General features: G+C 45.8%; 40 protein-coding genes, 2 tRNA genes and 1 other annotated feature (1 of these 43 cut by a window edge). Of the genes, 11 read left to right on the top strand and 31 right to left on the bottom strand.

The annotated features are described in order from the left end of the window. Positions 1-252 precede the first annotated feature (252 nt). Positions 253-573 carry a divalent-cation tolerance protein CutA gene (cutA, locus tag QUA45_RS02620; protein WP_333095455.1) on the top strand — a complete coding sequence of 107 codons (321 nt, stop codon included), beginning with the start codon at positions 253-255 and terminating at the stop codon, positions 571-573. 67 nt (positions 574-640) lie between these two features. Here cutA and QUA45_RS02615 read toward each other — a convergent pair whose 3' ends face one another. Beyond that, positions 641-1,180, bottom strand: coding sequence for a DUF2231 domain-containing protein (locus QUA45_RS02615; protein WP_333219240.1), 540 nt, complete (start codon positions 1,178-1,180; stop codon positions 641-643). Positions 1,181-1,231: 51 nt separating this feature from the next. After that, positions 1,232-1,510, bottom strand: a complete 279-nt coding sequence (locus QUA45_RS02610) for a hypothetical protein (RefSeq protein ID WP_333070811.1) — start codon at positions 1,508-1,510, stop codon at positions 1,232-1,234. A 212-nt stretch (positions 1,511-1,722) separates the two neighbouring features. On the opposite strand from QUA45_RS02610, the gene QUA45_RS02605 reads away from it, so the two are divergent. Continuing rightward, complete coding sequence (locus tag QUA45_RS02605; protein ID WP_333219238.1) at positions 1,723-2,922, top strand: FAD-binding oxidoreductase; 1,200 nt, start codon at positions 1,723-1,725, stop codon at positions 2,920-2,922. Positions 2,923-2,936: 14 nt separating this feature from the next. Here QUA45_RS02605 and QUA45_RS02600 read toward each other — a convergent pair whose 3' ends face one another. Genes QUA45_RS02600 through QUA45_RS02570 form a run of 7 tightly spaced genes read right to left on the bottom strand, consistent with a single transcriptional unit; the run spans position 2,937 to position 16,116 of the window. Then, positions 2,937-4,055, bottom strand: coding sequence for an ATP-binding protein (locus QUA45_RS02600; protein ID WP_333095457.1), 1,119 nt, complete (start codon positions 4,053-4,055; stop codon positions 2,937-2,939). A gap of 4 nt (positions 4,056-4,059) precedes the next feature. Continuing rightward, entirely contained in the window at positions 4,060-7,767 is a 3,708-nt protein-coding gene (locus tag QUA45_RS02595) for a PAS domain S-box protein (protein ID WP_333219236.1), read from the bottom strand. 44 nt (positions 7,768-7,811) lie between these two features. Next, positions 7,812-10,637: an adenylate/guanylate cyclase domain-containing protein gene (locus QUA45_RS02590; protein ID WP_333219234.1), complete on the bottom strand. Its 2,826-nt coding sequence runs from the start codon at positions 10,635-10,637 to the stop codon at positions 7,812-7,814. A 57-nt stretch (positions 10,638-10,694) separates the two neighbouring features. Further along, positions 10,695-12,251 (bottom strand): PAS domain-containing sensor histidine kinase, encoded by a 1,557-nt coding sequence (locus QUA45_RS02585; protein WP_333219232.1) that lies wholly within the window; start codon positions 12,249-12,251, stop codon positions 10,695-10,697. After that, positions 12,248-12,784, bottom strand: coding sequence for a Rab family GTPase (locus QUA45_RS02580; RefSeq protein WP_333219230.1), 537 nt, complete (start codon positions 12,782-12,784; stop codon positions 12,248-12,250). The genes QUA45_RS02585 and QUA45_RS02580 overlap by 4 nt, the downstream gene beginning before the upstream one ends. 2 nt (positions 12,785-12,786) lie before the next feature. Next, a complete protein-coding gene (locus tag QUA45_RS02575; RefSeq protein ID WP_333219228.1) occupies positions 12,787-15,501 on the bottom strand; it encodes an OmpA family protein in 2,715 nt (904 codons plus the stop codon). Between the two features lie 6 nt (positions 15,502-15,507). Beyond that, positions 15,508-16,116, bottom strand: a complete 609-nt coding sequence (locus tag QUA45_RS02570) for a hypothetical protein (protein ID WP_333095463.1) — start codon at positions 16,114-16,116, stop codon at positions 15,508-15,510. A 1,121-nt stretch (positions 16,117-17,237) separates the two neighbouring features. Between QUA45_RS02570 and alaS the strand changes: the two genes are divergently transcribed. Continuing rightward, positions 17,238-19,889, top strand: coding sequence for an alanine--tRNA ligase (gene alaS, locus QUA45_RS02565; protein ID WP_333219226.1), 2,652 nt, complete (start codon positions 17,238-17,240; stop codon positions 19,887-19,889). A 213-nt stretch (positions 19,890-20,102) separates the two neighbouring features. On the opposite strand, the gene moeB is transcribed toward alaS, so the two are convergent. The 8 genes from moeB to QUA45_RS02525 all read right to left on the bottom strand — a co-directional run bounded on the left by moeB (position 20,103) and on the right by QUA45_RS02525 (position 27,174). Beyond that, positions 20,103-21,275 (bottom strand): molybdopterin-synthase adenylyltransferase MoeB, encoded by a 1,173-nt coding sequence (moeB, locus tag QUA45_RS02560; RefSeq protein WP_190743852.1) that lies wholly within the window; start codon positions 21,273-21,275, stop codon positions 20,103-20,105. A 79-nt stretch (positions 21,276-21,354) separates the two neighbouring features. After that, on the bottom strand, positions 21,355-21,834 hold the full coding sequence (locus QUA45_RS02555; protein ID WP_333219225.1) for a M67 family metallopeptidase: 480 nt from the start codon (positions 21,832-21,834) through the stop codon (positions 21,355-21,357). 328 nt (positions 21,835-22,162) lie between these two features. Continuing rightward, the gene (locus tag QUA45_RS02550; protein ID WP_015174956.1) at positions 22,163-22,390 is read right to left on the bottom strand and encodes an indolepyruvate ferredoxin oxidoreductase subunit alpha; all 228 of its coding nucleotides are present in this window, start codon (positions 22,388-22,390) and stop codon (positions 22,163-22,165) included. A 144-nt stretch (positions 22,391-22,534) separates the two neighbouring features. Next, positions 22,535-23,770 carry an ATP phosphoribosyltransferase regulatory subunit gene (locus QUA45_RS02545; RefSeq protein WP_333219223.1) on the bottom strand — a complete coding sequence of 412 codons (1,236 nt, stop codon included), beginning with the start codon at positions 23,768-23,770 and terminating at the stop codon, positions 22,535-22,537. Positions 23,771-24,212: 442 nt separating this feature from the next. Beyond that, positions 24,213-25,130 carry a tetratricopeptide repeat protein gene (locus tag QUA45_RS02540; protein ID WP_333095470.1) on the bottom strand — a complete coding sequence of 306 codons (918 nt, stop codon included), beginning with the start codon at positions 25,128-25,130 and terminating at the stop codon, positions 24,213-24,215. Positions 25,131-25,231: 101 nt separating this feature from the next. Further along, positions 25,232-26,047, bottom strand: a complete 816-nt coding sequence (locus tag QUA45_RS02535; RefSeq protein WP_333219221.1) for an inositol monophosphatase family protein — start codon at positions 26,045-26,047, stop codon at positions 25,232-25,234. Between the two features lie 208 nt (positions 26,048-26,255). Beyond that, positions 26,256-26,771 (bottom strand): thermonuclease family protein, encoded by a 516-nt coding sequence (locus QUA45_RS02530; RefSeq protein WP_333095472.1) that lies wholly within the window; start codon positions 26,769-26,771, stop codon positions 26,256-26,258. A gap of 34 nt (positions 26,772-26,805) precedes the next feature. Beyond that, positions 26,806-27,174, bottom strand: a complete 369-nt coding sequence (locus tag QUA45_RS02525; protein WP_333040827.1) for a 2Fe-2S iron-sulfur cluster-binding protein — start codon at positions 27,172-27,174, stop codon at positions 26,806-26,808. Between the two features lie 214 nt (positions 27,175-27,388). Here QUA45_RS02525 and QUA45_RS02520 point away from each other — a divergent pair. Beyond that, a tRNA-Ser gene (locus QUA45_RS02520) sits at positions 27,389-27,473 on the top strand. Between the two features lie 463 nt (positions 27,474-27,936). Here the strand turns inward: QUA45_RS02520 and QUA45_RS02515 are convergent. From QUA45_RS02515 to QUA45_RS02505, 3 genes are all read right to left on the bottom strand, one after another. After that, a complete protein-coding gene (locus QUA45_RS02515; protein WP_333095473.1) occupies positions 27,937-28,335 on the bottom strand; it encodes a transcriptional regulator in 399 nt (132 codons plus the stop codon). Beyond that, positions 28,319-28,618 (bottom strand): type II toxin-antitoxin system HigB family toxin, encoded by a 300-nt coding sequence (locus QUA45_RS02510; RefSeq protein WP_333219219.1) that lies wholly within the window; start codon positions 28,616-28,618, stop codon positions 28,319-28,321. The genes QUA45_RS02515 and QUA45_RS02510 overlap by 17 nt, the downstream gene beginning before the upstream one ends. 206 nt (positions 28,619-28,824) lie before the next feature. After that, positions 28,825-28,947 carry a hypothetical protein gene (locus tag QUA45_RS02505; protein WP_333095475.1) on the bottom strand — a complete coding sequence of 41 codons (123 nt, stop codon included), beginning with the start codon at positions 28,945-28,947 and terminating at the stop codon, positions 28,825-28,827. 274 nt (positions 28,948-29,221) lie between these two features. Here QUA45_RS02505 and QUA45_RS02500 point away from each other — a divergent pair, with 274 nt between their 5' ends. Continuing rightward, entirely contained in the window at positions 29,222-30,391 is a 1,170-nt protein-coding gene (locus tag QUA45_RS02500; protein WP_333219218.1) for a ribbon-helix-helix protein, CopG family, read from the top strand. A 179-nt stretch (positions 30,392-30,570) separates the two neighbouring features. After that, entirely contained in the window at positions 30,571-32,187 is a 1,617-nt protein-coding gene (locus QUA45_RS02495) for an NAD(P)-binding protein (protein ID WP_333219216.1), read from the top strand. A gap of 161 nt (positions 32,188-32,348) precedes the next feature. Here QUA45_RS02495 and rplL read toward each other — a convergent pair whose 3' ends face one another. The 6 genes from rplL to secE all read right to left on the bottom strand — a co-directional run bounded on the left by rplL (position 32,349) and on the right by secE (position 36,018). Beyond that, positions 32,349-32,741, bottom strand: a complete 393-nt coding sequence (rplL, locus tag QUA45_RS02490; protein ID WP_333037133.1) for a 50S ribosomal protein L7/L12 — start codon at positions 32,739-32,741, stop codon at positions 32,349-32,351. 138 nt (positions 32,742-32,879) lie between these two features. Further along, on the bottom strand, positions 32,880-33,476 hold the full coding sequence (gene rplJ / locus QUA45_RS02485) for a 50S ribosomal protein L10 (RefSeq protein WP_333095480.1): 597 nt from the start codon (positions 33,474-33,476) through the stop codon (positions 32,880-32,882). A gap of 29 nt (positions 33,477-33,505) precedes the next feature. Continuing rightward, positions 33,506-33,678 (bottom strand) — a sequence feature (ribosomal protein L10 leader region). Between the two features lie 110 nt (positions 33,679-33,788). Continuing rightward, the gene (gene rplA / locus QUA45_RS02480; RefSeq protein ID WP_333095482.1) at positions 33,789-34,502 is read right to left on the bottom strand and encodes a 50S ribosomal protein L1; all 714 of its coding nucleotides are present in this window, start codon (positions 34,500-34,502) and stop codon (positions 33,789-33,791) included. 218 nt (positions 34,503-34,720) lie between these two features. Next, the gene (rplK, locus tag QUA45_RS02475) at positions 34,721-35,146 is read right to left on the bottom strand and encodes a 50S ribosomal protein L11 (protein WP_194061482.1); all 426 of its coding nucleotides are present in this window, start codon (positions 35,144-35,146) and stop codon (positions 34,721-34,723) included. Positions 35,147-35,149: 3 nt separating this feature from the next. Next, positions 35,150-35,788: a transcription termination/antitermination protein NusG gene (gene nusG, locus QUA45_RS02470; protein ID WP_333070762.1), complete on the bottom strand. Its 639-nt coding sequence runs from the start codon at positions 35,786-35,788 to the stop codon at positions 35,150-35,152. Further along, on the bottom strand, positions 35,785-36,018 hold the full coding sequence (gene secE, locus QUA45_RS02465; RefSeq protein WP_333095484.1) for a preprotein translocase subunit SecE: 234 nt from the start codon (positions 36,016-36,018) through the stop codon (positions 35,785-35,787). Before secE ends, nusG begins: the two co-directional genes overlap by 4 nt. A gap of 71 nt (positions 36,019-36,089) precedes the next feature. Between secE and QUA45_RS02460 the strand changes: the two genes are divergently transcribed. Continuing rightward, on the top strand, positions 36,090-36,284 hold the full coding sequence (locus QUA45_RS02460) for a hypothetical protein (protein ID WP_333070757.1): 195 nt from the start codon (positions 36,090-36,092) through the stop codon (positions 36,282-36,284). A gap of 58 nt (positions 36,285-36,342) precedes the next feature. Here QUA45_RS02460 and QUA45_RS02455 read toward each other — a convergent pair. Both QUA45_RS02455 and rplS read right to left on the bottom strand, forming a co-directional pair. After that, positions 36,343-36,415 (bottom strand) — tRNA-Trp (locus QUA45_RS02455). Between the two features lie 133 nt (positions 36,416-36,548). After that, positions 36,549-36,932: a 50S ribosomal protein L19 gene (rplS, locus tag QUA45_RS02450; protein ID WP_333037136.1), complete on the bottom strand. Its 384-nt coding sequence runs from the start codon at positions 36,930-36,932 to the stop codon at positions 36,549-36,551. A 40-nt stretch (positions 36,933-36,972) separates the two neighbouring features. On the opposite strand from rplS, the gene QUA45_RS02445 reads away from it, so the two are divergent. From QUA45_RS02445 to QUA45_RS02435, 3 genes are all read left to right on the top strand, one after another. Then, positions 36,973-38,352, top strand: a complete 1,380-nt coding sequence (locus QUA45_RS02445; protein ID WP_445305284.1) for an inorganic phosphate transporter — start codon at positions 36,973-36,975, stop codon at positions 38,350-38,352. A gap of 525 nt (positions 38,353-38,877) precedes the next feature. Then, positions 38,878-39,939, top strand: coding sequence for an IS630 family transposase (locus QUA45_RS02440; RefSeq protein ID WP_333219212.1), 1,062 nt, complete (start codon positions 38,878-38,880; stop codon positions 39,937-39,939). A gap of 95 nt (positions 39,940-40,034) precedes the next feature. After that, positions 40,035-40,670, top strand: coding sequence for a hypothetical protein (locus QUA45_RS02435; RefSeq protein ID WP_333095487.1), 636 nt, complete (start codon positions 40,035-40,037; stop codon positions 40,668-40,670). 465 nt (positions 40,671-41,135) lie between these two features. Here QUA45_RS02435 and QUA45_RS02430 read toward each other — a convergent pair whose 3' ends face one another. Both QUA45_RS02430 and QUA45_RS02425 read right to left on the bottom strand, forming a co-directional pair. After that, on the bottom strand, positions 41,136-45,221 hold the full coding sequence (locus QUA45_RS02430; RefSeq protein ID WP_333219209.1) for an amino acid adenylation domain-containing protein: 4,086 nt from the start codon (positions 45,219-45,221) through the stop codon (positions 41,136-41,138). Positions 45,222-45,223: 2 nt separating this feature from the next. Continuing rightward, a complete protein-coding gene (locus QUA45_RS02425; protein ID WP_333219207.1) occupies positions 45,224-50,326 on the bottom strand; it encodes an amino acid adenylation domain-containing protein in 5,103 nt (1,700 codons plus the stop codon). 163 nt (positions 50,327-50,489) lie between these two features. On the opposite strand from QUA45_RS02425, the gene QUA45_RS02420 reads away from it, so the two are divergent. After that, on the top strand, positions 50,490-51,590 hold the full coding sequence (locus tag QUA45_RS02420) for an alpha/beta hydrolase (protein ID WP_333219205.1): 1,101 nt from the start codon (positions 50,490-50,492) through the stop codon (positions 51,588-51,590). A 148-nt stretch (positions 51,591-51,738) separates the two neighbouring features. On the opposite strand, the gene QUA45_RS02415 is transcribed toward QUA45_RS02420, so the two are convergent. Further along, positions 51,739-53,472, bottom strand: partial view of an amino acid adenylation domain-containing protein gene (locus QUA45_RS02415; protein ID WP_333219204.1) — the end only. It continues 1,797 nt past the right edge of the window; only the last 1,734 of its 3,531 coding nucleotides appear in the window; the start codon falls outside the window, past its right edge — the gene reads right to left on this strand; its stop codon occupies positions 51,739-51,741.

Genomic DNA, 53,472 nt, shown 5'->3' with positions numbered 1-53,472 from the left:
AGCGTTTCAAGTTTAAGTCTAGCTAGCTCAAGACTTAGCGTTACATAGTTTATTTTTTTCCTGTCCACCTACTTAATTTCCTCCAACTTGACTGTAAAATTTAGATGCGACACGATCGATTAAATCCGGTAACTAGAATTATTAAAAGTGGTAGATATCCTCGCCGGAAAGGGCATTGCCCTGTAGCTACAAAGAATTACGCTCAAGGTTTTCTGTTGAAATCAATTCTTTAATCTCAAATCTAAAATCGCTATGACTGTTAATTTTGGGGTGGTGCTGGTAACTGTGGCATCGGAGGCGGAGGCGGAGAATCTCGCTAAAAATTTAGTTGAACACAAGCTGGCTGCTTGTGTGAGTTTGTCGCCAATTCGCTCTATTTATACTTGGCAAGGCGAGATTCATGCCGGGTCAGAGTGGCAGTTGGTGATTAAAACTGATATGGCTAAATTTGAGGCTTTAAAAACAAAAGTTCAGGAACTCCATTCCTATGAAGTTCCCGAAATTATTGCTATTCCTATTATCGCTGGCAGTGATGCTTATCTCAATTGGCTGGGACAATCTTTAAGTTTGTAGTCAAGACTTTAGTCCTAAAGTGTCAAATGAAGAGGGACGAAAGCCCCTACTACAAATGGTCAGGAACCTAGGAATTATGACTGGTAGGGCCAATGACGCCGATTTTGTGGCGAAAACTTAGTTCGCCGCCGAACCAGCCTGTAATGCCCAGCAAGGTTGCAACGACGATCGATATTGCTAAACCTGTATATACGATCGGCTCAGCCGGATTACCTTGTCGCAACACCAGGTTAATCAGGGTAAGTACCATAACCGCCACATTGCCGCCCATGTGCAACCAGCCAGCACTGCGCTCGCGCACTCTTTTAACTTTGAAAAAATCTAAAAAGCCCGTGATTGCTGCCAAAATCCCCGCTGCAAAACCGATACCCATCAGCCAAACCGAAGCTCTCGCCCAAAACGGATCGCTTGTGAGCCAATAACCGATGTCCGTGCCCGCGGCTCCTACTAAAAAGGCGACCGGAAAGATGACGATGATGGGGTGGATGGGATGACCTGCAACTGAAAGCGTACTCGTAATGCCGGCGTCACGATACTCTCTGTCGTCACTTTCTAGAATCGGCGGAATATTCGGATAGGGGGTACTATTTCTTTGATTTGTTTCCATGATTTCTAGCGATTAATTTTGTACAAAAAAGCCGTTTTTATTGGATTGAACTTAATCCCAAATCCGCTCGCCATTTTCGTCAACGCGGGCCTGCCGAATTACGTCAGAAATTTCGTCGGCGTCTTTGACGTGGTGCAAAGCTTTCTTTTCCCCATCGGGTTCTTCTACGATCACATAAGTTGGAACTGTAACAACATCGCCCGTGATGTCTGGCACGTGGTCTACCGCCAGTTGCTGGGCTTTTTCTTCGATGCTTTGCGGTTCGTCGGAAATGCGATCGCCCGGATTGACAGTGCGTTCCATATCTTTGCCTGGTTTGTCGATACTCATAAAAACCTCTCTGGTATTTCTAATTTTTTGCTGACTCTAATTCCTACTATTGAACGAAAAATATCTCTACGCAAACATCTCCCGACGGGTGGAAGTTTCAGTTATGCCGATCGCAGGCAGCCTCTTCCTGTAGGTAGAGGTTTTTCGGCTGGTTCGGAAAAAAACCTAAGCTAAAATCTAAGCATGATATTTTCCTTCCCTTTGAGTTGCCCATGAAAAGTTACGATTGGATTGTTGTCGGCGGTGGCATTACTGGTGCATCACTTAGTTACGAACTGGCAAAAAAAGGTTTTGCTGTGCTGCTTTTGGAACGAGATGCTGCCATGCAAAATGCTACTCGTTTTAGTTATGGTGGCTTGGCTTATTGGTCGGGGACGACTGATTTAACTCGCAAATTGTGTCAAGAAGGTATCGAACGCCACCGCAATTTATCGGCGGAATTAGATGCTGATACTGAGTTTCGCGAGTTGGATTTGTTGCTGACAATTGATGCGGGCAATGATGCCGAAAAAGTGGCGGCTAATTACGCGTATTTTGCGATTGTTCCGCAGCTTTTGAGTGTTGCAGAAGCTGGCGAGTTGGAACCTTTGCTGAATAAAAGTGCGATCGCCGGAGCTCTGACTGTGCGCCACGGTCACATTTCGCCGACTGCCACAAATAAAGCTTATTGTCAAGGGTTTCTCCGGTTGGGAGGAACTATAGAATTTGCTGAAGTAATTGGGTTTATAGAAGAGGGAAACCGGATTTCGGGAGTCAAGACGGCGCAGGGAATTTATCGCTGTGAAAATACTGTGGTTTGTGCTGGAGGTTGGAGTCGGAGTTTGCTGAAGGTGGCTGGTGTTTCTGTGGGAGTTTATTTTACTCGCACCGAGATTTTGGAAACTGCACCTGTGGATTTGAAACTCAGGACTTTGGTGATGCCTGCGGTATTAAAACGTTTTGAATTGGAAGCTGAATCGAGTAGAATTGAGGTGGATTTTCTTTGGGATGAACCTGGTAAAGAGTTGCTGTCGCCGATTTTAGATTCGGGTGCAATTGGGTTTAAGGATGGCAGTTTGCGGATCGGGCAATTGTCGCGCACTTTGAGCGATTTGAATGCTAAAGTCGATCGCGAAACCAGCGAAACGGCAATTCGTGCCGGAATCCGCAAGGTTTTGCCCGATTTGGCAGGTTTACCGGCAACTTGGCACGAGTGTAGTGTGGCATTTAGCGCTGATAATTTGCCTGTAGTAGGGCCGATTGCCGATCGCCCTGGATTGCACGTTTTTTCGGGTCTCAGCAATCCTTTGGTGATTGTACCTGCTTTGGCTGAGCGATTTGCGAATGCGGCGGGGGGAGAAGAAGATAGGGCGATCGGGCTTTTGTCTCCCAATAGATTTATCGCAGAAGGAAGAAGGAAGAAGGATAGATGACTAATGACTAATGACTACTGACTACTGACTAAAAAAGGCAGCGCGACAATAAATGTAGTACCTTTGTCGATCGCACTTTCCACGCTTATTGTACCGCCGTGCAGGTCAACTATGTGTTTGACAATGCAGAGTCCCAGACCCGATCCTTTAATCTTGCCTACATTAGCACCCCGTTCAAACTGCTGAAATAGTTTTCCTTGATATTCCGGTGTCATTCCAATTCCCTCATCTCGAACGCACAAAATTATTTGTTCGTTTTTGCAGCTTAAGTCTAAACATATATTGCCACCGTTTGGAGAATATTTAATGGCGTTTGAAAGCAGATTAGTCAGAAGGTGGTGCAGTAGTTTAGCATCGAGATTGGCGTGCAGCGGATTTGTGTGACTGCGGAAATGTACTAGGTGTTTGTCGGTGATGATAGGTTGCAGTTCTTCTAAAATAGACTTGCATAAGTCCGTAGCATTGATCTGATTTAAATTTAAGGAGATTTTACCTGATTCTGCTTTGCTAAGCATTAAAATATCTTCCAGCAAACTACTCATATTACTGACGGCTTTTTTAATGCGATCGACATTTTTATTGGTAGTTCCGGGGGTTTTATTCAATTCGCTATCTTCTAGCATTTCAGCCGATAACTGTATAGTAGTTAAAGGAGTGTTTAAATCGTGGTAAGCCATTGAAATAAAGCGCGCTCTATTTTCGCTTTTTTCTGCGGCTAATGCCATTATTTTTTTTAGACTAACTGCTTCTTGATGTTTGCTCAGCGCTATCTTGATTGTGGCGTGTAGTTCTCTTTGCTTAAAAGGTTTGAGGAGGTAGCCGTAAGAGCCAGTATTTTCGGCTCGCTGCAAAGTTGCGTCGTCGGCATAGGCAGTTGTATAGATAATTGGGATATCTAATTCTTGATTAATTATTACTGCTGTTTCTATGCCGTCAATGTCGCCTTTGATGACTATATCCATTAATATTAAATCAGGTTCCAATTCGCCGGCGCGATGAATGGCATCGGCTCCTGAAGAGACAATGCCTGCGATTTGATATCCTAAATTTTCTAATTTTTGGGCTAAACTTTTAGCAATTAAGAGTTCGTCTTCGACAATCAAAATATTAATTGCTTTTTCGGCCACATCCATAATTTTAAAACCTTTGGCAGTAGTTTAATTCATGAAATTTCAGGTGAAATGCTGTGCCAGTTTGTGTTAACAGTTCGATGCTTCCTTCTAACTGCTCAGTTAAAGTACAGACAACTTGAAAGCCCATTGAGTTAGTTTTCCGAAAATCTAAGTTTCGAGGAAAGCCGATGCCGTTATCCTTAACTAAGAGGTTGATTTCTCCATCGTCAGTTTGATAACATTCTACACTAACTGTACCACTCGTGGCATCAGGAAAAGCGTGTTTGAGCGTATTTGAAACCAATTCATTGGCAATTAAACCGCAGGGAGTAGCGGTTTCAAGATTTAGGGAAATTGGCTTAGCTAATACCTGCAACTTAATTTGGTTGTTGCTAATATTATAAGAGTGAAACAAGTTACTTACCAAATCTTCAAGATATTCGCCAAAATTAATTTGCGCTAAGTTAGTCGATCGGTACAGTTTTTCGTGAATCAGAGCCATAGAATAAAGGCGATTCTGACTTTCTTCAAACATTTTGCTTACTTGCGGGTCGGCAACTGTGTTCGATTGCAATTCTAACAGACTGGCAACTACGCAGAGGTTGTTTTTGACGCGGTGGTGAATTTCTTTAAGCAAAATTTCTTTTTCTCGGAGGGAGTTTTTCAAATTTGCTTCCGCTTGTTTGCGGTCGCTCAGTTCAGCTTGCAGTTGCTGGTAAAGTAGAGATTGCTGAATAGCGATCGCTAATTGATTCACCAACTGGTGAAATAAATTGATTTCCCATTCTAGCCACTCACGAGGACGATCGCATTGGTGGGCAATCAGCAATCCCCAAAGTTCGCTGTGCTGAATAATCGGCACTACTAACTTTGCTCTAACTTCAATCTGTTTCATAAACTCCGCCACACAATCTGTAAGGAAGGGAGAATCTAGTTCAGAGATCGCAGAAATTCGCCCTTGCAAATAAAGCTGATAACTTTCAGGCGGAAAAACCTCTTCGCCAAAATATCTATCCACGAGTTGGCTGCATCCTTCTGCCACCGCTTCAGCAATGACTCTGCCGCCGGTTTTGGGTAAAAGTTGATAAACCAAAACTCGATCGGCTAATAATACTTGCTGGAGTTCGGCAACCGTAGTGTTGAGAATTTCCTCTAATTGCAAAGACTGGCGGACGCGACGGGCGATCGCCTCGACGAGCCGTTCTCGCTCGAACTGCTGCTGCAGCGCTATTTCTGCGTATTTAGAATTGGTGATATCGGCGGCGTAACCAATAATTTCTATCGGAATGCTCCTGCTGTCAACCAATAGTTTCAGTTCCGTCCGCAGCCAGCGGTAAAGTCCGTCTCGGTGCAGAAAGCGGTACTCGCAAATGCAATTTTTGCCCTCGGACAAATTAGAAAAGTTTGCTAAAAATTGGAGCCGCTCTTCAGGGTGAATCCGGCTCGACCAAAATTTAGAATCTGCTAACAGTTCTTGGGGATCGTAGCCCATGATTGCCTTAACGTTGTCGCTAATGTAAGTAGTACAAAAATCTCCCGTGGGTGCGGCAGTAAAAATTACTGCAGGATTAGAAGCCAGTAAAAATTGCAGGCGTTCTTTTAATTGCTGAAATTCCATTTCTGCCCGCTTACGATAACTGATATCTTCGATCGCCCCCATGCTGTAGAGAGGAATGCCCTCGCGATCGCGGATCAGCGTCACCGTCAAGTTTGCCCACATCAGCTCGCCATTCTTCTTAATCAAGCGTTTTTCCGTTTGTAAACGAGAAATATTGCCGCAGATCAACTGCTTGACTTCCTCTACATCTGCTTGTAAATCTTCTGGATGCGTGAGTTCAGTAAAAGTCATGCTAGCCAACTCCGAATCGCTGTAGCCCAACATCTGGCGGTGAGCTTCATTCACTTTGATCGTGCGGTAGTCGCGCACGCTTGCCAAACCAATCGCGATCGGAGCATCGTCAAATAAGTTGCGAAACTTTTCCTCGCTCTTTTGCAGTGCAGCTTCTGCCTGTTTGCGAGCGGTAATGTCTCGGGCGACCCACATCACCCGATCGAGATCCAGCGGCGAAATAGTGGCATCAAACCAGAATAACTTGCAGCCAATTTCCATGCTGTATTCAACTCTGTGAGTTTGCCTAGATGCTAAGGTTTGGCGAATGTGACCCAGGGCAAAATTAGCTTCCGCTTCTGGGAAGATTTCGGCGAGGGTTTTGCCCAGCACTTCAGGAGCAGGTTTGTACAGCAGTTGGGGAGCAGTGGGGGCGATTTTGAGGTAGCGGCCGCTTGCGTCGAAAACCAGGACAATATCCGTCATCGCGTTAAACAGCGCCAGCAGTTCGGCTTCGGAGTTTTGAAGTTTTTCTTCGGTCAATTTGCGATCCGTAATGTCGGTGTCAGTGCCAGTCAGGCGGAAAGCCTTGCCAGAAGCCGATCGGATCGCGCTGCCGCGGGCAAGTATCCAGCAGGTGCTGCCGTCTTTACGCACCATCCGGTGTTCTACTTCATAAATTTCTGTTAAACCCTCTAGATAAGCATTTACTGCTTGGGCGACTGTAACTCGATCGTCGGGATGAACGTGAGATGCCCAATTTTCCATGCGGTTAGGAATCTCTGCGTCTTGATACCCCAACAAAGCTTTCAAAGACGGAGCAATATAGATTTCGTCGGTTTCCAAATTCCAGTCCCAAACCCCCACTTTGCCGGCCGATACTGCCATTTCGTACCATTGTGTCCGCTGCTGCACTCGCAGTTCTAACTCTGCATTGAGCTGCTGCAAAGCGATTTCTGCTTGTTTGCGATCCGTGACATCCCTGCCTGCAGCTTGATACTCGACGATTTGTCCGCTCTCGTCGAATATCGCCCGATCGATCCACTGGTGCCAGCGAATTTCCCCGCTCGGCAAAATTACTTGGTGCTCGCAGGTAAAAATAGGGTTGTCGGGAGACACAGAAGTATATTGCTGTTGAAAAATTTCTCGGTCTGCTTCTGGCAGCAGGGACATGAAGCATTTGCCGAGTAAGTCGAACGCCTGCAGGCCGAAATAACGGCAGTAAGCTTGATTGACAAAAGTTATTTTACCGTCTGGGAGGTAGCGGCAAATCAGTTCGGTTTGGTCTTCCACAATCGCCAGGTAGCGCGCCTCGCTTTGCCGCATGGCATTTTCGGCATTTTGGCGATCGCTGACTTTTTCGAGTTCACAATTGCCCTCTAACAGTTCGCATTGTTCCTGGAGTTTTGCCACTTCTTGATGCAGTGCCTCGATCCAGCTATACATTGCTGGGCGAATCCTTTTTTCGCTAACTATACCTACTGGCTGACCCCGTTCATCTACAATTGGCAAGCAATCGATCGAGTATTGACAAAATAGCTTGAATGCGGTAGTAAGATCTGTAAATTCTGATTCTTGTAAGACAATTAAATTCCGCGTCATTGCCTCGGCAACTTTCATGCCTTGCCATCCGTATTCGGAGGCGGCTAAGTTCAGCACATCTTCCGGGCTTAGCAGTCCGACTAGCTGATTTTCATCGACAACTAAGACGCAATTAATCGATGCTTGTACAGTTTCGTTTGAGTCGTGAAATGCAGGTGAATTAGGCATTGGACAAGGGTAGCTCGTCCGACGCATCAGGGCGATCGCCTCTGCGAGCGAAGTTGAGGACCCAACCGTTGCCGGGTGGCGATCGACAGCTTCGTCGGGCGATCGTAAATTGGCCGACAAATTAGCAAGTTGCATTAGTCTTGGTGAAAAAGAATTGTTAATTAACTTTAGCAACACTTTTAGTCATCAGCCAGATGACTTATGGCTGATGAGCTGGCTGGTTTTCGACCAAGAAGAATATAAGTTTTCATTCCTCCTTTGCCTTTAACTTCAATCAGTCCTCGTTCCTGAAACAAATATTTATTTTCCAACAGTTTATAAGTATTTTCGCTCACTTGAATCCGCCAAGGCAAACCCTGAGATTCCATGCGGGAAGCAATATTTACCGTGTCGCCCCATAAATCATAAATAAACTTCTTTATACCAATTACTCCCGCAACAACCGGGCCGCTGTGAATGCCGATGCGGATGCTAAAATATTTATTATTTTTAGCATTAAATCTGGCTATTTCTGCTTGCATATCTAGGGCGATTTGGGCGATCGCATCTGCGTGGTCTACCCTGGGTTCAGGCAGTCCTCCTACTGCCATGTATGCGTCGCCGATGGTCTTAATTTTCTCTAAACCGTGCCGTTCGCACAAAAGGTCGAATCCTGAGAAAATCTTATTTAGGATATCCACAAGTTCGATCGGATTCATGACGGCAGACAAAGCAGTAAACCCCACAATGTCAGCGAACAAAACAGTCACTTCCGGAAAGTATTCGGCAATAGTAGTTTCGTTTTGCTTGAGGCGTTCTGCTATTGCCTTGGGCAAGATATTTAACAGCAGTTTTTCTGATTTTTCTTGTTCTTCCCACAACGCATCTTCTGCTTGCTTGCGTTCCGTAATGTCGTGGTAACTCCAGACTCTCCCGATAATTGTATCTCCCAGTCGCTGCGGTTGCGAATAGCGTTCAAAAAATCTGCCATCTTGAAATTCCAACAAGTCGTAACTTTCGGCTTCTGGCTGCTCGTAAAGTGATTGTATTCTCTCTTGAAATGCTTGGGGGTCTTTGAGTTGGTTGAGGACAAAGGCGATCGTTATGGCGTCGTCTCGCAGTGCCATCACTTCATTAGGTATGCCCCACATTTCCACAAATTGTCGATTGAAAGTGACAATTTTTCCGTTCCTGTCAATCGCTAAAATACCGTCTGCAGTAGAATCAAAAGTTGCTAGCAGCAGGGACACAGATTTTGCTAGAGCCTCCTCGGCCATTTTTCGAGCAGTAATATCTCGCAAAATAGCGCGAATAGCTACTAGCGAACCTGCCGCAAATTTACAGCTTATACTGCCTTCAAGCAAAATATTTTCATGGTGTTTAGTAATAAATGTTAGTTCAATAGACTCTGGATACAAGGTATTTTCATTTACCGTTTTTTTTGTAATAGCTTGATACAATATATCCAGAGACTCTGGGGAACTGTTCGGATGAATGATATCAAAAACAGTCATTTGAGCAATTTCTGCTTCGGTGTAGCCCAAAGTTTCCCGCCAAGCCCGATTTACATACAAAAAATGACCGTCGGCTCCAATACTTTGAATTAAGTCAGTAGCATTTTCAAATAAGTCTCGCAGTTGTTCTTCGCTTTCACGCAAAGCTATTTCTGCTTGTTTTCGCTTGATAAATTGACCGATTTGACTGCCGATGCTTGCCATTATCTGGAGCAGTTCTTCATCAAAACACTGCACTTCGCGGCTGAAGAAAATCATCACCCCCAACACAGACTTTGCAGAATTTTCAGGGTCATAGTCCCCCAATATTGGGAAACCAAAAGCTCCGTGCAATCCTTCTTCAGCAGCGATTTCGCGGCGCAGACAACTGTCGCTTTTTGTGACATCGGCAATCCACTGAGAGGAACCGCTGGCCCACACGAAACCGGGTAATCCTTCGCCAAACGCACAAGTCATTTGTTCAGTAAATTCGGCAAATTTGGGGATAGAAACTGAGCGTTTTGTCCAATTGGCGACGCAGCGAAGCAAATTGGGGTCGGAAACCGCAGTTATTCTCTTAGTTTCTGACAGCAGTTTTTCCCCAGATTCTGGCATCCAAAGTTCTGCAGTATCCCATCCCAAGCTGTCGCAAATTACGGGGAGAATTGCTGCTATAGCTTTTTTTATTGTTTCGGATGCCGACAGGATGCGAGTGGTGACGTACTGAGTTATTTGTCGCTTGCGGGCCCGCTGTCTATCTGTGACATCGCGGCCGATGTAAACGAAATCTTGAAGGGGGGGCCCCGATCCAGAAATAGCTTTAATGTCAGCCGAAATCGCGGTACAGGAAAACGAAACTGTTAGCTTTTCTCCGGTTTTTGCTGTGCAAATTACTTCGGCGTTAGTTTGCAATTGTTGAGGCTCCTCTTGGCTGACTGCTTGCAAAGATGAGCAAAAAGCCGCGAGAGCGTCTATTGGCTGGCCTACTAATTCTGATTCGCTGTAACCGAACAAATCTTGAGCAGCTTGATTGACTTTTTTAATCTTCCCCGATGCTGTGGTTACCAACAAAATTTCGGCCATTGAAGTAATAATTTTTTCAACATAATTATTAGTAGCCGCTAAGGTACTCAATAAAATATCCATTTCATTGGTAGCTTGCACTAGAGTTTGTTCTAAAGCCATCCTATCGGTTACGTCCTCAAAAAATATAATTAATCTCTGATAATTCTCGTCATTGGTGAACTCGACCATATACATATCAAAATAAAGTCGCGAACCGTTTCCTAATAGTCGCGTGATTGCTTTTAATTCAAAATTTGGCAACCGTTTTTCAAAAATATCGATGAAAATTTCTTCAGTTCCCACTAATTCTGGAAAGGGAATGCGAACATCGTTGCCGGCAACTACTTCTTCGGGAGAGTCGGCAAATCGCTGAACTTTTAGAGAGATTTCTTGGATTGAAAAGTTTTTATCAAGTGTTAGGTACTCCAAGTGGTGGGGAACTAACAGTTTTTTAAACAAGGTTTTCATGTGAGATTTTTACTATTGAAGCCGCCATTAGGGTGGAATCATCTAAAATCAATCTATTTATCTCTTTTTATTAAATGGAATTCTCACTAAAAATGTAGTGCCTAACCCTATCTCGCTGGAAAATTCTATTTGACCTCCGTGCAAATCTACACACTGCTTGACTATGGATAAACCCATTCCTGTACCGGGTATTTTTCCGACATTTTTGGCTCGATAATAAGATTCAAAGAGTTGTTCTTGGTCTTCGAGAGGAATACCCAGGCCTGCATCTTTAATTTTAAATGTAGCTTCTTTATTATTCTGACAAGTTAATTCAAAATAAATATGGCTGTCGAGGGGCGAATATTTGATAGCATTTGACAGCAAATTTGTCAAGATGTGCCGCAGCAATTTTGGATCTAGTGCGGGCAACTGTTGCGTTTCCTGCGACTCGTTATCATTTTTTTGCGCGGGCGTAACTAATTCTTGATAAGTAAAGTTAATTGTATGATTTTTTCCATAACTAATTTTAATTGATTCTACTAACTCACTGCAAAAGTTTTTTAAGTCAACTGGTGCGGGATAGAATTCGAGTTTTCCGGCTTCGGCGCTGCTGAGCAACCGCAGATCATCTAATAGCTGAGCCATTTGTTGAGATGCTGATTTAACGTGTTGCAGGTATTTTTGTTTTTCCGCGTGGGTGATTTCGTCGCCGTAGTCTTGGAGGATTTTAGTAGCAAATAATACTGTACTTAGAGGATTGCCAAATTCGTGAGCAATCATCGAGAAAAAACGAGATTTTACCTGTCTGAGTTCTTGCTCTTTTGCCAAAGAGCCGCGAATTTCTATTTCTTGTTGTTTGCGTTCTGTGATGTCCCTGCCTATATAAATGAAATCGTAAAGTCCCTCTAGTTCGGTCTGAATTGCTGAACAGGAAAATTCTACCCAAATTTCTTCTCCTGCTTTAGTAGTGCAGACTATTTCTAGTTCTCTACGCAGCTCTTTCTGAGACAAAATATAGCGGTGGCGAGCTTGGTAAATTAATGTGTCTTCGAGTAATATTAAAGACAGGGGTTTGCCGATCAATTCTGCTTCGCTATACCCAAATAACCATTGGGCAGATTGATTGATTGTTTTGATAGTTCCTAATGTTGTTGTCACCAACAAAGCATCGCCCATCGACCGAATAACTTTATCTATATAGTCTTTAGAAGCGGCTAAGGCACTAACCAAAAGATTAGCTTCATTCGCCCTCTGAATCAACGATTGCTTCATCACCATCTTTTCGGTGGTATCTTCAATCAAAATTAGCAATTTACTTGGCACATCTTCTTGTTCTTCTTCATATTTGATAGCCAACATATCAAAGTATAAAGGGCGGTTCGGGTCGGTAAACCGAGCGATACCTTTGACTTCAAAACCCGGCAGCCGTCCCATAATGATAGACATAAGGATATTTTCAATGCCAATCAGTTCGGGAAAACTCAGGCGAGCATCTGCACCGGGTATAGCATCGCCTGGAATATCGGCATAATGCTGCACTTCTGCAGAGATTGCCTGAATGATAAAATGGTGATTGACTATAAAATACTGTGTTTGTCGCGGGCCTAACAGCTTTCTTAACAGTGGATTCATAATTGTTCTACCATTGTGTAAGCTAATTTATAGAAAATTTCGTCAACGTCTTTGCCTGTTTTAGCAGATGTCGTGTAAACTGCTATTACTTTGTCTTGACATATCGAATGGGATATTTCCACTAGCAGCGCCAATTTTTCCTCGTCAATCAAGTCTACTTTGTTTAAAGCGACGATTATCAATCCTTTAGGATTGACTGAAGAAAAAAGCTGAATGTGTTCGGAGATTCGCTCAACAGTTTCGGATCGGCTGACATCGGCAACGATTAAAACACCACTTGCTCCCTGCAAGTAAGTCGGTGCTATTCCTTTGAATTTTGTATGCCCTTCTAAGTCCCAAATCAGCAACTTTGCAGTCACGTTTTCCCGCTGTTTTACCCCTTTTAATTCTACGATTTTGCTGGAAATTTTTACTCCTACCGTGGAGAGGTACTGGTCGCTGAATTGCCGATCGACAAAACGGCGGATCAGGCTGGTTTTGCCCACGCCAAAGTCGCCGATCATGCACATTTTTTTAGATATAGTAACTGACATAATTATTTACTGTTTACGGTCTTAGTTATGGGTTCAAATAGCACGCATCTGCTTAAAAGTCGCGGTTGATTCGGTTCCACGTCTGCAGGAGGATTGGGGTTGCCGACGGTTTGGAGGCGCTTCGGGTCAGCACCTTGTCGCACTAAAGCATCTCGCACTGCTGCGGCACGCTTGAGCGACAACTGTTGATTTGTCACAAGTTCTCCAGTTCGATCGCTGTGCCCAATTATCTTAATCTGTTTTTGAGGATATTGATCCATGAAATTTTTGACACTGGCGATGATTTCTTCATCTGTTGAGTCTAATGTTGCCGTTCCTTGCTGGAAGTAGATGCGGGTTGGAATTTTCAGCGGCTCTAATTTAACGGTACTGATGACTGACTGAACACCTGGAATTTGCTTTAGGGACTGAGCTATTTTCTGTGCGTCTGCACCGTCTCTAACTGTACCTTCTACAGTCACTTTACGATCGCCATACCGACTAGAAATAGAAACGCCCTCTCTCTGGTTCAAAACAGCGCTAATTCGCTGCACCTCGGCTGCCGTCAAAACGGGATCTGGGGGGACATCTACAGCTATAATTTTATTATCTAATTGCAATTTCGGTGCAGTTGATGCGGCTATTTTTGCAGCTTGTGCCCGCAATTCTTGATTTGGCAACTTTCCCGTTAGCTTTAAAGTTTTGCCATCTACTGCAACATCTAAGCGGTAAACTGCTAATTCGGGAGTCGAGGCTAAAGCTGCGATGGCATTTGCTTCCACACGACGCTCAACGCTGCTGCGATACTGATAAATTCCCCAAGGTACTAAGATTAAGCTCAAGGTGGCTAAACTGATAGCGGCTAGGGCGATCGGGGGTTTTGTTGATTTTTCCGTTTGTAGCGGGTCGAATAAATTTTTTATAGACGGGTGCAGTGAGTCCGGTATAGTACCGGGGTCGCCGTTAAAATCGTGAATGACTTGACCATAATTAAGGATGAGATGACTAACGGTTTGTCGTATTTTTTGGATGAACAAGTTTGGCGGTTCTCCTTTAATCACGACGGCCATGTAGCAATATCCCGCTACTTCTAGCAGAATTTTTGAGTCTCCGTATTCAATTTGATTGAGTTCGGAAGATTCTCCCGGCTGCACGATGCACTCGTTAACAAAGCTGCGAATAGCTGTGAGCATTCCTGCTACCATTTCTGATTCTAACTGGTAGCTTTCTGAGTTTTGAACTTCTGAAATTATTAAGCCTGATGCTTTGTGAATTAAGAATGCTGCTTGGACGGTGAAGGGTACTGATTCTTGGAGGATTAATTCAGCTTCGGAGACTCCTTGTACTTTGGAGCGAATTTTTCTCTTGAATCCTTCGACGCTGATGGCATTTGACACTTTTTCATTGATTGTCTTGATAGCTTCTGCCATGTATCGGGAAATTGTACTGCCAATTACGGGATAGAGGGCATCCACCATAGAGTCGCGTTCGAGTTTTATTTGGGCTGTAATCGCTTTACCCATTTCCGGGGCGAGGGCCTGGGCGATCGACTCTTGGTCGAGGCGAATTTGCTCTTTAATTGCCAGACCAATTTCTGGGGCGATCGCCTTAGCAATATCCGCTGGCGAATTCACTATTTGTTGAGCAAGTGCGTCGGGAAGCAGCTCAGCTATTGCCGCACTCATTGCCGACTTGTTTTCCTGAGTTTTTGCCCTAATCACTTCGTCAATAATGGGCACGATCGCGTTGACCACTTCTTCCCTGGAATCGGCCACTTTGCGACTGAGAATTTCTGCGATCCAAGGCAGCATCAACTCAATCAACTCTTGGGGCTCGTAGATTTGGTGCTCCAATTTTCCTAATTTATCGTCGATTGTTGCCATCAGGTGGCGCACCCCCGGCAAATCGTTTTCTGCCAGAAGATTTTTGACTTGCTCGATATCCGACATTTTTGAGCCGAACATCAGATTTTGCAGCCTTTCCATGGCGCTGTCGGCTTCATTTAAATCCTGTTTAATTTGGCCTAATATTTCTCCGGGCTGCGATATCGGTGTCGGCTGTTCTACAATGTTGGGCATCGATTGAAGCGAAGCAATCACCGGATCTAAATAGGTAGTTTCTGCAGGCTCTGAGACTGGGGCAACTATGAAGTCATTGGGAATTTCCGAGGATTTTGACTCGGTTTCGGAAGCGGAAACATCTTGTTGCCGATCGAACCCGTGGGATTTTTTAGCCTGTACGTACTGTAGAGAATCTTTCATTGTCAAGTTAGACAATTCTTCGACAGGCTTTGATTCCTCCTCCAAATCCGGCTGGGCGATCGCGGAAACATCTATAGTTTTAGCGGAGGAATAGTCTTTTTCCAGTTCTGAAGTGTTGAGTTTGTGAGTAGCGAATAGCAAACTTTTAAACTCGTCTGCAACAGGCGGGGAATCGCCAGACTCCGGTTGGCGAGAGCCAGTTTCGGGTACACTCGCTGCAACTTCCTCTGGCTCTTGCTCAGAAATACCTAACAAATCCATCAACCCGCAGAGGGCCCCTGCTTGATTATTTTCGCCACTGCTGTCATCCTCGGACTGTGCATTTTGCTGGTTGGAACCAGCAATAATTTTGAGATCGACTAACAGATTCAGCAAGGGTTCTAGCTGGGTTGCTGCATCGGCAGCGGACTCATCAGGTTGAGAAACAAAACCCTCTAACTCATTTTCGTCAGCCGGATTTTCTTTCGGTAAAGCCATGCGTTGTTATCCGTTATGGTGGCGCTCCGGCAACAGAAATTCGGTATTTAACTTATTATCCGCAACGCCTTTAAGTTCGGGGACAAATTCTGTTCCTTTGAGCCTCATGCCCAGTTCAAACAGAATTTCTGCCATGTCGTCTCTAGAAACTTTAACATCTCTGAGCATAGAAAAGCGACGGTCTAGCTCTTCAAAAACCTGTGTTTTCAAAGTGCGGGTTTCTTCAGATAGTCGCTCTCTGGTTTGGGAGAATTCGTCGCGAAGCGAACGGGTTTGATTGTCAATAGCCTCGTCGAGGGCTTCAATGCTGCTGGAGAATTTTCGGTTGACGCGATCGACTTGCTGACGGATGTCTGCGCTTTCTTCTTGGGTGTTTGAGGTGAGCGATTTAACTTTCTTTTCTAACGCATCAACGGCAGCCCTCATTTCTCCTGAAAGAACTGTTTTTACTTGTTCGATGCGAGTTTGCATATCTTGCTGCATCATGGACAAGTCGGAATCTATTTTATCGAAGCGATTGTCGTATTCTCTAAGCTGCGCTCCAAAAATTATATCGCGAATCTGGTCGATATTTCCCAGCCGTTCGCGCATTTCTTCTTTAGTTATTTCGGCCATGCTTGTACCTATAATCTCCGGAGATTGTGAGTTTAAGAACTGTGCTAGTGATTTACTACCGTTGTTGGTGGCACTAGCTTTTGTGAGTGGGCGGGCTTTTATTTTTTGAACTCTCACCCCTGCGTCGGGGATGGGATTTTTTAGAGTCTTGACTCTAAATATCCTGAGATCCAAATTGTTGAGCCTGGTCTTGTCACCAAAAATGGCGATTTGCTATCCTTGGCTTGCAGCAAGCTCATAGAAGCGTAGATTTTGCTGCTATACAGCACAGCGGGGTAGGTTTTAATGTCTTGTACTGACATCTTCAATGATATCGCATCTTGACAGTGCCTCATACCACAGCGCTTGATCCCCGGCAAAAAGCGGGGCGCGCGCTCCACGTGCCCTTATATATAATATATAACTCAAAAGCTGCACCGATCGCTCGCCGATCGGCTCCCAGGGATGTTGCCTTTGAGCACTAAGCATTTACACACCCGAACTCTGCCCACTTTCCCCCTCGAAGCCTCTCCTCCTGGGATCGCCCAAAAATTCATAGGGCCCGATCGACAGCGATCAGACCCAATAATATGAGAACTTTGTTTTTTCTAACAAACGAGATGTGTTTCCGATTGAGAACTGTTACTTACTAGGGTTTACAACTTGTGCAGCTTTACTTTTAATCAGCAACGACAACTAAGTCTTACTTGACTGCGGTTTGGCTTGACTGCTCTATCGGCATTTCGCCACTATTTCAAGTTGTGTTCGTTTAATTTCTGCTGCGCCTGGGAATCTAGACCGGAGACACCATGCCTATATCCTTGAACTTTCTTTCTAAATATAGCGACCTCCTTTCTCTTTCTGTCCCGGTGTCTATTATTAAGTTAGCACGACCTTTCCGAGCAGTAAAGCACTATTTGCAAAACTTGATAGGTCTTTACATTACTAAGTATAATGATATGAATCTCCAAATAGATGTAAGTTAGCACTCACGCACTCCTAACCAACAAACCGGGTTTTTCTACCGAGATTGAGGATTTTAAGCAAGTATTTTGGTAGAAAAACCGGGTTTCTGGACACCCGTGCGTAAGTCCTATAAATTCTATTGTTGCTACATCTTTACATACTTAAGTGTTTTTGTCATGTCTATTTCTCCTAAGTTTCTCAGTGGCAGCCAAATCCGCCAAACCTTCCTCGACTTTTATGCTCAGCGGGGACATAAGATCTTGCCGAGTGCTTCTTTGGTTCCCGAAGATCCGACGGTGTTGCTGACGATCGCCGGAATGCTGCAATTCAAGCCGATATTCCTCGGACAGCGCGCCGCCGAATCACCGCGCGCCACGACTTCTCAAAAGTGCATCCGCACCAACGACATCGAAAATGTCGGCCGCACCGCGCGCCACCACACGTTTTTTGAGATGTTGGGCAACTTCAGTTTCGGGGATTATTTCAAGAAACAGGCGATCGCCTGGGCGTGGGAACTTTCCACCGAAGTTTTCGGTTTACCAGCTTCCAATTTGGTTGTTAGTGTTTTTCGAGAAGATGACGAAGCTTTTGCGATTTGGCGCGATGAAATTGGCATTCCGGGCGATCGCATTCAGCGCATGGGAGAAGATGACAATTTCTGGCAATCTGGCCCGACTGGCCCCTGCGGCCCGTGCTCGGAGATTTACTATGATTTTCACCCAGAGAGAGGCGACAATATTGACCTCGAAGATGATAGCAGGTTTATCGAATTCTACAACCTGGTTTTCATGCAGTACAATAAAGATGCAGAGGGCAATTTAACACCGCTGCAAAATCAAAATATTGATACTGGCATGGGACTGGAACGGATGGCGCAAATCCTCCAGAAAGTCCCCAATAATTACGAAACAGATTTGATTTTTCCGATCATTCAATCGGCGGCAGAAATTGCCGGAATTGATTACCACAATAGCGATGAAAAAGTTAAGGTTTCGCTGAAAGTAATTGGCGATCACATTCGGGCTGTGGTGCACATGATTGCGGACGAAATTCGCGCGTCCAATGTTGGTCGGGGTTACATTTTGCGCCGGTTGATTCGCCGGGTGGTGCGCCACGGGCGACTGATTGGAATTCAGGGCGAATTTACGGTGCGGGTGGCTGAAAGTGCGCTCGCCCTTTCGGAAGCTGCTTATCCGAACGTGCGGCGGCGGGAAGCTCAAATTAAGGCGGAATTGGCAAGGGAAGAAGCGCAGTTTCTCAAGACTTTGGAACGCGGAGAGAAGCTGCTGGATGAAATTGTCGATCGCACAAAACAGCAAACCAACCAACAAATCAGCGGTCAAGATGCTTTCACTCTTTACGATACCTACGGTTTCCCCTTAGAACTGACTCAAGAAATTGCTGAGGAACAGGGAATTTCTGTGGATTTGGACGGCTTTGAAGCGGCGATGAAGGAACAGCAAACTCGCGCTAAAGATGCTCGCCAAACAATCGATTTAACCGTGCAGGGTTCTTTGGATAAGTTGGCTGAAACTATCCAGGGAACTGAGTTTGTCGGTTATGCTGAATTGTCGAGTTTAGCTGAGGTGGAAGTTATCTTGGTTGACGGCAAATCTGTGGAGGAAGCAGCCGCCGGTACCGAGGTACAAGTTGTTTTGAACCAAACGCCTTTTTATGCAGAATCCGGCGGACAGATTGGGGATAAAGGTTATTTGAAAAGCGGAGATAATGGTGATGGTTTGTTAGTAAGAGTTGATGATGTGAAGAAGGAATCGGATTTCTTCGTGCATTTCGGCTTTGTGGAACGGGGAACCCTGAGAGTTGGCGATAGTATTACTGCGAAAATTGACAATAGCAGTCGCCGCCGAATTCAGGCAAACCACACAGCAACTCACTTATTACAATCAGCTTTGCGGAAAATTGTGGACGATTCGATTTCGCAAGCTGGTTCGCTGGTATCGTCTGAGAGATTGCGGTTTGATTTCAATTCTCCGCGCGCTGTCACAGCAGAAGAGTTGCAGAAAATTGAGGATTTAGTTAATAGTTGGATTGCTGAAGCCCACGCTGCGGTCGTTGCAGAAATGCCGATCGCCCTTGCGAGAGAAAAAGGCGCGACTGCGATGTTTGGCGAGAAGTACGGCGATGTGGTGCGGGTTATCGATTTTCCCGGCGTTTCGATGGAATTGTGCGGCGGAACTCACGTCAGCAATACGGCAGAAATCGGGCTGTTTAAGATTGTTTCCGAAGCGGGGGTAGCGGCGGGAACTCGCAGGATTGAAGCGGTTTCGGGTCAAGCTGTTTTGGACTATTTGAATGTGCGCGATAAGGTGGTGCGCGATTTGGGCGATCGATTTAAGGCGAAGCCTGAAGAATTGCCGAACCGGATTACTAATTTGCAGAATGAGTTGAAGGATACTCAGAAACATTTGGCTGCTGTGAAGTCGGAATTGGCGATCGCGAAATCCGACCAATTAGTAGCACAAGCTGAGGCGATAGGTGAATTCAATATCATTGTAGCTCAATTGGGTGATGTGGATACGGAAGCGCTGAAAACTGCGGCGGAAAGATTGCAGCAAAAGTTAGGAAATGCTGCGGTTGTTTTGGCCTCAATTCCTGAACCGGACAAGGTAAGTTTGGTGGCTGCTTTTAGTCCTGAAGTCAATAAGAAAGGATTGCAAGCTGGTAAGTTTATCGGGGGAATTGCTCAAATTTGCGGCGGAAAAGGCGGCGGGCGACCTAATTTGGCGCAAGCTGGGGGACGCGATGCAAGTAAGTTGCAGGAAGCGTTGGAAAGTGCTCGGAATTTGTTGGTTGAAGGGTTGGGTTAATCTGGGTTTTCTGTAGGGACACGGCATTGCCGTGTCCTGCTTCGCTACTAAAGGTTAAGTTCCCCTTTTTTAAGGGGGAAATTTAGACGGTTCTGGAATCGACTGTGAACGAAAGATACAAAGGTTTTTTAGCGTAAGTTGACACTAATGACCCGAGTCTACTCGCTTGTATCTCGTGATATTAGCTAAACCCGCCCCAGAAAAAGATTGAGCTTAATATTGAGGTACAGATGGGTCTACTTCTTCACTCCAAGCAGTAATCCCGCCCTTAACATTAATCCCCTCAATTCCCGCTTCCTTCAAAATCCCCAAAGCTTTCGCAGAACGTCCGCCCATTTTGCAGTGTGCAATCAAGCGGTGGCCGTTCAACAATTCCTTGACCTTGGCAACACCTGCGCCGTGTTCGATATCTGGCAAAGGAACCAAAACCGACCCAGGAATTTGACAAATTTGATACTCGTTGGGATTGCGAACATCCAACAATACAAAATCCTTGGCACCGCTGTCGATTAACTCTTTAAGTTCCGTGACAGTCATCTCAGGAATTTGCGTTTGCTGACTTGCTTCCTGGGCTTTTGCTTGAGGAATGCCGCAGAATTGTTCGTAATCGATTAACTTTTCAATTACCGGACGCACTGGATTCGGCCGCAGTTTCAATTGCCGGAACGTCATATCTAAGGCATTGTAAAGCAACAGTCTGCCGCTCAAAGTAGTGCCTTGACCCAAGATAATCTTGATAGCTTCCGTTGCTTGGATAGAACCGACAACTCCGCACAAAACGCCTAAAACGCCGCCTTCTGCACAAGAAGGAACCATCCCAGGAGGCGGGGGCTCCGGGTACAAATCGCGGTAATTCGGGCCGCCTTCGTAGTTGAAAACTGTTGCTTGTCCTTCAAATCGGAAGATGGAACCGTAGACGTTGGGCTTGTTTAAAAGCACGCAAACGTCGTTCATCAAATAGCGAGTCGGGAAGTTGTCGGTGCCGTCGATGATGATATCGTAAGGAGTGGCAATGTCGATCGCATTTTCCGAACTAACGCGAGTTTCGTACAAATCAACTTGACAAAAAGGATTAATTTCTAAAATCCGATTTTTAGCAGACTCAATCTTCGGTTTCCCCACCCAAGAAGTGCCGTGAATTACTTGCCGCTGCAAGTTGGAATGGTCTACAACATCAAAGTCTACAATCCCAATGCGGCCAACACCGGCGGCGGCTAAATACAGCAGCAGCGGCGAACCGAGACCTCCCGTACCGATGCAGAGCACGCTGGCAGCTTTGAGACGCTTCTGCCCTTCCAATCCAACTTCTGGCAGGATGAGGTGGCGAGAGTAGCGTTCGTATTCTTGTTTGTTGAGCTGGATCTCGTCCAGATTAGGATTTAGCATGATATTGTGTGTAGCGCAGATTTTGAATTATATCCTATCTGAATCTTTCGCATTTTTACGTGTTTGTAATTTTTACTAATTATTTCTTAATCTCTGTCGGTTCCAGTGCGAGAATTTCCTCTGCTTGAAAGTTCCCCTCTCCGTCAAGACTCCAACTGCGGAGGTCTTCCCAACAGCCTTGTCGGACTGACACAATGATGTAAGAGTATTGGGCCCAGGCTAATGTCCGATCGCACTCTGAGGGCACTGCGGGACAATCCGTATGGGAATGATATATGCCGATAATATCCAGAGTGCGATCGCGCCCGTGTTTCATCGCCCGCAACATATCTTCGGGCTTTATAGCATATCTGCGTCTTTCTGTCAATTCTTTTTCTTCAGGCCAATTTTCTTCAGCCTCAGAACTCCAAGCATTGTCAGTCTGCCAAACTTCTACCAAAGTTTTAACACCGCCAGTAACTCGACCGAGCAACAAACCGCAGCATTCTTCAGGATAAGTGCTTTCGGCGTGGGTGCGGATGGATAAAATGTGAGATTCGGAAAGTGCTATCGGTTGCATAGGATTTTAGTGTAGATTTTTTTGTAAAGTGCGATCGGGCTTTTTTTTAAACGAACCGCGAAGACGCGAAGGACACGTTCGGCGAAGCCGTTCCCGAAGGGTAGGAAGACAAGATAAGGGAAGAGAAAGAACTCACAAAAGTAACCTCATTAATTACCTGCACTTAGATCTCTAAACGTTAGATTTTTCCACTATTTCTCACTCCTCTTCTCTGTGTCCTCTGCGCCCTCTGTGGTTCATAAAAAAGTTACTGTAGGGTGCGCCGGGTCGCGCACCTTACCCCTTAGTTAATGTAGCTATTTAGCCCTCAATTGCAATCAAGTTGCAATTAAGAGGGAGTTTGCTGCAATTCAGGGCGTTCATCTGGAACGATCGCACCTTCGACAGGACACACCTGCAAACAAATACCGCAGTCAATACAGGTATCAAAATCAATCCAAAACCAATCAGTACCCTTGACATTTTTGCCGGGGCCAGGGTGAATACAAGCAACCGGACAAGCGCCAACGCAATCAGCAACTCCCTCGCAAATATTCGTAACAATAGTGTGTGCCATAGTGTTCTCTCAAAACATTTTAGGTAGATAGGGAATTAGCAATTAATAATTGGCAAAACCTTCTCTCAATCAGCAGGATACATAATATCATATCGGGTGATTTTTAACCAATTACTAACTACTAATTACCAATTACCACTTAGCCTAATTTACCGTTTCAATTGTTGGCAATCCTTCGGCATTTACCCAAGCAATTTGAGCAATTCGTCGATCGCGCGCGTATTCCCGCGCCGACTCTGCTGTCTCCCGACTCTCCAAATCTATTTCCACCCGAACTAGGTGAGTAGACTCTCGGAGTTTGCGAGCGTAAGCAAACGCGGCGGCACTAGCTTCAGGAGTTTGAGCCACAACCAACCAGTCGCTAGCTGGTGTCTGGCTGGGCAATTGCCCCTCTGTGAGCAAAACTTGGTGCAACTCTTCAATATTCAGACAAAACCCAATGCCGGGGGAATTTTGCCCTAGGGGATCGAACAGTCCCAACAGTTGGTCGTAACGTCCCCCTTGTCCTAAAACTCGCTGTCCTGTCTTACTGCTGCTGACAACTTCAAACACAATTCCAGTGTAATAGTCAAATGTTTGAATTAAACTCAAATCGAGGTGAATGTGAGATTTGAGATTGGGAATTTTTGACTGGCATTGGTGCAGCAATTCGATCGCCGATTTGAGATTATTTAACGCGGCTTGCTGCGGCAGATCTAAATCCAGCTTGGCAACAATTGGCAACACCTCTTCTGGGCGGCCGCGCAAGTCAAACAAAAGCAGAGCTCTTTCTCGCAATTCGGTTGACAGCGGCAAAGTTTCCAAGGCAATTCGATCGAGATTGGCGATCGCCCCCCGAACTTTTTGGCGCACATTTGGCGGAAACGGTTCCAGCAATCTTGCAGTCAAGCCCGCTTCTCCCAAAACCAAATGCCAGTCATCAATTCCCAAGCTCTGCAAGCACTCAGACAGCAGCAGCAGCACTTCTGCATCCGCAACCGTCCCCCCCGCGCCTAGGAGCTCTACGCCAGCTTGATAGAACTCCTGTTGCCCGCCTGAGCCAGTATCTGGGCCTTTGCGGAACACGTTAGCGTTGTAGTAGAGGCGCTGAGGCTGCCAGCGAGTCCCTGCCATCCGCATTGCAGCCGCGCGGGCGATGGATGCTGTCAATTCCGGCCGCAAACCAAGTTCTCCATCCTCGGCGTCTTGCAATTGAATTAAGGTCGATCGGTCGATCGCGCCCCCAGCCATCAATGTCTCCAGCCTTTCTAGAGTAGAGGTAATAATCCGGTGATAGCCCCAGCGGTGAAAAACCTGCTGCAAGCGCCGTTCGATCGAAATTTTTTGAGCAACGTCAAGGGGCAATAAATCTCTTGCACCGGATGGGGGTTGGTGAACCATATCAATTTTAGATTTTAGACTTTAGAAGATTTTAGATTGGGCTTAGAAGCTTAGCTTTATGGACGGTGTTAAAGTCTAACGAGGCAAGCTTAACAGTTGACTTTAACAAATTAAGGTGTCATATCAATTTTAGATTTTAGATTTTAGGTTGGGCCTATAAGCTTAGCTTTAGGAGACGGTGTTAAAGTCCAAGCAGGCAAGCTTAACATTCAACTTTAACAAATTAATGCCTCATAGCGTTTTCGTGGGCATGGCAATAATCATTTTCCCCGTCAGTGCAAGCGTCCCGCTCTTTCTGGAGCATCTGCTCTCGCCGGACGATCGCACTGACGGTATAATTCCTAGTTACCGGATTTGATCTCACCAAGTTTTGATCGAGCTCACTCCACTGCTGTGCAGTTCACCATTTTCTCAAAATTCAAGACTCACAAATCACAACTTCTCACTTCTTCTTCCCGCCAAACAAACTTGCAAAAAATCCTGGTTTTTCGTCACTTTTTTTAGCCTTTGCGGAAACTTGTTCCAGCTTTTTCTTAACCTCCAAAGCCGTCGGTTCTTCAGGATTTGATGCCAAAGCTTTGTTCATCTCAAGTTTCGCCATTGTGGCTTGATTTTGTTCCAGGTAACACATTGCTAATAAAGCGTGAGCCTTGCTGTGTTTTGGCTGGCGCTTCACGGCTTCTTTCAACTCTAAAATTGCTTTGGCGTAACTTTTGCTGTCCATGAATCCTTGAGCTCGGCGGCAATAGGCTTCAGTCTGCGGGTCTTCGACTTTGGGCAGAGGTGGAGTTGGGGTTGGAATTGCCGTTGGGGTTGGGGTTGGGGTTGGGGTTGGGGTTGCATCTTTTATGGGTGAAGCAGGTGTAACCGCACCACCGCCAAGGCGCTCTTTTCGCAGCAGGTAAACCATGTTGAGTTCGCTAATTTGAGCGATCGCATCTTCGGTTTCCTTAACTGATTCGTACTGCTTGAGAGCGAGTTTGCTAACTGCTGTTTTGTAAGCTTCTTCCCAATTTTGAGCGGTAGCTAACTGTTTGGCTGCTTCGCTTTCAATTTGCATTTTCGCCTGTTCTTTAACGACGCGCTTGGCGATGGCTGCTAATAGCAGGCTGTATTCTTTGCGATCGCTTTCCTTGGAAAATTTGTTGTAAGCCGGATTGACTACTTTTGACAAAAATTGGTTAGCCCAATCTTTATCGGCTTGGCTTTCAAAAGAGCAAGTATCCGAATGCAAGCGGCGGGCGATTTTCATGTAGCGCTTGCGGATGTCGTTAAACTCGGCGTCTAAGGGAATTCCCAAAATTGCGTGCTGATCTGTAAACTCATACTTGAACAGCCCTTTTGTCATTTCAAAAGACATAACTTTTACTCTTCCTTTCCTGGCTTTTCACTATTCTTTAATGTAGCTTGAGTCAAGGGGTTGTGACCCCCGTACTACCCCCGATCTATTGCTGGGGGGCGCTACTTCCAAGAAGATAAGGGAGGAACCGCTAGCAGTGCGCTGCTGAGTTCGGCGTGTATTTTGCCGTTTGTTGCCAAAACCCGACCGGAGTTCATCTCAAATGCACTGCCGTCATAAGCTGTAACTTGACCTCCGGCTTCGGAGACGATGAGTACACCTGCTGCTACGTCCCAAGGGGAGAGTCCCCGTTCCCAGTATCCGTCCGATCGCCCCATCGCGAGGTGTGCGAGGTCTAGGGATGCCGAACCGCTGCGCCGCACGCCTTGGGTGAGGTGGGTGAGGTGACAAAATTCGGCATAGTTATTGTCTGCTGTTTCGCGCCGATCGTATGCAAAGCCAGTGACTAGCAAGCTGGTTCTCAATTCTGAGATTTGGGAAACTTCGATCGGCCAACGGTTGCAGGTTGCTCCCAATCCTTTGCCTGCCCGAAACAATTCATTGTGAAAAGGGTCGTAAATTACTCCAATTTGTGGTAAGCCGTCGATTAAAAGTCCGATCGAAACGGCCCAAAAAGGATATTGGTGAGCATAATTTGTTGTGCCGTCCAAAGGGTCGATCGCCCACAGGTATTTGCTAGTTGCATCCCCTAATTTGCCGGATTCTTCGGCGAGGATGCCGTGGTCGGGTACGTGGCGGCCGAGAATTTCTAAGATGACAGCTTCTGAGGCTTTGTCGGCTTCTGTGACTAAATCGCCCGATCGACCTTTTTCTTGAATTTTTTCTAATTTGCCGCAGAAAGATTTCAGGACGGAACCGGCGGCTAGGGCTGCTTCGGTGGCTATTTCTAAGAAGTTTTGCAGTTGAGTGTCTGTCATTGGGAAGAGGGAAGTACGAACCGCGAAAACGCGAAGGACACGAAAGAAGATGGAAGATGGAAGAGTCAAGAATAACTGGTTCCTAGGCTTTGCCTGGGAACCTATATCTAGAGGCTCTGCCTCGGCTGAAAAAAATGGAGGCAGAGCCTCCGGATCTTCGTTCCCAGGCAGAGCCTAGGAACGAGTGGACATGACTACTGACTAATGACTATTGCCGATTTTGCTGGCGAAATTCTGCGGGAGTTTGGCGCAATGCTCGTTCTGGATTCCACAGGCCTTTACCCATGAGTCTCGCCCATTCTTGAGCGTTGATGAGTCGCTGCTGATATTTGGTGTTGCGCGATCGCACTGAGGCCAGGGCATAACCTTCTTTGATTAGCTGTTCGTTGAGCAAATTTTTATCTTGCCACAAGTAGGCTAGTTTGCGATCGAACTGGTCTTTCTCTTCGATGTCGGATTCTAACAATACCTGTTTTCCCGTAGTTAGCTGTTCTAGTCTTTGTTTGGCTGCTTCTCCCCAAGGCTGCTGTTTTAAATCCGGTGCATCAATACCAATCAGCCTGATTTGTTCTAATAAGGCTATTTTGTCGGCTGTACTGATAACTTCGATTGTTTGCCCGCTGATGGCCCTTTCTACTTTGGCGATCGTACCTTGGGGCATTTCTGGTTTTTGGCAGCTAGCTAACAACAGACAAAGGGCGATCGCACATAACCGATAAAGCATGGATAATTGGTAGTTGATTATTTATCAAATTGCCTTATTCTTCATCCAACGGCAAACCGGCTTTAACTTTACCTTTGCCAAAGTAGCGGCCGAATTGCAGTTCGTACACTTCGTCTTCGTCTTGCGTCTCTACCTCAATGTTGGAACGGGGATAGCTGACGCACAGCAGGGCATACCCTTCTTTTTGCAGTTCCACAGAAAGCCCCATTGCTTCTGGCTGGTGCAGTTCCCCCGAATTGACGCGCACCGCACAGGCGGTACAAGCGCCGTTGCGGCAGGAAAAGGGCAATTCTACTCCTTGGTTTTCGGCGCTTTGCAGGATGTAGCGGTCTTCGGGTACTCGCACGGTGTGGCGATCGCCTGTCTGTCTGTTATGAATTTTAATTGTGTAAGAGTTAGTCATGGAATTTTAGATTTTAGATTTTAGATTTTAGATTGGCGTTGGCGGGGCAAGATCCTTGAAATGAATGGGTTTGCGACCCACAGAGGAGAACCCAAACCTGCCCGTTTCACACCCTACCCATATTAAACAGCAAATTTATGCCGTTACCCCTTCCCAAATCAGATTTGTTCTGCTAAGATAGCTTAGCTGTGGCTAAATGAATGAATTTAGCCCTGGAGAGGTGGCCGAGCGGTTGAAGGCGCACGCCTGGAAAGTGTGTTTAGGGCAACTTAACGAGGGTTCGAATCCCTCCCTCTCCGTTAAACAAGCTGTTTAGGCAAAAAAATAGCTTGCAACAAAAATCTCTGATATGAGATAAATATTTTGATTAGAGCGAGATCCCTTGAATTTTTTTATAAAAATCAAGGGATCTCGCTTTTATATTTTTAAGTGTAAATTACGGGCGATCGGACGGAGAATAAACGCCCAGATCTAATGCCAATAGTAGAAAACCATAGTGACCTACACCAATCGCCAGCGATATGCTCTAAGAGCGTCACTTAATTGTTTTTTCCAACTTTATCTTGGAACTAATCATACCTTAATTCCGCAACGCCCATCGGTAATATTCAGGGACGGCTGGCCTAGAGCCAGATGCCTCTGGAATGGGCATCTGGCATCGGGCATGGGTAATAGTTACTGGTTACTGGTTAGTAGTTTTTCTAATCACAAATAACCAATGCCATATTCGCAATCCCCAATTTCCCATGCCCAATTTCCAAATTAAATAAACAAGCTAGGTGAGATTTTAAAATAATCGCCTAGTGCCTTAGCTTGTGCCTTGCTAATCGCTCTTTTCCCATTCACAACCTCAGACACCACACCGCTCGATCCAATGATACCTACCAAGTCCGCTTGACGGGTGCCGCTGGATTTCATGATGTGTTGCAAAATCTCGTGAGGCTCCGATTTGTCGATCGGATAATTTTCTCTCTCGTAAACTTCAACCAGCGTGACTAACAACTTGTATAAAGCTCTCTCCTCTGGAGTGAGGTTTTTAGCAAACGTTAGCCGTTCTGCCACTGCCAGGAGGCGATCGTATTCCTCTTCACTTTCGATCGCCATAGGAGCGATTTCTGCAAGCAATTTGCTATAAGTGGCTCCATCAAAAGTAAGGATCATTTTTCCATTTGTCTTTGTCGTATTCAGTGTGGGTTAGGAAATATTTGTATAAAATAGTTTGCTCCTCGTAGTTGATGCCGACAATCAGGCGATATTCGTTGCCTTTGATATTAAATACTGTGAAGTTCCCTACTGCTTCGGCATCCCGGTAAATCTTGCGAACATTCTCCCAATTCTGCCATTCTGCTTGCTTTACAGTTGCATTCCAGCTATCAATTTGATTTTTGACATCGGGATACTGGGCAGCATCATTACGGAGCTTGCGGATCGAGATTAGGTGCATTGGTTGTTCTTGGATTTCTTTTTTTGTTTTGCATAGTGATAGCTAATTGTTGACAGTTTTGGTTCCATACTATGCTTCATCCTCTCATTTTGAGAGGAAGACGTCAAGGCCCGATCGAGTAAAAATTCTTTAACCCACTCCAAGTGGGTTGTGTCTGTTTAGGCGCGGCTGGAAACCGCAGGCTTTGTCTTTTATCCCACTCTTGCTCACCCGACTCGATCCTCATCGTGTAAAAAAGCTTCTAGCAGCGTGGTTCGGGCGATCGCATGGAAGTTGTGGAAACTCGCCTTTTTGCAGCGTTCAAAGACTATCTGGCCTCTTATTGGCATTTGGTCGATCGCGCCGAACCGGTGAAATCGGGCGCAAAGTTAGATAGTATCTAACAAGCTCAACTGTTATATCTGCGGTATTGTGCCGAAAAAAAAACCGTGCCAGGGAATCTTCACGGGGTTCTACGGCGAGGAATCGACCGAAGGGTATATTCACGAATTTTTGTTCAATTGGGAACAGAAGCTGGCACAATTGGTAAGTAACAAGAATTAATTTTAATAGAAACTTCAGCCACTACACTTATTAGTGTAGGTTGGCATGAGGAAAATGCCAATGGTCAAAAAAAATCGCAATGTAGTTAGTTCCAATTCAGAAAGTAAAGTCAAAGTCGGACTTTCGCTGACTTCTTCTAGTGCCGATCGATTAAACGTGATCGCTCGCAAGCTCGGAATATCAAGGTCAGAACTCCTAGAACGCTTGGCACAAGGCGCTCTGGATATTTCTAAGGACAAGACGGAAGTTACTGTCACTTGGAAAAAAGGTGAAGAAACGCAGGTAGATGCCCCCGACTTGCAAGGGGAAACAGCCGAAGAAAGCGAAATTAATGAGGCTGTAACGGCAGAAACTCTATCGGACTCGGTGAGTGTAAAGCCAAATCCGTTGCAAGAAAGTTACGAAAGTTTACAGCAGCAGTTGAGTGAACGCGAAAGTTCGATCGCTTCTTTGCAGCAGCAATTAGCTGCCGAAAAGCAAAATCTCGAAAGCCAATTGCAAGAAACAGTAGCCAAGTCAAGTTACGAAAGTTTACAGCAGCAGTTGACTGAACGCGAAAGTTCGCTCGCTTCTTTGCAGCAGCAATTAGCTACCGAAAAGCAAAATCTCGAAAGCCAATTGCAGGACACAGTAGCCAAGTCAAGTTACGAAAGTTTACAGCAGCAGTTGAGTGAACGCGAAAGTTCGCTCGCTTCTTTGCAGCAGCAATTGGCCGAAAGAGAACACCGGGAATACGAGTTTCAGCAACAGCTAGGCGAAAAATCCAGTGCTCTGGAATCTTTGCAGCAGCAATTGGCCGAAAGAGAACACCGGGAACACGAGTTTCAGCAACAGCTAGGCGAAAAATCCAGTGCTCTGGAATCTTTGCAGCAGCAACTAGGCGAAAAATCCAGTGTTCTGGAATCTTTGCAGCAGCAATTCGCCACCGAAAAGCAAAATCTCGAAAGCCAATTCCAGGAAACCGTGTCGAAGTCGAGTTACGAATCTTTGCAGCACGAGTTAGCAGAAAAGTCAAGTGCGATCGGCGACTTCCAAGTTAAACTAATCAAGTTGCAATATCTGGAAAATGAATTGAGTCAGAGTGCGGCGATACAGCGAAATTACGACGCTTTGCAGCAACAGTCTCAAGAACAGCTAAGAACCATCAAAGCTTTACGGGAACAGCTAGCTCAAATGCAGGCTGTGGCGGGGATTGGCGAAGCTTATCTCAACAAGTGGCGCCGTCAGTGATTCTCTCATCAACACGGCCCAGTCTAACGCTCCGGGTGCCCCCGGAGCACCTTACCCCTAAAACGTCCTCTAAACTCGGCCTCCTTCCTCTTGTAGCGATAGATTTCAACCTGCCGCTACAAGAGCTTTTTATTGCAAAATACGAGCATAATATTAAGAAATATTACAATAAATAAATTATGAGAGGCGATCGCACCCCTGAGAGCAAATCCAATCCTGCAGACACTAAGGGCCGCGTCACGGTAATTGGAGGCGGAATCGGCGGGCTGACAGCAGCAGCCCTGCTAGCCCGCAGAGGATACAAAGTGCGAGTCTTAGACCAGGCGATCGTCCCCGGAGGATGCGCTTCCACCTTCAAACGCAAAGGCTTTACCTTCGATGTCGGCGCCACGCAGGTTGCAGGATGGGAACCCGGAGGCATTCACCACCGCATTTTCTCAGAATTAAATATAGAACTTCCCGCAGCGACACCCTGCGATCCCGCTTGTGCGGTGTTTTTGCCGGGAGAAACCGCACCGATTAGCGTGTGGCGAGATCCGCAAAAGTGGCAGGAAGAAAGGCAGCGGCAGTTTCCTGGAAGCGAACCTTTTTGGCAATTATTGTCTGCATTGTTCAAAGCTAGCTGGAAATTTCAAGGGCGGGACCCTGTTTTACCGCCCAGAAACTTCTGGGATTTCTGGCAATTAATTCAAGCTGTTCGCCCCGATACTTTAATTACTTTGCCTTTCACTTTTATGACAGTGGGAGATGCTTTGCGGCTGTGTGGGTTGGGCGACAATTTGCGCTTGAAAACTTTTCTAGATTTGCAGTTAAAATTGTATTCTCAAGTTGATACCGAAGAAACGGCGCTACTTTACGCGGCGACAGCTTTAGGAGTTTCGCAAGAGCCGCAAGGATTGTATCATCTACAAGGAAGTATGCAGGTATTGAGCGATCGACTTGTAGAGGCGATCGAACGAGACGGCGGCCAAGTCTTATTGCGGCATACAGTTGAAAGTATTGTCACCGCCAACGGCAAAGCCACCGCTACAGTGATTCGCAATCAAAAAACAGGCGAAGTTTGGACAGAAACAGCCGATCGCATTGTTGCCAACGTGACCGCGCAAAATTTAGTAAAATTGTTGTCAGGCGAGCCGATTGTCGCAAATTTAACAGATAATTTATCCGTTAAATCAGAGACTTCAGAGACAACAAACAAACTCCCAGATCAAATGGCAGGCTACAAATATCGAGTTGATAAATTGCCGCCCGCATCCGGTGCATTTGTCATATATTTGGGAGTGCATGAAAGCGCAATTCCGGCAAATTGTCCGCCGCACCTTCAGTTTCTCTACGATTACGACGGCGAGATTGGGGAGAATAATTCATTATTTGTTTCAGTCAGCCATCCAGGTGATGGCAGAGCACCAAAGGGAATGGCGACAATTATCGCTTCCTCATTTACTGATACTCGAATGTGGTGGAATTCGGTTGATTATGAAGGATTAAAGCAAAAATATACCGCAGGGGCGATCGCACGTTTGAGCGAATATTTCAATTTGACGCCAGAGTCGATCGTACACCAAGAAGCCGCCACACCCCGCACCTTTGCCCGCTACACAGCGAGAGATCGAGGAGTTGTCGGCGGCATCGGCCAGCGAATACCAACCTTCGGCCCCTTCGGATTTGCCAATCGCACACCAATTAAAAACTTGTGGTTAGTAGGCGACTCCACCCATCCCGGAGAAGGAACTGCGGGTGTGTCCTATTCTGCTTTAACAGTCGTGCGACAGATGGAAGCCGTCTCTAAAATCTAAGAGGACAGCGCACTCCCGCCGTTTCTGTACGAAAAAAAAAATTAATCGCGCGAGAGATGTAACTATCGCGCGATTAATTTTAGGGAATAGTTAACGGTTAACAATTAACTGTTAACCATCATTCCGGTGTCACCGGAATTGATATCAACTACATTCTCTGACTACTTGATAGAAATCTTTGCGCCCACAGCTTCAAGCTGTTTCTTCATTTCTTCAGCAGCTTCCTTAGCAATAGCTTCCTTAACTGCTTTCGGTGCGGCTTCTACCAAGTCTTTCGCTTCCTTCAGACCCAGACCAGTAATTGCGCGGACTTCCTTCAGAATGGCGATTTTCTTGTCAGCAGGAACTTCTTCCAGCATGACAGTAAATTCGGTTTGCTCTTCTACGGGTTCAGCAGCGGCTCCACCACCTGTACCGGGCATCATCATCATGCCGCCTACAGGAGCAGCAGCGCTGACGCCGAAAGCTTCTTCAATTTGCTTGACCAATTCAGAAGCTTCGAGCAAAGTCAGAGACTTAAGTTTTTCCAAGATTTCATCAGTTGCAGTAGACATTCGTTAAACTCCTAGTTCAATTGTAGGTTTGGGATTTCGGATTTGAGATTTGCTCATTCATCATTAGTTTTTCGTCTCCAGTCTTCTATCTATTGCTAAATACTAATGACTGAGGACTCATGACTAATTACTCATGCCTTACACAGATGCGCTTTCTGCTTCTGCTTCTGGTTGCGCTTCTGCTTGTGCTTCTGCTGCTACTTCTGCTGAACCGCCGTCTTTTTCAGCATAAGCTTTAAGACCGCGAGCGATCGAAGTAGGAACTTGATTGATACCCACAGCCAACTTGGTTGCGACACCGTTGATAGCGCCAGCAATTTGAGCCATGAGTTGTTCTTTCGACGGCAGATCGGCTAATGCTTTAACATCAGCTTCTTTCAGTACCCGTCCTTCCATTACGCCGCCGCGAAGTTCTGTCTTCTTAGAGACTTTTTGGAATTCTTGGTAAGCTTTAATCGCGCCGCCAATATCTTCTTGCACGAACAGAAACGCCGACGTACCGGTCAGCAATTCCTGTATCGGCTGCCAGGTTTCGTTGCCTTCAACAGCAATTCGCATCAGCGTGTTTTTTGCCACTTGGCAACTGCTGCCTTTCGGACGCAAACGCCGACGCAAATCTGTGATTTCAGCAACAGTTAAGCCCGTGTAGTCAATCACGATCGCCAGTTGAGATTCGCTCAAGGTTTGCTTGAGGTCTGCAATAATCTCATTTTTTACTGCTAAACTTTTGCCCATACTTATTTCACCTCCTTTTAGGATCGAAAACTGCCCACCAAAAACCCCGACCTTAGAGCCGGGGCAGAGAATTAAAAATTAACAAGTCAGAATTAAAAATAGAAAATTTCTAATCTTTGAGTCTTGAGTTTTTATTTCTTCAGCCTCGGCAGGAAATTAAGCGGTCGGCACCTGCGGTCTTCAGCTTATTGATTTTTGATTAGGCTATCACCAGAAGGCAGAGATTAGCAAGGGTCTGGCGTAAGTCTTGTGAGAGATTTACACAGACAGCCGAAGCTGTCTTTTACCTTCTGCCTTCTGCTTAATTCTGTACTAGGCAGCGTCAATTTTTGTATCGCGCAGAGCACTGATATCGACTTCGATCGACGGGCCCATTGTTGCGGATACGTACAAACTTCGCCAGTAGCGACCTTTAGCACCAGAAGGACGGTTGCGATCAACAGTTTCTTGCAAAGCATGAAGGTTGACCAGCAAATCTTCCGCTGAGAAAGCTGCCTTGCCAAACATAACATGAACGATGCCAGTTCGATCGGCACGGAATTCTAGTTTACCACCTTTAAACTCGTTGATCGCCTGAGCAATGTCAGTCGTCACCGTCCCACCTTTCGGAGAAGGCATCAAACCGCGCGGGCCCAACAACCGACCCAATTTTGCCACCAACGGCATCACGTCTGGGGTAGCAATCAGGCAATCGAAGTCCATCATGCCTTTCTGAATTTCATCAATCAACTCTTCCGAACCAGCAATATCCGCGCCGGCATTCAGAGCTTCTTTAACTTTTTCGCCCTTAGCAATCACCGCAATTCTGACTACTTGACCAGTTCCTTTTGGTAGCGATACAGTTGTCCGCAACTGTTGGTCAGTATATTTCGGGTCAATTCCCAAACGGATGTGAGCTTCAGCAGATTCGCCAAACTTAGCGGTTGCTGTTTCTTTCAAAAGTTGCAGAGCTTCCAGCGGTAGATAAGGTCTGTCTTCAACTTTCTTTTGAAGTTCTTGCAGTCTTCGCGATACTTTCTTTGCCATTGTTATCTCCTGGGGTCAGTCGATTTTAGATTTTAGATTTTAGATTGAACTTATCAGCCAATCCGATCTCTAAAATTTGTTCGGTTCGATTCTTAGCGAAGCTTTGCTTCTCCCCCTGAATCGATCGATTTTGGATTTTGGATTTTGGATTTTATATTGAAGATTTGAGCTTCAACACGGGGAATTACCCATTGCCAACTGTCAACTGACAACTGACTTTAATCCGCGATCGCCACGCCCATATTTTTAGCCGTTCCTGCCACAATTTTCATAGCAGCCTCAACATCATTAGCATTGAGGTCAGGCATTTTCGTTTCAGCGATTTCTCGTAACTGAGCCTGTGTAATTTTCCCTACTTGCTTGCGATTAGGTTCTCCCGAACCCTTAGCAATGCCAGCCGCTTTTTGAATCAAAACCGACGCCGGCGGGGTTTTGAGAATAAACGTAAAACTGCGGTCTTCAAAAACCGAAATTTCTACCGGAACCACTAGACCCGCTTGGTCTGCGGTTCTAGCATTGTACTCCTTGCAAAACATCATAATATTGACGCCGTGCTGACCCAGAGCTGGGCCGATCGGAGGAGCTGGGTTGGCTTTTCCCGCCGTAATCGCCAACTTAATTACTGCAACAACTTTCTTTGCCATTAGTTAGTTCTGTTTCTGAACCTGATTGAACTCCAATTCTACAGGCGTATCGCGCCCAAAAATCGAGAGTAAAACTTTGAGCTTGTTTCGTTCCGGGCTAACTTCAATCACATCACCTTCAAAATCCTTAAATGGCCCGGAAAGTACCACGACGTGGTCTCCAGTAGACATCGATACTTTGACAACTGGTTCTGATTCCTGAGCGTTTCTGAAGATCCGTTCTACTTCCGAATGACTCAGAGGTAGCGGTTTGACGTGACCCCTGCCGCGCCCGTAGCGGCGTTTCTGCTCGGCCCCGACAAAATTAATTACATTCGGGGTATTCTTGATCACCTGCCACGTATCCTCGTCCATAAACATACGGATGAGTACGTAGCCGGGAAAGATTTTTTCATCTGACTGCCGCCGGGAACCGTCTTTGCCGACTTTGATCGCCGGAGTTTGCGGAATTTCGACTTGAACGATGCGATCGGCAACATCCAAAGTTTGAATCCGCTGCTGCAAGTTTGCCTTCACCCGCTTTTCGCAGCCAGAGGCAACTTGAACAGCATACCAGCGAGCATCAATCTCCGGCACCTCTGGCGATGCTGCCTGTCCCGTCGCTTCTGTGGAATACTCAGATTCTTCTGATGCAAAAGTCATGGCCCAAACACCTTTCCCGCGCCCCAGTTAAAGAAGTTATCCACCAAATAAATCAAGCTTGCTGAGAGGATTACCATCAAAAGCACGGCAAAAGACTCGCTGATTAGCTGCTGCCGGCTCGGCCAAACCACTTTGTCGAGTTCTTCTCTAGTTTCCTTAAAAAAACTCGCAGGGTTAAACCCAGGCGCCGTTATTTCTTGAGTTTCTTGAGCTTCGTCTTTTTTCGCCACGATTTAATCCCCCTTGCGATTTTAGATTTTAGATTTTAGATGGTGTGAGTGGCCCGCGGCTCTCAGATTTTTTGACACTAACCACTTACGCTCAAGTCCAAAATCTCAAATCCAAAGCCACGACTTTTTTACAAGCCCAACCAATTAACGGCGTAAATGCCGATCGCCGAAACCGACTATCGAGAAGCCACACCGAGCATTTGTTGATGGCATTTTTTGCGAACCGCCCACAAAAATTAATTCTACCCGAAAGTTTGCGGTTTTGACTGTTGCCAGCCAATAGTCCGGGCGCTTTCGGGCAGAATTTAAAGTTTGGTGATTCAGCGCGCCCTGGAGGACTTGAACCCCCGACATCAGGTTTTGGAGACCTGCGTTCTACCAACTGAACTAAGAGCGCACAGGTGAGGTTGCTGAAATTCGCTTAACCTCTAGATTTCTATTTTAACACAGTGCGCTCGTAAATGGGAAACTTTTTTTTATTTTTTTCAATTTCCCATGAATCATGAACCAAGGGAAAGCTAGGTGCATTCCTACAGGGAGCGATCGAACCGCTGTTTGACGCGAGTAGCTTTGCCCACCCGATCGCGCAGGTAGTAAAGTTTTGCTCTGCGGACTTTCCCGCGGCGCATCACTTGGATCGTGGCTATGCGGGGCGAGTGAATCAAAAACACCCGTTCCACTCCGACGCCTTGAAACACGCGGCGGACGGTGATTGTTTCATTAATCCCGCCGTTACGCATGGCAATCACAGTCCCTTCGTAGGGCTGAACCCGTTCTTTGTTACCCTCTCTAATTTTCACGCCGACTCGCACTGTGTCGCCGACGTAAATTTCGGGAACTTGTTTATTGAGTTCTTGCTTGACTCTATCTATTTCTGCCGTTTCGATAGAACGGATTATTTCTGCGCCTTTCATCGGATTTACCAAAACTCACAATCCCTTATCATATATCGAAATGCCCGTTTTATGTCAAAAAATTTCTATGTTAGATACCTCTGGGGTCGTATTTCTGCAACTGGGGGCAATGGCTGCACTGGCCTTGTACGTCGCTGCAAACTTGGGGGCCAACGATGTCGCTAACTCGATGGGGACATCCGTAGGCTCGAAGGCGCTAACGCTGCGACAGGCAATAATTGTTGCAGGCATACTGGAGTTTTCCGGCGCAGTGCTGTTCGGGCAAGGAGTTTCCGAAACTCTCGCAACAGGAGTTGTGAATGCACAAGTGTTCGCGGCCAAACCGCAAGTATTTTTAATCGGGATGGTGTCAGTGCTGATAGCTTGTGGGATATGGCTGCAAATCGCTACCAGTAGAGGTTTGCCAGTTTCTTCATCCCATGCAGTGGTGGGCGCGATCGCGGGTTTTAGCTGTGTTGCAGCCGGAATTAATGCAGTTGATTGGGGAACCATCGGCACCATCTCCCTAACATGGGTGGCGACACCTGTTGCTAGCGGTGCTTTAGCCGCACTATTTTACAGTGTGGTGAAGTATTCGATTCTCGATCGACCCGATCCTCTATCTCAAATGCGCGAGTGGATACCTTGGCTGAGTGCAGCAATGCTGAGCGTATTTGGGATAATTGTACTGCCGTCTGTTGTGAATGTCGCTTTGGTGCAGACAGGAGCGATCGCCCTAGCGCACGATCGATTGGGCTGGAATCTTCCAACTCACGATATTGTCATTGGCATCGGGGCAATAGCTGCGATCGGCCTGACATTCAATAGCTGGAAAAAATTAGAATCAGTTGAGAACGAAGAAGGCAGAGGGGAGAAAGCAGAAGGAATAAGTACAAACTCCTCCCCCACTCTGACACTCCGTCACACTCTCATCGAGCAACAAATGGCGAGATTTCAAGTCTTGAGCGCCTGTTTTGTAGCATTTTCCCACGGTTCCAACGACGTAGGAAATGCCGTTGCGCCCCTAGCTGCGATCGCCTACATCCGGCGCACAGGTTCCTTTCCCTCAGAAGATTTCAGCGTTCCCCTGTGGATTTTAGTCGTCGGAGGCGCAGGAATAGTCATCGGTTTAACCATCTGGGGCAAAAATGTAATTGCCACAGTCGGCGAAAAGATCATCGAACTCCAACCAAGCGGCGGATTTTGCGCGGAATTAGCCACAGCCACCACAGTCTTGCTAGCATCCCGCTTCGGTTTGCCAGTTTCCACATCCCACGCTTTAGTGGGTGCAGTTGTCGGAGTCGGGCTGATTAAAGCTTGGAAAACAGTACGCTTGGAAACTTTGCTGTCAATTGGTTCGGCTTGGCTGGTGACAATTCCGATCGCAGCAGGTTTGGCTGCTATCATCTTCAGCATCGCGCAATCCATTGGGCAATTTTAGATTTTAGATTTTAGATTGAGGCATTTCAGAACAGTCATCTGTCAACAATCACGGATAGATGGTGCAACCGCAATTGATCTAACTCATCTGCGTTAATCTGAACTTCCCCCTGCAAATATACTTACACAGGCTCAAAAGCCTCTAACCACAAAGGTTTCAATTGTTGAGTAAAAAATGTGTACCCATCTAGATGATTGATATCTGTTTGCGCTCGGCAATTATATTGAATCTACAACAATTGAGGGCGAGATCCTGCGTCAGCTATTGCTTATAAATGGGTACAAATTTTGCGCTCAACAGTTGCATCCTTTGTAGAGTAAGAGTTTTAGGACTGTTAGTACATTTTTATGGGGGAAGTCCAGCTTAATGAAGCTGTACCGACTTCAAGCCTTGGGCTGGGAAAATTGAGAATTTACTGCTAGACAAATTACTATAGCAGTCCTAAATGAGTCGCAAAATTTTATAAATTATAATAATTAGGGAGTATAATAATACTTGTATACTGGAAATCGGCAAAAAAGCAATATGTCTGAGCAACACTATTTACAAGAATTAAGTGATTTTATAGATGGCAACCCCGACCCGATAGAACTGAAGCGAGCTTTAGCAGTAAGGATGTGGATTGAGGGCGTAACTGGTTCGGAAATTAAAAAAATATTAAATGTATCAGCAACATTTATCAGTCAATCCAAAATGAAATTTATCAAAAATGGAGTTGAAGAATTAAAGCTGAGGTATCAAGGGTCAAAAGCATATCTAAGTCCAGCGCAACGCCTAGAGATTGTCAATTACTTAAATACTCAAGAATATTTGAGCTTACAGGAGTTTCAGATATATATAGAAGACAAGTATGATGTTCGTTTCAAATCAAATCAAAGTTATTATACATTACTTGATGAAGCCAAGATTAGCTGGAAGAAAACTCAAAAAAGTAATCCAAAAAAAAACGATGAATTGGTAAAAACAAAAAAGATAGAAATCGAAAAAGTTCTGGCAGAAAACCGCTCGGGGATAGAAGCTGGAAGACTTGTGGTGTATATGATTGATGAATGTCATCTGCTGTGGGGTGATGTTTGTGGATATGTTTGGGGAAAGAAGAATAAAAGAATAGAAGTACCCATGACAAATCAGAGAGAAAGGCAAACATATTTTGGTGCCCTCAACTATCAAACAAAAAAAATTTTTGTACAAGAATATGAAGCCGGAAATTCAAAGAATACAGTTTTGTTTGTCAAATACCTGCAAAATCTGAATAAAGGAGCTAGAATTTTAATATTTTGGGATGGGGCAAGTTATCATAAATATGCAGAAATGCGAGAGTATCTGGGCGAGGTAAATCAAGGTTTAGAAAAATCTGAATGGTTAATAACATGTGAATTATTTGCCCCGAATGCACCTGAGCAAAACCCTGTAGAAGATATTTGGCTTCAAGGCAAAAGATTTTTGAGAGAACATTGGTATTTATGTAAATCTTTCCCACTTATTAAAAAATTATTTATGCTGGTAACTCATTGTCAGATTTTTGATTTTTCCAAATTATATATGTATGACTTTTTTGTTGAAAACCCTGAATTAATACCAACTTAATCATGATTAGTGAAACCCGATTAGTTTGCAACTGATTTAGGATTGCTATAGACACCTAAAAAGAAATATCTATAACAACTAGACAGGTGCTAAACATGATAGACAGAGTACAAATTAATTTGAGATTGGACGGCAAGCAGGAATTACTCGAAACCATTAAGAAAGTAGCAGCAGCAGAGGGTTTAAGCCCCCATGCTTGGGTAGTTAAGACATTGGAGCAAGCGACCGTTAACCCTACGCTACAATCTCAACCAATTGCCCAAAGTCCCACAATCCCAGATAGAGAGCCGATACTAGATCGCAACTTAGACATAATGCTAGACACTAAATTAGTGGCTAAGTTCGCGGCGCTTGAGGAACCGCTGTGGGAAATTGAAAACCTGAGTAATAACGGCGATGAATCACTCAGGCAAGAATTAGAGGCGGAAATTTGCAGATTGGTTGCTCAATTTACTAACGCAGAGTGGGAAAAATTAATAGAGTTGCGAACCCAGTCGCAGCCATTGTGGGAGAAAATTACCCCCGAGGATGCTCAGAAAATGCGAGACATAGCTCTGGTTTGGTGGCGTCAACTCTACCCGGACCAAATGGGGGAGCTCTTTGAGGAAATGTATGGTCGGCAAGAGCCAGGGACTAAGTATACTGTGGCCACTATTACCAAGTGGTTGCAAGGAGAAGTCGTTGAAGTCCGTGATCGCATTACTCAGCTCATACGTCTCCGGGAAAGTTGACTACAGCATCTCTTATTTTGATATCCCCGCCTAGAACTGGACTTCCCCCATAAAAATGTACTAACAGTCCTAAAACTCTTACTCTACAAAGGATGCAACTGTTGAGCGCAAAATTTGTACCCATTTATAAGCAATAGCTGACGCAGGATCTCGCCCTCAATTGTTGTAGATTCAATATAATTGCCGAGCGCAAACAGATATCAATCATCTAGATGGGTACACATTTTTTACTCAACAATTGAAACCTTTGTGGTTAGAGGCTTTTGAGCCTGTGTAAGTATATTTGCAGGGGGAAGTTCAGGTTAATCTGTGTTTATCTGCCCTCATCTGCGGTTAAAAAAAGAGAATGTATTAACCGCAGATGACAACGGATTGACGCTGATTCACGCAGATGAAGATCAGATTCAGGACTAATAGTAATTTCCCACATCAAACCCGGTTTCGACACACAAGCACGCGGGCCGCTCAATCAATTAATTCCTCCTCCAAGCAATGCTTCAGCTTTTGAGCCAGCACCTCAACGTTAGGCTTTCTCAACATAGTCAGGTGATTCCCAGGAACGCTAATCACCTCTACTTTTTCCGTGGTTAATTCACTCCAGCCAAGAGTCGGATCTTCATGACTCATGCTTAGCTTTTCCCTCGATCTAAACAGAGTAATTCGCTGCGGATAAATTTTCGGTCGATAGCTGAGAGTTGCTTGACTGTTAGCCTGAAATACAGTAAACATCGAGGGGATTGCCAGCTCGCGCCAGCTCCGTTCTTTTGACTCCTGAGATAGGATGCTAACCATAACGGCCTGTTTCCAATTCCAGCGATGCAAAAAATTAGCTGCCAAATTAAGCATTTTATTTAATTTCGGAAATTTTGCCGCAATACCGCGACTTTGAACATTTTCCGCAGCAGCCACCAAGCGAAAATAATCTACTACAAAAGGCCAGATAGAGCGCGAAACAGTAGTCAGAATAAACTTGCAACCATCCCAAAAAGAAGGTTTGTTAGCAGAAACCGGCGCTAAAGTATCCAGTACAGCAAGTAAAGCCACTTCATCCCCCGCTGCGAGCAACTGTTGAGCCATCTCAAAAGCTACCAAACCTCCAAAAGACCAGCCTCCTAAAAAATAAGGCCCTTTTGGTTGAACGGTACGCAAGGCTGCGATGTAGTCAGCCGCCATGTCTTCAATGCTAGTTAACGGAGAACTTTCGCCGTCAATACCCTTTGGTTGCAGCCCGTAAAACGGTTGATTTTCTCCTAGCCCAAAGGCTAACTCGCAATAAGGAAACACGACGCCAAAGATGGGATGGACGCAGAAGAACGGGGGATTTTTACCGCGAGGCTTAATTGCAACTAAAGGCGACCATTCCAGAGAATTTGTTTCTGAAGATAGCGAATCTGCTAAACCTTCAATTGTCGGATTTAAAAAAAGAGCAGACAGCGGCAACTCGCGCTCAAATTGCTGGTTAATCTCATTGATGAGGCGGACTGCCAGCAGGGAATCTCCACCCAAATCGAAGAAGTTATCGCCAATGCCAACGCACTCTACGTTGAGGATTGTGGCCCAAATGTGGGCGAGGGTTGACTCAGTTGGTGTGCGAGGTGCAAGGCAGCTTTTATCTATTGAGTTGCTAGTTATAGTTCCCGGTGCAGGTAGGCGCAGGCGATCGATTTTGCCGTTGGGGGTTAGGGGCAGAAAGTCGATCGCCACAAAAGCACTGGGAATCATGTAATTGGGCAGTTGTTGTTTGAGGAAATTGCGTATTTCCCCGGGATTGAGCGTCTGATTGTGATTGGGGACGACATAAGCAACTAGGCGTTTGTTGCCAGACAAATCATTCACAGCAACCGCCGCTGTTTCTTTGACTGCTGGATGCTGAACCAGCAGCGCTTCAATTTCTCCCAATTCTATTCGATAACCGCGAATTTTTACCTGTTCGTCTGTGCGGCCTAAAAACTCAATATTGCCGTCGGGAAAATAGCGAGCTAAGTCACCACTTTGATAAATTTGTTCTCCTGCTTTCTGGCTAAAGGGATTAGCAATAAATCGCTGGGCGGTTAATTCGGGGCGGTTCAGGTAGCCTCGCGCCAATCCGCTGCCGCCGATGTACAATTCACCGGGAATTCCAACGGGTACAGGCTGTAAATTTTGATCTAAAATATAGAGTTGAGTGTTAGCTATTGGGCGGCCGATTGGCGGTTTTTTGCTATCGCTAATTTCGGCTAAACTTGACCAGACTGTCGCTTCTGTAGGGCCGTAAGCGTTAAAAAATCTGCCCCCAGAAGCCCAGCGTTTAACAATATCCGGGGAACAAGATTCGCCAGCACAGATGATTGTTTGCAGTGCGGGAAGTTCGGCGTTTGGAAGGACAGCTAGCAGCGAGGGCGGGAGGGTAGCGTGGGTAATAGCATTGTCCTGCAAAAATTGGATTAATGTTTGTCCGGGCAACAAAGATTCTTTCTTGGCACAGTAAAGTGTTGCTCCGGTTCCCAAGGCCATGACAATCTCAAAGATTGAGGCATCAAAACTCAGGGATGCGAATTGCAAAATGCGGTGATTTGAGTTTAAGTTAAATGCTTCTCTTTGAGCTATGGCTAAGTTGTATAGTCCCCGATGTTCGATTAAAACGCCTTTGGGTTTTCCGGTTGAACCAGATGTGTAAATGACGTAGGCTAGGTTTTTTGGTAGGATATTTGTAGTTGGTTTTTCTGGGCTTTGTCGGGCGATGATTTCTCTGTCGGAGTCCAAACACACTACTGAAAAAATTCCGTAATTTTCCGGCTGCGTCAAGTTTTTTGCTAAGTGCTGCTGAGTTACCAAAATCGACACCTGAGCATCTTCTAACATGAAGTTAAGCCGCTCTTGAGGATAAGTTGGATCTAAAGGCAGGTAGGCTGCGCCTGCTTTGATAATGCCTAGCAATCCGACGATCGCATCTAAGGAACGTTCTACACAAAGGCCCACTAAAACTTCGGGTGCTGCTCCCAATTGCTGCAAGTAACGTGCAAGTTGGTTGGCTCGGCTGTTGAGTTGGCGGTAGGTTAACTGCTGGTTTTCAAAGACGGCGGCGACAGCATCGGGCTCCCGCTCAACTCGCTCTTCAAATAGCTGATGGAAACACTGGTTTTGCGGATAATCTCTCTGAGTATCATTCCAATCGATTAATAATTGCTGGTATTCTGGCGCTGTCAGCAAAGCCAAGTCGCTGAGGTGCTGTTTGGGATTGGCAACAATGGCTTCAAGCAGGGTTTGGAAATGTCCCGCCATGCGCGCAATTGTGCCACTATCAAATAAGTCTGTGCTGTAGACAAATTGCCCTTGAATACTTCCTGCATTTTCCCACAAGTGGCACTCTAAATCTAGCTTGGCGGTTCCCGCGTCAAAGTCGATCGCCTCGAAAGCGATTCCCGGCAATTCTAGCGCTGCTATAGGAGTGTTTTGCAGGCTAAAACTAACTTGAAATAGGGGGTTGCGGCTCAACTCGCGATCGGGGTGCATTTCCTCAACCAACTTCTCGAAGGGCAAATCTTGGTGGGCGTAGGCTGCCATTGCGACGTTTTTTACCCGATGCAATAGTTCCCGAAAAGTTGGGTTTCCTGATAAATCTGCACGCAGCACCAAACTGTTGACAAAAAAACCGATTAATGCTTCTACTTCGCTCAGGTTGCGATTGGCGATCGGCGTTCCTACTGCAATATCTACTTGTCCTGTATAGCGGTACAGCAAAGTTTGAAAAGCGGCTAGTAGAGTGATAAATAAAGTCGCGCTTTCTTGCTGGCTCAATGACTTTAGCGCCTCGCTCAAAGCAGGTGATAGTGTTATAAATTGTTTAGCGCCGCGGTAGGAGGGAACGGCTGGTCTTTGCCTGTCTGTTGGTAGATTGAGTGTAGTAATTCCGTTTAACTGCTGCCGCCAATAAGCTAACTGGGTTTCTAATACTTCGCCCTGCAACCATTGGTGCTGCCATTCTGCAAAGTCGGCGTACTGCACGGGCAGTGCTGGCAAGTGCGAGCGCTCATTTTTTACAAATGCTGTGTAGAGCGTTCCCAGCTCTCGAATTAGCACTCCAATAGACCAACCATCAGCCACAATATGATGTAAATTCAGCAACAATATATGTTCTGTTTCACTCAGTTGTAACAGCGTTACTTTAAATAACGGCCCGGCGGCTAAATCGAAAGGGCATTGTGCTGCATCAGTTGCGAGTTGCAGCGCTGCGGTTTCCTGCTGAGCTGGCGAAAGATTTTGTAAGTCGATTGTGGGGAGAGATACGGTTAAAAAGGGAGCAATAACTTGTACGAGTTCCCCTTCCAAAAGCGTAAAAGTAGTGCGTAAAGTTTCGTGCCGCTGCACAATTTCATTGAAGGTTTGCTCTAAGGATCTGAAGTTGAGGGAACCTGTTAAGCGGAGCGCTGTTGAGACATTGTAGAAAGGATTGCCCGGTGCTAATTGATTGAGGAACCAAAGCCGCTGCTGGGCAAAGGATGCGGGGAAGACGAAAACATCTGTTTCTTGCTGCATATTTCTCGAAAGTGTACCCTGTTCAACAGCGCTCATTTTTATTTAATTTCTCGATTAAAAGATGATAGCTTCCTCCGCCGACTATCGCGCGAAATCGGCACTAAAGCCGGAGCTTCACTTTTAGCATTCTTATCTTTTAAACTCTCCACAATCTTAGATAATTCTGCAATTGTCGGTGCTTCAAAAACGCGGCGCAAAGGCAACTCTACCCCGAAAGCATCTCGCACTCTAGAAACAAGCTGAGTCGCCAGCAGCGAATGGCCTCCCAATTCAAAGAAATTGTCGCGGATACCCACTCGCTTTATCCCCAAAACCTCAGCCCAAATTTTAACTAAAACTTCCTCAATAGAAGTCTGAGGCGCAACATAACCGCCAGCCCATTCTAACTTAATCGGCTGCGGTGCAGGCAAAGCGAGGCGATCGACCTTTCCATTAGCCGTCACCGGTAGCGACTCCAGCACCACAAAAGCCGACGGAACCATATATTCCGGGAGTTTTTCTGCTAGATAAGCCTGCAACTGTGGCACTAATTTACGCGCTGCTTTAGCTTGTAAGGGATTGTTAGCATAAGAGCGCCAAGGACGCAAGTTATCGCTTCGGGTTTCTCGCACAAAATCTCTGGTTTCGCCCCGTGCAAACACTACATCGTAGCGCCCTTGACTGTCGGAATTAGACCAACTAATATTAACATTATACGGAACTTCCAAAGCATACCACGCTTCGGGATCTACTCCTAAATCCTCGACTTTTTCCACGGCTTTCTGCAACTGACCTGCTGTTGCAAATTTATCGACAACAGACAGCAATTCTCCGGCCTTAACTGCTGCCGTTACCCGCGCATTAGGCACATTAGCAATTCTTAAAAGATCGAGTTGATTTTGCAATAATATTTGTTGCACCTTGGTAACAGTCAGATTCTGATTTTCTGCCGACCAATCCAGCCGTTTTGATCCCCCCTGCCCCCCTTGAAAAGGGGGGTTCTGAAGCTGTGTTTTGTCAGAAAAGTTAGAGACACTTCTTAGCCCCCCTTCATAAGGGGGGTTGGGGGGATCTGTTTCCGAGGCAATATGCAAAATAGCATTGTACCGAAAATCAGTTAACTCATTGCGATAACTACCGCGAATTAATTGAATCTCTACGCCGTCAATCTGCGGAAAGCGGTGCTTTAATGCGCTAAAAAAATCTGGATCAATAACTAACTCTGTTTCTTGAAAAATTTGCATTTGTACTCGCTGCTGCAACTGTTCGCCAGAGAGAGAAGGTTCGGCTTGATACAGTTGTACGGAAGCGTGGAAAGCTGCCAGCAACGGCAAGCTGCGGACATCTCCGATGAATATAAAGCCGCCGGGGGCAGTTGCTTTCACCGCACCTTCTAGCACTTGCACGAGATAGTCGATAGTCGGGAAATATTGCACTACAGAGTTGAGAATCACTGCGTCAAAAGCTGCTGTCTCTACTCCTTCAAAGTCTGTCGCCATTTTCTGAAGCAGGGTTACATTAGCTAACTCTTGGTTTGCCAAGTGCTGCTGAATATAGTTGAGCGAAATAGGGGAAAAGTCTGTGCCGCAATATTGAGTGCAGCGAGAGGCAATTTGGAACAGCAACAAACCTGTGCCGCAGCCAATTTCTAACACTCGGCTCGGCTGCAAAGCTAAAATTTGGGCGGCTTGATTTTTCGCCCAGTCGCGTATCTGTTCTGCTGGGATTGGCCGATCAGTATAACTGCTATTCCAGCCGACAATATTAAAGGTTGGATCTGACTCAACAGCAGGTTGATTGTAAGTTTCATTGTAGAGCATTTGCCACTGCAAAACCTGTTCGTCCTGCAATTGCATTATTTGGTTTTTTTCGCTGGCAACGCTATATTCTGCATTCAGGGCAATATAAGCTACTAAACGTTTATCTCCCTGTCCATCTTCCGAAGCTATTGCTACAGTTTGCTGCACTGCCGGATGTTGAGTTAATAGTGTCTCGATTTCTCCTAATTCGATGCGGAAACCGCGAATTTTTACTTGTTCGTCAATGCGTCCTAAAAATTCAAGGCTGCGATCGGCTCTGTAGCGCACTAAGTCGCCGGTTTTGTAAATTCGCTCTCCTGAATTTGGTTTAAACTCAGATGTTGCACCATTATCGAGAACAGGCAAGATGCCTGTTCCACAAAGAGTGGGGTGGGCATTATTATCAAGAACAGGCAAGATGCCTGTTCCACAAAGAGTGGGGTGGGCATTATTATCGAGAATAGGCAAGATGCCTGTTCCACAATAAAATTCATCTCTTGTGGAACAGGCATCTTGCCTGTTCCTAAACAAGTCAGGTAGAATGGTGCCTGAATTTGGTTTAAAAGGATTGGGAATAAAGCTTTGTGCGGTTAAATCTGGGCGGTTGAGGTAGCCGCGAGCGAGTCCGTTTCCGCCGATGTACAATTCGCCAACAACCCCCATTGGTACGGGCTGCAAATATTTGTCTAATATGTAGATTTGAGTGTTAGCAATGGGGCGGCCAATTGTCGGGGCTATGTCTGTTTGCTCTGTTACAGGAATATAACCGGAAGTTGTGACGACGGTGTTTTCGGTTGGGCCGTAATTATTTACTAGCTTAAATGGATGGGATTTTAAAGGATGTTGTTGCAGTTTTTCGCCGCCTGCGAGCAAGATTCGCAGCGCTGTTGTTTGAGGCCAATCTAATAGCAAAACTTTCTCGGCTAAAGGTGTGGGCAAAAAGCTAATTGTAATTGCGTTTGATACTAACCAGTTTTGCAGTTTTTCAGGATCTCGCCTGATGTCATCTTCTGGAAAGTAGATGCTAGATCCCGCCGCGAGATAAGGCCAAATTTCCCACCCGCAAGCATCAAAGCCGATCGCAGCAATTTGCGTGGCCCGATCGCCCGCTGACACCCCAAACTCTCTTTGATGCCAAAAAACGAGATTTAACAAGCTCCCGTGCTCAATTTCCACTCCTTTCGGCTTTCCCGTGGACCCGGAGGTGTAAATCGCGTAAGCCCGATTTTTGGCTGTGGCTGCGCTGGTGGGATTGTCGGCGATTTCTTGGGAAATCATCTCCCAGTCTGTGTCTAAACAAACTATCTGTAAATTGGGCGATCGCAATTTCTCTATCCATTGCTGCTGAGTTAACACAACAGATAATTGAGCATCTTTTAGCATAAAGCTCGATCGCTCAGCAGGATAGCTCGGCTCTAAAATTAAGTAAGCTCCTCCCGCTTTCAGGATACCCAACATCCCCACGATCAGATCGAGCGATCGCCCGCAGCAAAGCCCGACTAAAACTTCTGCCCCAACCCCCATTTTTTGCAGATAACGTGCTAGTTGGTTGCTGCGGAGATTTAGCTCTCCATAGGTGACTCGCTCCTCTCCAAATACCAGCGCCACCGCATCCGGTGTCCGATCGGCCTGCATTTCAAATAGCTGATGGATGCACAAATCTTGCGGATAATCTGCCTGAGTATTGTTGCATTCAACTAACAAATGATCGCGCTCTTGGGCGCTCAAATATTGCAAGTTGGCTATGCGCTGTTCGGGATTTGTCACAATGCTTTCTAACAAGGCTTGAAAATGCCCGATCAGGCGGCTAATCGTAGCTTCATCAAATAAATCGGCGCTGTAAATAACCATGCCGCTGATACCCTCCGAGCTATCAACCCACAGCTTATTGCTGGGCGATTGGTTGCTTCCCGAGCTGTTGGGCGATCGCTCCCACAAATGAAACTCCAAATCAAACCGCGCTGTACCCACATCTAACTGCTGCGGGCTGAGTGTTAATTCTGGCAATTCTAACCGATTCCCCGGCGCGTTTTGCAGCGCAAACGCCACCTGAAATAATGGGTTTTGGTTCAACGCGCGATCGGGGTGAAGTTCTTCTACTAACTTCTCAAACGGCAAATCTTGGTGAGCGTAAGCTCCTAATGCTACCTCTTTGACTCGGTTTAAAAGTTCCCGAAAAGTTGGATTTCCCGACAAATCTGTACGCAGCACCAAACTGTTGACAAAAAAACCGATTAATGCTTCAATTTCACTGCGGTTGCGATTGGCGATCGGCGAACCTACAACAATATCTTCTTGCTGGGCGTAATGGTAAAGCAACGTTTTAAAAGCTGCCAGCATTGTCATAAACAGCGTCACTCCTTCGCGCTGGCTCAACGTTTCTAAAGCCTCGCTCAGTTGTTTTGGCAGTTGCAAAAATTGCCTTTTGCCCCGATAACTTTGAATTGCTGGCCGGGGTCTATCCGGAGGCAAATTTAGCATAGAAATGCCGTTTAACTGCTGTCTCCAGTAAGCAAGCTGCCTTTCTAAAACTTCCCCTTGCAGCCATTCGCGCTGCCATTTTGCAAAATCAGCATACTGGATCGACAAAGCTGGTAAAGGCGAAGGTTTTTCGCTAGCAAATGCCGTGTAAAGTGCGCCTAATTCCTGAATTAGCACTCCGATAGACCAACCGTCGGAGACAATGTGGTGCATATTCAGCATTAGTAAATATTCGGCATCATCTAAGTGCAATAATGTGACTCGCAGCAACAAGTCATTGGACAAATTGAAAGAGCGTTGAGCTTCCTGGGCGGTGAGCCGGTTTGCTTCAGTTTGTCGAGATTCCTTTGGCAAGTTTCGCAAGTCCACTACATTAATCGGAAGGTGGAAAGCAGCAGCTATTCTCTGAACAGGTTGCCCCGAAACTACTGCTAAAGTCGTGCGTAAAGCTTCGTGACGGCGCACAATTTCATTGAAGGTTTGTTGCAGCGCCGAAAAATTGAGCGAACCTGTCAAACGCAAGGCTGCGGGAACATTATAGAAGGGATTGTTCGGGACTAATTGGTCGAGAAACCACAAGCGCTGCTGTGCAAAGGACAGCGGTAGATTTCCTTCTCGCCCCACCGGAACAATCGGTGTAGGAGTGAAACTAGAAGTACGATTAGCTGCTTTTAAAAATGAAACTATTTCGGCTTTTTTATGAGAAATTTTGGCTCGTAGTTCGGGTGTAATAATTCCTTCGGGAGCGTTGCAGCGCAGGATCTCGCCCTCAACAAAAATATTAATATCTAGACTGCGAAGGTAAGATAAAAACTCAACTAACTCCACCGTGACAGAATCTCTGGCATTTGGCGATGAACTCGATATTTTTGGCTCTGGCATTTTGAGTCATCCTGTGATTACTTTGGCAAATATATAAAATAAATTCTACCAGCGCACAAATTAAGAGCTTAACTTACCGCTTGCTTACTGTGGCCTAACCTGAGTATGATTCTGTTTGAATCCGCAACCCAAATTCTACCCAAGGTTTCAGCTTATGCCGTTCATGCCCTTCAATTTTCTGTTTCTATGGCTGCTGGGACTGCTGTCCCTCGGGGTACTTGGCGGAGGTATATACATTATTTACGAATGGTACATCGGCGAACTTGTAGGGATTTCCTACTTAGTCAGCGGAGTCTTGATGCTTCTTTGGTCTGTTGGCGGCCGCTTTATCAGTTTGCCCCTGTTCCGCCGCCCCGGTGCTGACGAACCCAAGCCCACGCGGACGGGTACGGTTGAGCGAGTAGAGAGGCCTGATGGCACTATTTTACAAGTAGAATTCTACGGCCCAGAGGACGGACAGCCGATTATCCTCTCTCATGGTTGGGGGCCGAACAGTATGGTTTGGTATTACGCGAAACGGCAACTAAGCGATCGCTTCCGAGTGATTGTTTGGGATCTTCCAGGTTTGGGAAAATCCACTCGACCAAAAAACAGCGACTACTCCCTAGAAAAATTTGCCCGCGATCTCGAAGCAGTCATTGCTATAGCAGGAACTAAACCTGTTATCCTACTCGGACACAGCATGGGCGGCATGATTTCTCTAACATTCAGTCGGCTTTTTCCAGAACTTCTCGGTAGTCGAGTAGCTGGTTTAATTCTGGTAGATACGACTTATACTAATCCCGTCAAAACCGCTATTTTTAGCGGTTTATTACGCGCTTTGCAAAAACCGCTGCTTCAACCTATGCTCTATCTCACCATAGCTCTTGAACCCATTATGTGGGGAATGACTTGGCTGAGCTATCTCAATGGTTCACTGCACATCAGTGTAGAATTATCGGGATTTAAAGGTACTGAAACGCGCGGTCAATTAGAGTTCTCAGCTTTCTTATCAGCCTTGGGTTCTCCCGGCGTTCTCGCTCGCGGCACACTGGGAATGCTCAATTTTGAGGAAACAAAAACTTTGCCATCCATTGACATTCCTGTGTTGGTGATCTGCGGCGATTCAGATATCGCCACTACCCCCCCAGCTAGCCTGCGAATGAAAGCAGAATTACCTCAAGCAGAGCTAGTTACTATAAAGCGAGGAGGACACATGGCATTAATTGAGCACAACCAGCAGTTTGCAGAAGCTGTCAGGGCATTCTGCACTGAAATTTCGTGACTAAAAATGTGAGTTAAAACTGAGATATTGCAGCATTCTCAAGAACAGGCAAGATGCCTGTTCCACAAGACATTAAGTTTTTTGTGGGGTGGGCGTCCCGCCCGCCCTTGAAAAACTATTACACAGCACCGATTTATTTGCGCCAACCTTAAAATTTCACATCTTCGCGCTCATTTTCGTCTGTTCTAGGAGTATCCAAACCTTTCGCAGCCCAGCGCATTGTCTCAATGTATTTTTCCAGACTCGCTACAGTCGGAGCCTCAAACAAATTGCTGACCGATAACTCGACTTGCAAAGCGTCTCGGATGCGAGAAATCAACTGAGTTGCTAGCAGGGAATGCCCGCCTAGCTCAAAGAAATTATCGTAGATACTAACCTGCTGTTTTCCCAAAACTTTAGCCCAAATTTTCCCGATCGCCTTTTCGAGTTCAGTCCGAGGCGCTACATAATTTTCTGTTATATCCTCGCTGTCTGTATCTAGATCGGGCAAGGCGCGGCGGTCTACTTTGCCATTAGGCGTCAGTGGCATATTCTCCAACACTGCATAAGTTGCAGGAACCATATATCCTGGTAACTTTTCTTTCAAAAATTGGCGCAAGTCACTTGACTTGAGATTTTGATTTTCTAATTTTTCATTAATGCCGTCAGGAATAACATAAGCTACCAAATGTTTATCGTCGGGGATGTCTTCCCTCACAATTACTACTGCTTCGCGCACTTGTGGATGCTGGCACAAAGCCGCTTCAATTTCTCCCAATTCGATGCGGTAGCCGCGAATTTTTACTTGGTCGTCAACGCGACCTAAAAACTCGATGTTGCCGTCAACCCAATAGCGACCTAAATCACCTGTTTTATAAAGGCTAGAACCAGATTTATTGCTAAAAGGATTAGGAATGAATGCAGCAGCAGTTAAATCAGGCTGGTTGAGGTAGCCTTTCGCCAATCCGTCACCGCCGACGTACAATTGACCCATAACACCGATCGCCACCGGCTGCAAATCCGCATCGAGGAGATAAATTTGCGTGTTGGCGATCGGGCGGCCGATGGGGATAGATGTTGCGGTTTCTGGTACGTCTTGCACGCAATAATAAGCCGAAAATGTGGTATTTTCTGTCGGCCCGTAAACGTGAATTAATTGAGTGGTTTGATTTTGTTTTAAAACTTTTTTAACCCATCTCATATCGACCGCTTCTCCGCCAAACAGCAAGCAGCGCAGCGAATTAAAAGCTTGCGGTAAAACTCTAGCAATTTGTTGAAATAACGCAGTTGTTAAAAATAAAACAGTGATGCCTTGTTGGCGCAGTTCTAAACCTAAATCGTGAGGTGAAAGGGTAATATTTGTGCTAATTCCCACGAGTTGAGCGCCGTTAAGCAAGGCTCCCCAAATCTCGAATGTGGCTGCATCGAATGAAGCGTTTGATGCTTGGGCAATTTTATCGGTAGGTTCTATTTTTATATAGTTGGTGTTGACTACCAGCCGATTTACTGCTTTGTGGGTGACGGCGACTCCCTTGGGTTTTCCTGTTGAGCCAGATGTGTAAATAACGTAAGCTAGGTTGTCGGCTGTTACGGTGTTGGCGGGATTTTCGGTGCTTTCTTGGGCTATGTCTTCCCAATCGCGATCGAAGTAAATCACCGAGTTTGAGAAGTCTCGGAAATTCTCAATCAATTTATCCTGAATTAGCAAGACTTTAACTCGAGCATCTTCCAGCATCAAGTTTAGCCGATCGCGCGGATAGCTCGGATCTAACGGTAGGTAAGCTCCTCCCGCTTTCAGTACAGCCAACATCCCGACAATTAGGTCGATCGATCGCTCTGCACAAAGCCCCACTAAAACCTCCGCCCCCACGCCCAGTTTTTGTAGGTAGCGCGCCAGTTGGTT

The sequence above is a fragment of the Microcoleus sp. Pol12A5 genome, assembly GCF_036701435.1.
Taxonomy (GTDB): domain Bacteria; phylum Cyanobacteriota; class Cyanobacteriia; order Cyanobacteriales; family Microcoleaceae; genus Microcoleus.
This window is presented reverse-complemented; position numbering and strand designations above follow the sequence as displayed.

Excerpts from the sequence above, each read along its gene's own strand:
- nusG (WP_333070762.1), bottom strand. The coding sequence starts at position 35,788 with ATGACTTTTGCATCAGAAGAATCTGAGTATTCCACAGAAGCGACGGGA.
- QUA45_RS02580 (WP_333219230.1), bottom strand. The coding sequence starts at position 12,784 with ATGTCAGTTACTATATCTAAAAAAATGTGCATGATCGGCGACTTTGGC.
- rplS (WP_333037136.1), bottom strand. The coding sequence starts at position 36,932 with ATGAAAGGCGCAGAAATAATCCGTTCTATCGAAACGGCAGAAATAGAT.
- QUA45_RS02615 (WP_333219240.1), bottom strand. The coding sequence starts at position 1,180 with ATGGAAACAAATCAAAGAAATAGTACCCCCTATCCGAATATTCCGCCG.
- QUA45_RS02425 (WP_333219207.1), bottom strand. The coding sequence starts at position 50,326 with ATGCCAGAGCCAAAAATATCGAGTTCATCGCCAAATGCCAGAGATTCT.
- QUA45_RS02445 (WP_445305284.1), top strand. The coding sequence starts at position 36,973 with ATGCCCGTTTTATGTCAAAAAATTTCTATGTTAGATACCTCTGGGGTC.
- rplJ (WP_333095480.1), bottom strand. The coding sequence starts at position 33,476 with ATGGGCAAAAGTTTAGCAGTAAAAAATGAGATTATTGCAGACCTCAAG.
- QUA45_RS02420 (WP_333219205.1), top strand. The coding sequence starts at position 50,490 with ATGCCCTTCAATTTTCTGTTTCTATGGCTGCTGGGACTGCTGTCCCTC.
- QUA45_RS02590 (WP_333219234.1), bottom strand. The coding sequence starts at position 10,637 with ATGAAAACCTTGTTTAAAAAACTGTTAGTTCCCCACCACTTGGAGTAC.
- QUA45_RS02495 (WP_333219216.1), top strand. The coding sequence starts at position 30,571 with ATGAGAGGCGATCGCACCCCTGAGAGCAAATCCAATCCTGCAGACACT.
- moeB (WP_190743852.1), bottom strand. The coding sequence starts at position 21,275 with ATGCTAAATCCTAATCTGGACGAGATCCAGCTCAACAAACAAGAATAC.
- QUA45_RS02530 (WP_333095472.1), bottom strand. The coding sequence starts at position 26,771 with ATGCTTTATCGGTTATGTGCGATCGCCCTTTGTCTGTTGTTAGCTAGC.
- QUA45_RS02600 (WP_333095457.1), bottom strand. The coding sequence starts at position 4,055 with ATGGATGTGGCCGAAAAAGCAATTAATATTTTGATTGTCGAAGACGAA.
- rplA (WP_333095482.1), bottom strand. The coding sequence starts at position 34,502 with ATGGCAAAGAAAGTATCGCGAAGACTGCAAGAACTTCAAAAGAAAGTT.
- QUA45_RS02570 (WP_333095463.1), bottom strand. The coding sequence starts at position 16,116 with ATGGCCGAAATAACTAAAGAAGAAATGCGCGAACGGCTGGGAAATATC.
- cutA (WP_333095455.1), top strand. The coding sequence starts at position 253 with ATGACTGTTAATTTTGGGGTGGTGCTGGTAACTGTGGCATCGGAGGCG.
- QUA45_RS02535 (WP_333219221.1), bottom strand. The coding sequence starts at position 26,047 with ATGACAGACACTCAACTGCAAAACTTCTTAGAAATAGCCACCGAAGCA.
- QUA45_RS02605 (WP_333219238.1), top strand. The coding sequence starts at position 1,723 with ATGAAAAGTTACGATTGGATTGTTGTCGGCGGTGGCATTACTGGTGCA.
- QUA45_RS02500 (WP_333219218.1), top strand. The coding sequence starts at position 29,222 with ATGGTCAAAAAAAATCGCAATGTAGTTAGTTCCAATTCAGAAAGTAAA.
- alaS (WP_333219226.1), top strand. The coding sequence starts at position 17,238 with ATGTCTATTTCTCCTAAGTTTCTCAGTGGCAGCCAAATCCGCCAAACC.
- QUA45_RS02510 (WP_333219219.1), bottom strand. The coding sequence starts at position 28,618 with ATGCACCTAATCTCGATCCGCAAGCTCCGTAATGATGCTGCCCAGTAT.
- QUA45_RS02545 (WP_333219223.1), bottom strand. The coding sequence starts at position 23,770 with ATGGTTCACCAACCCCCATCCGGTGCAAGAGATTTATTGCCCCTTGAC.
- QUA45_RS02430 (WP_333219209.1), bottom strand. The coding sequence starts at position 45,221 with ATGAGCGCTGTTGAACAGGGTACACTTTCGAGAAATATGCAGCAAGAA.
- QUA45_RS02440 (WP_333219212.1), top strand. The coding sequence starts at position 38,878 with ATGTCTGAGCAACACTATTTACAAGAATTAAGTGATTTTATAGATGGC.
- QUA45_RS02505 (WP_333095475.1), bottom strand. The coding sequence starts at position 28,947 with ATGCCAATAAGAGGCCAGATAGTCTTTGAACGCTGCAAAAAGGCGAGT.
- QUA45_RS02555 (WP_333219225.1), bottom strand. The coding sequence starts at position 21,834 with ATGCAACCGATAGCACTTTCCGAATCTCACATTTTATCCATCCGCACC.
- rplK (WP_194061482.1), bottom strand. The coding sequence starts at position 35,146 with ATGGCAAAGAAAGTTGTTGCAGTAATTAAGTTGGCGATTACGGCGGGA.
- QUA45_RS02550 (WP_015174956.1), bottom strand. The coding sequence starts at position 22,390 with ATGGCACACACTATTGTTACGAATATTTGCGAGGGAGTTGCTGATTGC.
- QUA45_RS02540 (WP_333095470.1), bottom strand. The coding sequence starts at position 25,130 with ATGTCTTTTGAAATGACAAAAGGGCTGTTCAAGTATGAGTTTACAGAT.
- QUA45_RS02515 (WP_333095473.1), bottom strand. The coding sequence starts at position 28,335 with ATGATCCTTACTTTTGATGGAGCCACTTATAGCAAATTGCTTGCAGAA.
- QUA45_RS02575 (WP_333219228.1), bottom strand. The coding sequence starts at position 15,501 with ATGGCTTTACCGAAAGAAAATCCGGCTGACGAAAATGAGTTAGAGGGT.
- QUA45_RS02610 (WP_333070811.1), bottom strand. The coding sequence starts at position 1,510 with ATGAGTATCGACAAACCAGGCAAAGATATGGAACGCACTGTCAATCCG.
- QUA45_RS02525 (WP_333040827.1), bottom strand. The coding sequence starts at position 27,174 with ATGACTAACTCTTACACAATTAAAATTCATAACAGACAGACAGGCGAT.
- QUA45_RS02595 (WP_333219236.1), bottom strand. The coding sequence starts at position 7,767 with ATGCAACTTGCTAATTTGTCGGCCAATTTACGATCGCCCGACGAAGCT.
- QUA45_RS02435 (WP_333095487.1), top strand. The coding sequence starts at position 40,035 with ATGATAGACAGAGTACAAATTAATTTGAGATTGGACGGCAAGCAGGAA.
- rplL (WP_333037133.1), bottom strand. The coding sequence starts at position 32,741 with ATGTCTACTGCAACTGATGAAATCTTGGAAAAACTTAAGTCTCTGACT.
- QUA45_RS02585 (WP_333219232.1), bottom strand. The coding sequence starts at position 12,251 with ATGAATCCACTGTTAAGAAAGCTGTTAGGCCCGCGACAAACACAGTAT.